At 65.8% G+C, this 40745-nt stretch carries 39 protein-coding genes and 1 riboswitch; of the genes, 14 read left to right on the top strand and 25 right to left on the bottom strand.

Annotated elements, in window-relative coordinates; genetic code table 11:
- Positions 1 to 148: 148 nt before the first annotated feature.
- The 6 genes from EXQ71_11265 to npdG are packed head-to-tail and all read right to left on the bottom strand — an operon-like array spanning position 149 to position 5952.
- Positions 149 to 673, bottom strand: coding sequence for a hypothetical protein (locus EXQ71_11265; protein ID MSO88079.1), 525 nt, complete (start codon positions 671 to 673; stop codon positions 149 to 151).
- A gap of 27 nt (positions 674 to 700) precedes the next feature.
- Complete coding sequence (locus EXQ71_11260; GenBank protein MSO88078.1) at positions 701 to 1228, bottom strand: HIT domain-containing protein; 528 nt, start codon at positions 1226 to 1228, stop codon at positions 701 to 703.
- Between the two features lie 18 nt (positions 1229 to 1246).
- Positions 1247 to 3262, bottom strand: coding sequence for a threonine--tRNA ligase (thrS, locus tag EXQ71_11255; protein MSO88077.1), 2016 nt, complete (start codon positions 3260 to 3262; stop codon positions 1247 to 1249).
- A gap of 50 nt (positions 3263 to 3312) precedes the next feature.
- Positions 3313 to 4110, bottom strand: a complete 798-nt coding sequence (locus tag EXQ71_11250; GenBank protein ID MSO88076.1) for a 1-acyl-sn-glycerol-3-phosphate acyltransferase — start codon at positions 4108 to 4110, stop codon at positions 3313 to 3315.
- Positions 4111 to 4151: 41 nt separating this feature from the next.
- Positions 4152 to 5264, bottom strand: coding sequence for a cysteine--tRNA ligase (locus EXQ71_11245; protein ID MSO88075.1), 1113 nt, complete (start codon positions 5262 to 5264; stop codon positions 4152 to 4154).
- 31 nt (positions 5265 to 5295) lie between these two features.
- Positions 5296 to 5952 carry an NADPH-dependent F420 reductase gene (npdG, locus tag EXQ71_11240; GenBank protein ID MSO88074.1) on the bottom strand — a complete coding sequence of 219 codons (657 nt, stop codon included), beginning with the start codon at positions 5950 to 5952 and terminating at the stop codon, positions 5296 to 5298.
- Positions 5953 to 6049: 97 nt separating this feature from the next.
- Here npdG and fabI point away from each other — a divergent pair, with 97 nt between their 5' ends.
- Complete coding sequence (gene fabI, locus EXQ71_11235) at positions 6050 to 6823, top strand: enoyl-[acyl-carrier-protein] reductase FabI (protein ID MSO88073.1); 774 nt, start codon at positions 6050 to 6052, stop codon at positions 6821 to 6823.
- A 3-nt stretch (positions 6824 to 6826) separates the two neighbouring features.
- On the opposite strand, the gene EXQ71_11230 is transcribed toward fabI, so the two are convergent.
- The 4 genes from EXQ71_11230 to EXQ71_11215 are packed head-to-tail and all read right to left on the bottom strand — an operon-like array spanning position 6827 to position 11624.
- Positions 6827 to 8176, bottom strand: coding sequence for a phosphotransferase family protein (locus EXQ71_11230; protein MSO88072.1), 1350 nt, complete (start codon positions 8174 to 8176; stop codon positions 6827 to 6829).
- Positions 8177 to 8182: 6 nt separating this feature from the next.
- Positions 8183 to 9178, bottom strand: a complete 996-nt coding sequence (locus tag EXQ71_11225; protein ID MSO88071.1) for a hypothetical protein — start codon at positions 9176 to 9178, stop codon at positions 8183 to 8185.
- Between the two features lie 47 nt (positions 9179 to 9225).
- Positions 9226 to 10284, bottom strand: a complete 1059-nt coding sequence (locus EXQ71_11220) for an HlyC/CorC family transporter (GenBank protein ID MSO88070.1) — start codon at positions 10282 to 10284, stop codon at positions 9226 to 9228.
- Complete coding sequence (locus tag EXQ71_11215; protein MSO88069.1) at positions 10275 to 11624, bottom strand: HlyC/CorC family transporter; 1350 nt, start codon at positions 11622 to 11624, stop codon at positions 10275 to 10277. The genes EXQ71_11220 and EXQ71_11215 overlap by 10 nt, the downstream gene beginning before the upstream one ends.
- Before the next feature lie 149 nt (positions 11625 to 11773).
- Here EXQ71_11215 and EXQ71_11210 point away from each other — a divergent pair, with 149 nt between their 5' ends.
- Positions 11774 to 12562 carry an ATP-binding cassette domain-containing protein gene (locus EXQ71_11210; protein MSO88068.1) on the top strand — a complete coding sequence of 263 codons (789 nt, stop codon included), beginning with the start codon at positions 11774 to 11776 and terminating at the stop codon, positions 12560 to 12562.
- Here EXQ71_11210 and EXQ71_11205 read toward each other — a convergent pair whose 3' ends face one another.
- The 5 genes from EXQ71_11205 to EXQ71_11185 form a co-directional block, all read right to left on the bottom strand.
- Positions 12563 to 12994 carry an SRPBCC family protein gene (locus EXQ71_11205; GenBank protein MSO88067.1) on the bottom strand — a complete coding sequence of 144 codons (432 nt, stop codon included), beginning with the start codon at positions 12992 to 12994 and terminating at the stop codon, positions 12563 to 12565.
- 126 nt (positions 12995 to 13120) lie between these two features.
- Complete coding sequence (locus EXQ71_11200) at positions 13121 to 14098, bottom strand: ABC transporter ATP-binding protein (GenBank protein MSO88066.1); 978 nt, start codon at positions 14096 to 14098, stop codon at positions 13121 to 13123.
- Positions 14089 to 15636, bottom strand: a complete 1548-nt coding sequence (locus EXQ71_11195) for an iron ABC transporter permease (protein MSO88065.1) — start codon at positions 15634 to 15636, stop codon at positions 14089 to 14091. Before EXQ71_11195 ends, EXQ71_11200 begins: the two co-directional genes overlap by 10 nt.
- 80 nt (positions 15637 to 15716) lie before the next feature.
- Positions 15717 to 16796, bottom strand: a complete 1080-nt coding sequence (locus tag EXQ71_11190) for a thiamine ABC transporter substrate-binding protein (protein ID MSO88064.1) — start codon at positions 16794 to 16796, stop codon at positions 15717 to 15719.
- Positions 16793 to 17476: a thiamine diphosphokinase gene (locus EXQ71_11185; protein MSO88063.1), complete on the bottom strand. Its 684-nt coding sequence runs from the start codon at positions 17474 to 17476 to the stop codon at positions 16793 to 16795. The genes EXQ71_11190 and EXQ71_11185 overlap by 4 nt, the downstream gene beginning before the upstream one ends.
- Positions 17467 to 17591: riboswitch (TPP riboswitch) on the bottom strand. Its footprint overlaps the gene before it by 10 nt.
- 57 nt (positions 17592 to 17648) lie before the next feature.
- Between EXQ71_11185 and EXQ71_11180 the strand changes: the two genes are divergently transcribed.
- Together EXQ71_11180 and EXQ71_11175 are read left to right on the top strand one after the other, a co-directional pair.
- Positions 17649 to 18797: an acyl-CoA dehydrogenase gene (locus EXQ71_11180; GenBank protein ID MSO88062.1), complete on the top strand. Its 1149-nt coding sequence runs from the start codon at positions 17649 to 17651 to the stop codon at positions 18795 to 18797.
- A 36-nt stretch (positions 18798 to 18833) separates the two neighbouring features.
- Positions 18834 to 20198, top strand: coding sequence for a hypothetical protein (locus EXQ71_11175; protein ID MSO88061.1), 1365 nt, complete (start codon positions 18834 to 18836; stop codon positions 20196 to 20198).
- A 6-nt stretch (positions 20199 to 20204) separates the two neighbouring features.
- Here the strand turns inward: EXQ71_11175 and EXQ71_11170 are convergent, their stop codons facing one another.
- The gene (locus EXQ71_11170; GenBank protein MSO88060.1) at positions 20205 to 21443 is read right to left on the bottom strand and encodes an acyl-CoA dehydrogenase; all 1239 of its coding nucleotides are present in this window, start codon (positions 21441 to 21443) and stop codon (positions 20205 to 20207) included.
- Between the two features lie 216 nt (positions 21444 to 21659).
- On the opposite strand from EXQ71_11170, the gene EXQ71_11165 reads away from it, so the two are divergent.
- The 4 genes from EXQ71_11165 to EXQ71_11150 all read left to right on the top strand — a co-directional run bounded on the left by EXQ71_11165 (position 21660) and on the right by EXQ71_11150 (position 24247).
- Positions 21660 to 22142 (top strand): CarD family transcriptional regulator, encoded by a 483-nt coding sequence (locus EXQ71_11165; protein ID MSO88059.1) that lies wholly within the window; start codon positions 21660 to 21662, stop codon positions 22140 to 22142.
- Between the two features lie 108 nt (positions 22143 to 22250).
- Positions 22251 to 22724: a hypothetical protein gene (locus EXQ71_11160; GenBank protein ID MSO88058.1), complete on the top strand. Its 474-nt coding sequence runs from the start codon at positions 22251 to 22253 to the stop codon at positions 22722 to 22724.
- Positions 22725 to 22929: 205 nt separating this feature from the next.
- The gene (locus tag EXQ71_11155) at positions 22930 to 23367 is read left to right on the top strand and encodes a hypothetical protein (protein MSO88057.1); all 438 of its coding nucleotides are present in this window, start codon (positions 22930 to 22932) and stop codon (positions 23365 to 23367) included.
- Positions 23368 to 23791: 424 nt separating this feature from the next.
- Entirely contained in the window at positions 23792 to 24247 is a 456-nt protein-coding gene (locus EXQ71_11150) for an FKBP-type peptidyl-prolyl cis-trans isomerase (protein MSO88056.1), read from the top strand.
- Positions 24248 to 24281: 34 nt separating this feature from the next.
- On the opposite strand, the gene EXQ71_11145 is transcribed toward EXQ71_11150, so the two are convergent.
- The 8 genes from EXQ71_11145 to EXQ71_11110 form a co-directional block, all read right to left on the bottom strand.
- On the bottom strand, positions 24282 to 24725 hold the full coding sequence (locus EXQ71_11145; GenBank protein MSO88055.1) for a cupin domain-containing protein: 444 nt from the start codon (positions 24723 to 24725) through the stop codon (positions 24282 to 24284).
- A gap of 29 nt (positions 24726 to 24754) precedes the next feature.
- Entirely contained in the window at positions 24755 to 25231 is a 477-nt protein-coding gene (locus EXQ71_11140) for a DNA starvation/stationary phase protection protein (protein ID MSO88054.1), read from the bottom strand.
- A gap of 212 nt (positions 25232 to 25443) precedes the next feature.
- Positions 25444 to 25662 (bottom strand): hypothetical protein, encoded by a 219-nt coding sequence (locus EXQ71_11135; protein MSO88053.1) that lies wholly within the window; start codon positions 25660 to 25662, stop codon positions 25444 to 25446.
- A gap of 70 nt (positions 25663 to 25732) precedes the next feature.
- Positions 25733 to 26980 (bottom strand): FAD-binding protein, encoded by a 1248-nt coding sequence (locus EXQ71_11130; GenBank protein MSO88052.1) that lies wholly within the window; start codon positions 26978 to 26980, stop codon positions 25733 to 25735.
- Positions 26977 to 27684: an SDR family oxidoreductase gene (locus EXQ71_11125; GenBank protein MSO88051.1), complete on the bottom strand. Its 708-nt coding sequence runs from the start codon at positions 27682 to 27684 to the stop codon at positions 26977 to 26979. Before EXQ71_11125 ends, EXQ71_11130 begins: the two co-directional genes overlap by 4 nt.
- A gap of 155 nt (positions 27685 to 27839) precedes the next feature.
- Positions 27840 to 29372, bottom strand: a complete 1533-nt coding sequence (locus EXQ71_11120; protein MSO88050.1) for a long-chain-fatty-acid--CoA ligase — start codon at positions 29370 to 29372, stop codon at positions 27840 to 27842.
- A gap of 44 nt (positions 29373 to 29416) precedes the next feature.
- The gene (locus EXQ71_11115) at positions 29417 to 30301 is read right to left on the bottom strand and encodes an LLM class F420-dependent oxidoreductase (GenBank protein MSO88049.1); all 885 of its coding nucleotides are present in this window, start codon (positions 30299 to 30301) and stop codon (positions 29417 to 29419) included.
- Between the two features lie 189 nt (positions 30302 to 30490).
- Entirely contained in the window at positions 30491 to 31717 is a 1227-nt protein-coding gene (locus tag EXQ71_11110) for a hypothetical protein (protein MSO88048.1), read from the bottom strand.
- 331 nt (positions 31718 to 32048) lie between these two features.
- Here EXQ71_11110 and EXQ71_11105 point away from each other — a divergent pair, with 331 nt between their 5' ends.
- The 4 genes from EXQ71_11105 (at position 32049) to EXQ71_11090 (ending at position 37067) form a co-directional block, all read left to right on the top strand.
- Positions 32049 to 33347, top strand: coding sequence for an acyl-CoA dehydrogenase (locus tag EXQ71_11105; protein ID MSO88047.1), 1299 nt, complete (start codon positions 32049 to 32051; stop codon positions 33345 to 33347).
- The gene (locus EXQ71_11100) at positions 33344 to 34387 is read left to right on the top strand and encodes a phosphotransferase family protein (protein MSO88046.1); all 1044 of its coding nucleotides are present in this window, start codon (positions 33344 to 33346) and stop codon (positions 34385 to 34387) included. The genes EXQ71_11105 and EXQ71_11100 overlap by 4 nt, the downstream gene beginning before the upstream one ends.
- Before the next feature lie 216 nt (positions 34388 to 34603).
- Positions 34604 to 35077, top strand: coding sequence for a pentapeptide repeat-containing protein (locus tag EXQ71_11095; protein ID MSO88045.1), 474 nt, complete (start codon positions 34604 to 34606; stop codon positions 35075 to 35077).
- Between the two features lie 298 nt (positions 35078 to 35375).
- Entirely contained in the window at positions 35376 to 37067 is a 1692-nt protein-coding gene (locus tag EXQ71_11090; GenBank protein ID MSO88044.1) for a cyclic nucleotide-binding domain-containing protein, read from the top strand.
- Positions 37068 to 37424: 357 nt separating this feature from the next.
- Here the strand turns inward: EXQ71_11090 and EXQ71_11085 are convergent, their stop codons facing one another.
- Positions 37425 to 38498: a maleylpyruvate isomerase family mycothiol-dependent enzyme gene (locus EXQ71_11085; protein ID MSO88043.1), complete on the bottom strand. Its 1074-nt coding sequence runs from the start codon at positions 38496 to 38498 to the stop codon at positions 37425 to 37427.
- On the opposite strand from EXQ71_11085, the gene EXQ71_11080 reads away from it, so the two are divergent.
- Both EXQ71_11080 and EXQ71_11075 read left to right on the top strand, forming a co-directional pair.
- Positions 38202 to 39410, top strand: a complete 1209-nt coding sequence (locus EXQ71_11080; GenBank protein MSO88042.1) for a cytochrome P450 — start codon at positions 38202 to 38204, stop codon at positions 39408 to 39410. The two genes, EXQ71_11085 and EXQ71_11080, sit on opposite strands and share 297 nt — an antisense overlap.
- On the top strand, positions 39410 to 40543 hold the full coding sequence (locus EXQ71_11075) for a 1,4-beta-xylanase (GenBank protein ID MSO88041.1): 1134 nt from the start codon (positions 39410 to 39412) through the stop codon (positions 40541 to 40543). Before EXQ71_11080 ends, EXQ71_11075 begins: the two co-directional genes overlap by 1 nt.
- Positions 40544 to 40745: the final 202 nt, after the last annotated feature.

The raw sequence follows: 40745 nt of genomic DNA, 5'->3' as shown, positions 1-40745 counted from the left end.
GGCGGCGGATCGGACGCGTGGCCGGGCACCCCAGCGTCACCCCCACCGCGCTGGCTTTGTTGTGGCAGGCCGTGGACGCGGGGGTCGATCACCTCCGCGCCGCCGAACGAGGCCTAGCCGAGGCGCTACCCCCCCGGTAGGGACGCTCCTACCGGCGCAGTTCCCGCGGTTCGAGCACCGACCAATCCTCGGGGTTGTCCTCCACGAAGTGCGCCACGATCTCACCGTCAACGCCGTCGACCAGCACCAATCCTCGCTGGAGCGGGGGGTCCTCGGCCGAATAAAGAAGGATGCGCCACGTCGGACGGCTTCGCAACCCTCGCCAGCCGAGTTGAGCCGATGCGTGCCCCACCGCAAACCCCACCTGCCGCGTGGCCGCCACGAGGGCGTCGCGCTCATCCACGTCGAGATTCCAGCCCGCCAGCAGGTGATAAACACCAAAGACCACCAAGAGAACCCCGGCGCCGATAAATCCGCCATTCACCAACACTGCGTCCGGTCCGGCCCACACCCCCACCACGATGCACGCCACGCCCATCATCAGGTAGAGGTATCCCGGCACCCGCCGGCGGTTGTTGTTGGGGAACACGTACGGCCCGACGTACCCCGCGGCGTTGAGATCATCCGGCAGCGCATCGGTTACTTCAGCGTCGGTGGGCGCATCCTCATCCATGGCACTGGGGACCGTACCGGCCCGGGATCAACCGGGCCAGACTGCCCGCAGTCGCTCCGCTGCCTCCACCAGGCTCACCGGCAGCACGCGAGTCTCGGCGGTCACCGCAAGGAAGTTGGCATCGCCGCCCCAGCGGGGCACGCAATGCACATGGAGATGGTCCGACTGGGACCCGCCGGCCGCCTCTCCGAGATTCAGACCCACATTCACCCCGTCGCACTGGAAGGCCAGCCGCAAGGCCTGCACGGCCACTCGCACGGTGTCCCACAGTTCGCGATGCTCCTCGGTGGTCAGCCCCCCGAGGTCGGCCACCGCCCGCTGCGGGAGCACCATGAGGTGACCCACCGTGTACGGATAGAGATTCAGGAGCACAAAGCAGGTGGGGCCCTGGGCAACCACCCCGGCGGCGTCGCCCCCCTCCTCCTGGGCCGCCGCCAAAATCCGCTCGAACAACGAGCGACCAGCGGCCGCCTCCACGCTGGGGAGGGTGCGGCTATCGGCCACCTTGCCCACGTACGCCGAACGCCACGTCGCCCACAAATGGTCAAGCGGCACGAAACACCCTCGCCAGGGTCATGCTTTGGCGGTCACTTCGTCGGCCAGTCTCTGCGTAAAGGTGGTGAGCGGCACATCGCGGTCGGGCTGGTCGGATCCGCGTGCGTTCACCCCCACCGTCCCGGCCGCCACGTCGCTGTCCCCCACCACGAGTATGTACGGCACCTTCTCCAGTTTCGCCCGACGAATCCGGGCGCCCAATGGTTCGTCCGCTTCCACCCCATCGGTGCGGAAGCCGCCCGCCTGGAGACCCTCCACCACCGACGTGGCGTAGGTGTGGTGGTCGCTGCGCACCGGCAACACCCGCACCTGCACCGGCGCTAGCCATACGGGGAAGGCGCCGGCATAGTGCTCCACCAACACCCCGAAGAAACGCTCGATCGACCCGAAGAGAGCCCGGTGAATCATCACCGGACGGTGGCGCTCGTTATCCGGGCCCACGTAGTCGATCTCAAAGCGCTGAGGTAACTGGAAATCCAACTGGATCGTGGACATCTGCCAGGTCCGCCCGATGGCATCGCGTACCTGCACCGAAATCTTCGGACCGTAGAACGCTCCACCGCCCTCATCGAGCACCAGATCAAGATCCTTGGTGACCGCCGCCGCCCGCAGCGCCTCGGTGGCTTCGTCCCAGTCGGCGTCGCTTCCTACGGCCTTACCCGACGGCTTCGTGGACAGTTCCAAAAAAAAGTCGGTGAGGCCATAATCCGCCAAGAGACCCAGGACGAAGTCCAGCAAGGATGCCAACTCCTCGCCCATCTGCTCCTTCGTAGTGAAGATGTGCGAATCGTCCATCGTGAGACCGCGCACCCGGGTGAGGCCGTGGAGCACACCGCTCTTTTCGTAGCGATACACGGTGCCGAACTCGAAGAATCGCAGAGGCAATTCCCGATAACTACGCAGGCGGGACCGGTAAATCAGCACATGAAACGGGCAGTTCATGGGCTTCAGGTAGTAATCCTGACCGCCCTCTCCCCCTTCGTCGTCAAAGTGCATCGGCGGAAACATGCCATCGGCAAAGAACTCGAGATGACCGGAAGTCTCGAAGAGGCTGGCCTTGGTGATGTGGGGCGAGTTCACGAACTCATAGCCCGCTTCCGCATGCCGCTGACGGGAGTAATCCTCCATCAATCGCCGCACCAGCCCACCTTTGGGATGGAACACCGCCAGCCCTGAACCGATCTCCTCGGGGAAACTGAACAGGTCGAGTTCGACACCCAACTTGCGATGGTCGCGCTTGGCCGCCTCCTCGAGCCGGTGCAAATGCTCTGCCAGTGCCTTCTTCGAATCCCAGGCCGTGCCGTAAATGCGCTGCAGTTGGGGGTTGCCCTCCTGCCCCCGCCAGTAGGCCCCCGCCACCCGCATGAGCTTGAAGTGGCCGAGGTGGGCACCGGTGTGGGGCACGTGGGGCCCCCGACATAGGTCGATGAAACCCCGATAGCCATGGAACGGCGCCGGGTCCTTGGCCACGACGGGGGGATTCTCGTAGGTGCGGACCGACCCCACTGCGGCCGTCGCCGACATGGGATCCGTGCTGGCGTCATCGATGATCTCGAGTTTGAAACGGTGCGCCGCGAACACCCCGCGGGCCTCCTCGGCCCCCATCTCCGCCCGCCGGAAGGGTTGCTCCTCCGCCATGATCTCTCGCATCCGCGCCTCGATACGCGCCAAGTCCTCCTCCACGAAGGTGGCCCGGTGGGGGAGTTCGAAGTCGTAATAGAAGCCGTCCTCCACCGGGGGGCCGATGCCAAAGGTGGCCCCCGGGAACAGATCGAGCACCGCCTGGGCCATCACATGGGTGGTGGAGTGACGAATGGTGAAGAGCCCATCGGGCGACTCACCGGTGACGATGGCCACCTCGTCACCATCGGCCAGCGCTCTACCCAAGTCGCTGGCCTCGCCGTTGACCACCGCGATTACCGCCGCCTTGGCCAACCGTGAGCCGATGTCTTGGGCCAAGCCCAACGCCGTGGCTCCAGCCCCCATGACGCGGGTGGAGCCGTCCGGTAACCGGATCGTGATCTCATCAGACATGGATGCGCAGGGTACCGGACCCCTGGCTCCCGGCAGAACCAATAACGGGATCAGCCCGATGGCTGGCCCAACACCTCGGCACTCGAACGCCTCGGGCCGGCACCGTTGGTAGCCGCCAGCGGCGTCTCCCCCAGGCGGGCTTCGGCCTGCACCGGGAACGACTCCGCCCGCTTGGTGGCGTACTCGTCAACGTATTCCTGCCCAGAGAGTTCCCGAATCTCGTACATCACCTCGTCGATGATCTGGCGGAGCACCAGACGATCATCGAGTCGATCGGCATAGCGACGAACGTTGATCGGCCGACCAAAGCGAACCTCGGCCCGCTTGAAGGGAGTGGGGAATCGGGCATCGGGGGGCTGAATCTCCCGGGTGCCCACAATACCGACCGGCACAATCGGCACACCGGTACGCAGGGCCAGCCGGGCCGGGCCAGTGTGACCACGATGCAGGCGGCCGTCACGCGCCCGCGTGCCCTCGGGATAAATACCGAAGAACTCGCCGCTGGCGATCACCCGCGCCGCCGTGTTGAGCGCCCGTTCCGATGCATTTCCGCCGCTGCGGTCAATCGGGATCATCCCGATGGCCGGAAAGATGTGCTTCGTCTTCCACGAATCCATGTACTCCGCTTTTCCCACAAAGGTGATCCGGCGGGGCAATACCAGCGGCAACATGAACGAGTCGATCACCGACGTGTGATTGGGGCAGAAGATGGCCCCACCAGCCACCGGCACGTGGTCCCCCCCGGTCACCTCCACCCGCCAGAGTGCCCGAAAGATGGGGGACAGCACCGCTCGGGCAAGCGGATAAAGCTTCCCAAACTCACGCTCGCTCGACGGTTGGTCCTCCATCCTGCGCAGTATGCCACGGAGACCGAGAACGGACCCGAGCGTTACAGGCCGATCCCGAGGAGCGTGGCCGCCTTGCTCACACCCCGACCGGCGGCCGCCGCCGCATCAATGGCCACCACGGCGCTGGGGACGTCAAGATCGTGATCCAGGGCCGCCCGCGTCGCTTCGAGAGCGCCGTCACCCCGTCCGGCCAAACGCCACGCCTCGAGCCGGGCCGACGCCCGCGGCATCCGGGTTTCGTCCCATTCCCACGCCGTTCGGTAGTGGTTCTCGATGATCATGAGACGAATCGCCATGGGGTCCCATTGGCGGCGAAGTTCCGATACGAACACGAGGTTGCCCAAACTCTTCGACATTTTTTCGCCATCCATGCCCACCATGGCCTGGTGCATCCAGTGGCGCACAAACGGCTCGCCGGTGGCTGCCTCGCTCTGGGCTCGCTCACACTCGTGGTGCGGGAAGATGAGATCGGCCCCGCCGCCGTGAAGATCGATGGTGGTCCCGAGCTCGCGTAGCGCCAGGGCCGAGCACTCGATGTGCCAGCCCGGGCGTCCCGGGCCCCACAGGGTTTCCCACGACGGTTCGTCGGCCAAGGATGGCTGCCACAACACGAAGTCGAGCGGATCACGCTTGTGCGGGTCGTCCACGTTCCCGCCCCGCTCAGCCGCCAGTTCGAGCATCTGCTGTCGGCTGTAACCCGAAACCGAGCCGAAGTCGGCCACGCTGGAAATGTCGAAGTACACCGCCCCGCCCGCCTGATACGCGTGCCCCCGTTCGAGGACCATGCCAATGAAGCCGCGGATGTCGGCGATGGCCGAGGTGGCCCGAGGCTCACTCCACGATGGGATCAGGCCCAGGGCCCGCATGTCGTCGTCGAAACGGGCCGTCTCGGCGGCGGCCAGATCGAGGTAGTGCACCCCCAACTCGCGGGCCTTGGTCAGAATCGAGTCGTCGACGTCGGTGATGTTGCGTACGCAACGGGTGTCGTGTCCTCGATCACGGAGCCGCCGCTGTAACACGTCGTACGCCACATACACCGCAGCGTGGCCGAGATGGGTGGCGTCGTAGGGCGTAATGCCGCACGTGTACAGCGTGACCAGCGGACCGGGGGTGAAGGGCACCACCGCTTGTCGGGCCGTGCACCACAGCAGCAATGGCGTTTCGTTGCCAGATGTCACCCTCGGGTCACTCCGGGATGCTCGTGAACTTCACCGCAACACGCGTCTTGTAGCGCACGTTCAACTGCAACAACACGGCAGTGAAAGACTCGATGGGGGTGGCGAGGGACAGCTCACCGCAATCGAGCGGGCGCATGTGCGGGATCTTCGCCACCAACTCGGCCGTCATCTTGGTGGCCTCGGGGTGGTCCGAGCAGATCAGCACATCACTCTCAATGGGATGGTCAAGGTCACCGAGTTCCTTGGCGGGCACGTGATGAAAACCCGCCGCCACAAAGCTCCCCGGCAACACCGCCTGCACACTCGCCGCCACCGATCCGCGCGGCGGAACAAGGGGTTGGAACTCCTTACCGATCTTGGTGAGAGCGTTGGCCATGGAGATCACTACTTTGCCGCGTAAGTGGGTTTCCACCATCTGGGCGGTCTGGGTGGCACCGTCCCAGGGGGTGGCAATCACGATGAGGTCGGCATCCGCCGCCCCTTCGTTGTCGGCCGCTTCGATCGTCAGGTCGCGGCCTGTCCACCGCTCCTTGAGGCCATCCACCACCTCCAGGGCGCGGTACCTCGATCGCGAGCCAACCACGGTTTCGAAACCAACCGATGCCAATCGTGCGGCTAGAGCGCTACCCGCCGGACCAGTACCACCAAGGATTCCTATGCGCATCGGGCACACCGTAGTGGCGCTCCCCCGCCAATCGGCATTTCCACTCCGATGACCACCAGGCCAGTAACGCACCGGCGCGCATGGCAGTCTCACAGCCATGTCTCTTCTCGACGGTAAGCGAATCCTGGTCACCGGCGTTCTCACGGATGCGTCCCTCGCCTTCGGGGTGGCCCGCCACGCCCAGCAACAGGGCGCCGAGATCATCCTCACCGGGGCCGGGCGTGGCCTGTCCCTCACCCGGCGAACCGCCCGAAAACTGCCCCACCCCGCCGAGGTACTCGAACTCGATGTGACCGACCCCACCCAGGTGGCGGCCGTGCGAGACGCGCTGGGAGAGCGTTGGGGCCGCGTGGATGGGGCCTTGCATGCCATCGGGTTTGCTCCTCCCTCCTGCCTCGGGGGTGGCTTCACCGAAGCCCCCTGGGAAGACGTTTCGGTGGCGCTGCAGATTTCGGCCTACTCCCTCAAGACCCTCGCCGAGGTAGTGGTGCCCCACATGCCCCCCGGCGGCTCCATCCTCGGCCTCGACTTCGACAACAGTCGCCAGGCCTGGCCGGCCTACGACTGGATGGGAGTAGCGAAAGCCGCCCTGGAATCCACCAGCCGTTACCTGGCCCGCGATCTCGGCCCGCAGGGGATCCGCGTGAACCTCGTGGCCGCCGGCCCCATCAAGACCCTCGCCGCCAAATCAATTCCCGGGTTCTCCCGCTTCGAGGACGTGTGGGACGAACGCAGCCCCCTGGGCTGGGACGTGAAGGCCGACGCCGACGCCGTGGCCCGATCCTGCGTGGCCCTGTTGTCCGATTGGTTTCCGAAGACCACCGGGGAGATCATCCACGTCGACGGCGGCTTCCACGCGGTGGCCACCTAGTCGCTAGGCCTCCATTGTGAGCCAGGTCGGATTGGCGACGCGAAGTTTGTCGACCACGCTCGCCGATACAGCGGCGCGAACCTCCTCGAGCCGGTCATCCAAACTCCCGCTGCGAATCCGGGCGGCGAGGTCGGCGTCGTCCTCGCAGCCCAGGACCGCCAGCGCAGCCCGATGGGCCAACGCTGGTCCCGGGCCCTGGGCCAGTTCGCGCTCCGCCATGCGCAACGCGTTGACCGCCACCCGAGCATGAAAAGCCAGGCGGCCCTCAGTGCCCTCGAGCACATCGCCCTCTACCCACTCGCGCACCGCTTCCACCAACTCCGTGAGGTGCGGGCGGTCGTGCAGAGGAGCGACGGGCGTGGCGGCCACCGGTGGATTCACCACCAGTGGGGGGCCCGGCAACAGTCCAAGCACATCCCACTCGTTTTCACACACGCGCCTTCCGATGGTGGCGAGTTCCACCGACCGCGATCCACCGCTGAGGTGCCCCCAGGCCTGCATGATGCAGATCACGCCCCACTTGAGAGTGCCCAACAATTCCCACCACCGCAGCGCCTCTACAGCAACAGTTCTTCCGCTGGCCGCTTCATAGGCCGCCACCAGCGACTCTCGGCTCGCCACCCCACCGGCGGGAAGGGGCGACCCAAAGCGCCAGGCCCGCACGCAGAACCATCCGAGGTCCTCCACTGGATCGCCGAGATGCGCCAACTCCCAATCCAGCACCGCCCGGAGGCCATCGTGATCCACCAACAGGTTCCCCAGGCGGAAGTCGCCGTGGACCACCGTGGGCGGGGTGGGCGCTGGCCGGTGGGCCTCCAGCCAGCGGAACCCAAGCTCGAAGGCCGGATGGGGCTCGCCGAGGCCGTCGAGGATGGCCCGGAACTGGGCCAGTTGATCAGTGGTGGACAACCCCGATATCTCCGCGGTGGGAATGGCGTGGACCGCCGCTAGTGCCGCGCCCACCTGGTTCCCCAGACGGCCAACTGCCCCCGCCCATTCCTGGTCGCGTAGGAGTTTCCGGGGAATCGTCTCCCCTTCGAGACGCGCCACCACCATCCCGGCGCGGCCCAGTACCGAACCATCATCGCTCGTCACCACCTCGGCCACCGGCACGCCGTGGCGACCCGCCACCCGAACTAAGGCGGCCTCGACCCCCATCGGAATCCCCGTGGACCCTGCTACCCCACCGCCGCGGAGACGCTGGAGGATCAGCGGACGCACCCCTCCCTCGACGACCAGATCAAATGACCAGGTTTCCCGAGAGGCCCCGCCGGACAGTCGTTGCAGGGACGTGATCTCCGCTCCGTCCGGGCCAAGAAGTTGCCGCAGCGCCTCAGCTAGATCGTGCGACATCCGCGCTCAGCAGGCGGCCGCAGCGTACGGGGTGGGGTTGACCGCGGCGCCGCCGCCCGGATGTATCTCGAAATGCAAATGCGGCGTACCGCGAGCGTTTCCGGTATCACCGACGTAGCCGATCACGGTGCCCGCGCTCACCCGGCCGGCGCCCTGGCTGGCGTAGGAAGCCAGGTGGGTGCCGTAGTAATAGTTGCCGTCATCGCCGTAGACATGCCACGAAAGACCACCGGTGCTGTTACCGCGGTGTTCTATCCGACCGCTTACCGGAGCCACGGTGGGCGTACCGCGCGGCGAGAGCATGTCCACGCCCTGATGGGCGCGTCCGCCTGAGCGCGGCGCGCCCCAGGTGTCGCTAAAGGCCACCGGACCCTGAACCGGGCACACGATGCCCCCTACTGGAGCCGAAGAGACCACCCGACCCGGGGCCGAGGTACGAGACCCCGTCGGGGCCCGGCGAGAGGTGGCCCGTTCGAGCTCAGCCCGGCGTTTGCGCTCCGCCTCCTGCCGTTCCTTTTCCAGCGCCTCGAGCCGTTTGAACTCGCGATTCAGCGTCTCGCGACGCTTCTCAAGGGCGGCCACCGCGTCTTTCTGATCCCTCCGCTTCTCCTTCAGTTCGTCCTGAGCCACGGCCAGATCTTCCGAGGCTGCCGTGTACTGGTCCACCGCGTCCTGGTTTCCCTGGGTGCTGAAACGGGCCAGCGCCGACGAGCGCGCCTGCACGTTGATGTCGGGATCAAAGCTAGTGAGGCGATTCGCATCGGCGTTGATGAACTGGCGGATCGCTACCTCACGAACCGTGGCCCGCAGGCCGTCGAGGGTCTGCTGCGACGCATCAGCGCGCGCCTGGAGGCTGTTGATTTCGCCATCGAGCTTTCCCAGTTTCGTCTCCGCCCTAGCCAGCTCGGTCGCCGCTTGATTGGCCCGAGCCCGAGCAGTGGCCAAATCGCCGCCATCGGCACCGGCGCGAGGCATGACCAAACTCCCAAGGAGCACGGTCATACCGAGAAGGACAGGGAGGCAGCGGCGGAACACAGTGAGATCACACGCTAGCCAACCGCGCCCCCCCTGACCATTGCAGGGTCACCCCCAGCCCCTCCCAGGAGCCGCTCAATCACGTCCTCCAGGGTGGCAATGCCCAGCGTACGGCCCTCGGCGTCGTATACCAGGGTGAGATGGCGTTGCTTCTTCTGCATGGTCAGCAGGGCCACGTCGAGGGACGTTTCCGCCCCCATCGCCTCAATCTCCCGCTCCGAGCCCGACGGCAGGGGTCGATTCCGGGCGTCTTCAGGGACCAACAAGAGGTCTTTGGCGTGCAAGAGCCCGCGCACGTCATCCAGGTCATCGCCAACGAGCACCAAACGGGTTCGGCCCGAAGCGACCACCAGGGCCTCGGCCTCGGCGGGGGTGGCCGTGCAGGGAAGCCACACGATCTCCTCCCGGGGGACCATCACCGATGAGATGCACACGCTTGTCAGGCTGGCCGCCCCGGTCAGCAGTCGTCGGGCCATTTCCTCGATGCCGTCCTCCCCGCGAGCACTGCCAAGCATCGATACCAGTTCCACCGCCGAAGCCGCCGCAGCGAGTTCGTCACGTGGTTCCACCCCAACGCGCCGCACCACGGCGTTGCCCATCGCATTGAGTAGGCGAAGGGCTGGCTCAAAGAGCGTGACGTACAACCGGTAGGGAACCGCCACCGCCATCAAGGTGCGCTCCGGCGCGGCAATGGCGATGTTCTTGGGCACCATCTCCCCCACCACCATGTGAAGAAAGGCCACCACCCCAATGGCCACCACAAAGCCCAAGGTCTCCATGGCCCGTTCGGGGAGATCCACCACACTGCCGAGGGAGCGCTCGAGCAGCCGCGCCGCGGTGGGCTCGGCCACGTAACCCAGCGCTAGCGACGCCATCGTGATGCCGAGTTGCGCCCCGGCAAGGTACAGGTTGAGTTTCTTCATGGCGTCCAGGGCCACCTGGGCTAAGGCGCCACCGTGCGCCTCGAGTTTCGTGCGACGGCTGGCGATCACGGCAAACTCGACGGCCACGAAGAATCCGTTGAGCACGAGCAACACTGCGATGACGGGGAGGTTCCAGGCGCTCACGGCCATCCATCCGCCCCGGCGATGTCGCGCCGCACGGCCACGGCCACCACCCGCTGCCGATCGATCTCCGCCACCTCGAAACGCCAGCCGTCCACATCAAACGCCTCGCCCACCGTCGGGATCCGCCCGAGACGCTGCAATACAAATCCCGCCAGTGTCTGGTAGTCGCCCGGCGGAACCTGAAACCCAGAGGCCTCGAATACCGCATCTACATCCAGTGAACCGGCCAGCATCCACTCGGCAATTGCCTCAGGCGAGGCGGCGTTGATGGCACCGATCGGCCTGGGGAGGGATACCACGACTGCGTCTGCCTCGTCGTACTCGTCGCGAATCTCACCCACGATCTCCTCCAGCACGTCCTCGAGCGTGATGATGCCGGCGGTACCACCGTGCTCGTCCACCACGATGGCCAAGTGGGCTTCGCTCCCCCGCAAGTCCGACAGCAAGTCCGTGAGGCCGCGGGTTTCGATCACCACGAACGCCGGCTCCATGATCTCAGCCATCGTGGTGAACCGGCGCTGGTCGTAGGCCACGGTGTACACCTGCTTCACCTGCACCACCCCGAGTACGTCATCCAGATCGGTTCCCACCACCGGAAATCGCGAGTAGTTCGTGGCCTGCGCCAGCGCCACCAGATCGGCGATGCTGTCGTCGATCGACAGCGACCGCACGGCGTGGCGGGGCACCAAGGCCGACGCCACCGACGTTCCTCCGAAACGAATCGACCGGGTGAGCAGCATGATGAGGCTGGCCTCGAGGCCGTCACTCCCATCCGAGGCCCGGATCAACAACTCCAACTCCTGCAACGACCGTACCGAGTTGAGCTCTTCCTGCGGTTCGATCCCCAGGCGGCGCACGGTGGCGTTGGCGGCCCCGTTGAGGAGACGAATCAGCGGCCTGGCCACTTTGACAACCACGAGCATCGGCGGAGCGAGTGCATAGGCCACGGCCTGGGGCTTGGCGATCGCCAACGATTTGGGGGCGAGTTCACCGATCACCATGGAAACGGCGGTGATGCCCACCAAGGCTAGGCCGGTGGAGATCCCCGAGGCTGCCCCTTCGCCCACCACCCTCGCCACTGCGGGCTCAATGGCCCCCGCCACCGTCGACTTTGCCAGGAAGCCAACGATCAGCGAGGTGACGGTGATGCCGAGTTGGGCACCGGAGAGATGAAACGACATCGAGGCCACCGCCTCGGAGGCGGCGCGAGCCCCGCGCTGGTTGGCTTCGGCATCGCTGTCCATGCGCACCCGGTTGAGCGCCAGCAACGAGAACTCGAACGCGACGAACACCCCAGTGGCCAGTATCAGACACAGCACGACCACGAGGCCGAGCGCAACAACCATGGGGACCGTCCGGATCAACGAAGCCTGCGCCGCTCAATCTAGAGCGCAAGGGTAAGGTTCCGGGCGATAGGTCCTGCGCCAACGGTGCCCTCCGATCGGGGGAAACCTGGATACTCACGACGCCCACTCACACCCCCTCCGCCCCCACCATGACTCCCGCCCTCCATTTCGCCGGGGTCGATCTGGTGCGCGATGGAACCACCATCCTCCGTGGCATCACCTGGGACGTGGAGCGCCACCAACGGTGGGTGGTCCTCGGCCCCAACGGGTCGGGCAAGACGAGCCTGCTACGCATCGCCTCGCTCTACCTGCACCCCAGCGCCGGCGACGTGGCGATCGACGGCGGCTTCCTCGGTCGCGTGGACGTGCGCGCCTTGCGCACCCGTATCGGCTTGTCCAGCCCGGCCTTCGGCGATCTATTGCGCCCCCAACTCACTGGTACCGAAGTGGTGATGACGGCACGCTACGCGGCGCTCGAACCGTGGTGGCATACCTACGCGGCCGACGACCGCCAGCAGGCCCGTGACCGACTCGATCGCTTCGGGGTAGGTCACCTCGCCGATCGGCCGGTAGCCACGATGTCCTCGGGGGAGCGTCAGCGCGTGCTCCTTGCCCGAGCCTTCTTCGGCCACCCCGCCATCGTTCTTCTCGACGAGCCCACGGCGGGCCTCGACCTGGGTGGGCGAGAAGACCTCCTCGCCCGCCTGAGCGGCGCGGCGGCCGACCCCGACAGTCCCCCGACGGTGCTGGTCACCCATCACGTGGAGGAAATCCCGCTCGGCACCACCCATGTCTTACTCCTGCGGGGGGGCCGGGTACTCCATCAGGGCCCCCTCGATGAGGTACTCACGGCGTCCCATCTCTCGGCCACCTTCGGCCTCCCCCTCGAAGTTGAGCACCGAACGCAGCGGTGGTCGGCCCGGGCCGTTCAGGGCTGATCAGGGAGCGATACGTTCCAACAGACGGGGCCGGGATCGCTCGATCTCCTCCGCGAGCAGGCGGTCGAGCGCGGGAATCCACAGTCGGCCGCCGTAGTGAAGCGTCATGGTGAGTCGACTGCCTTCGCCTACGTCGCTGATCTGGGCATCAAGGACCCACGCGGCGTGCTGCCGCCCGTCGTGTTCGGCCCGCTCGAAGCGGGCATGGTGGGCATCGTGGGCGGTACGGACCATGCGTAGCCGCTTGGCCCGGGCGAAGGGTCCGAGCCGCCCGCGTAGATCCACCGACCAGGCCGGACCGGCATCGTCGCCATGGGCGGGAGCCACCACGGCGTGCGGCACGATGTCGAGCCAGTCGGGGTAGCGAAGGAGGTCCTCGATCCAGGGCCGGAGCGCCTCCGGTGGACAGGGCGCGTCCAGGATTGCGCTCACTTCCATCCTCAACCCCCTCCGGTTCCAGAGACGCTGGGCGGTGCGGGTCGGCAGGGGCGGCGAGGGGTGGTCATGGGGGTGTTCGCCGAGGGCACGAGCCCTGGCGAGGTCCAGCGTAGTGAGCGCTCACGGGGCAAGGGACACCACGGCGTTGGGGTTGATACGCAGCCGTACCGGCGCCCCCACCGCGGGAACCTCCCGGGCGGACACCTCAACCTCGAGGGATCCGCCGTCGCCAAGTTGCACCACCACCCGGCTGCGGGAGCCCATGAAGGTAGCCGCCTCCACCACCCCAGCGATCGGCCCATCCGCGCAGAAGACCACCCCATCGGGGCGCACCAGCACCGGCGGACCATCGGGAGCGCCCGGCATGGCCCCCACGTTCACAAACCCGAGTAATTGCGCGGCCCGCACCGACGCTGGTTGGGTCCACACCGCGGCGGGCGTGCCGGTCTGGATGATTTGGCCGTTGTCGAGCAAGGCCAGGCGGGTGGCTAGCGCGAAGGCCTCGGCCTGATCATGGGTTACCGCCAACACGGTGAGTTCCAGCGACCGAAACACCTCGCGTAGCTCCCCCACCAGCCGTTCCCGCAGTGGACGGTCGAGGGCCCCGAGGGGCTCGTCCAGTAACAGCAGCCGAGGCTCCGGGGCGAGCGCCCGGGCCAGCGCCACCCGTTGCTGCTCACCTCCCGACAGGGTCTGAATACGACGGTCGGCCAGACCGGCTAGGCCTACCAACGCGAGGAGTTCGCCCACCCGGCGCCGTTGCTCGGCCGCCGGACAGCCCTGCATGCGCAGGCCAAAGGCCACGTTGGTCCCCACATCCCGATGCGGGAACAGGGCGTGGTCCTGAAACATCAGGCCCACGCCCCGCCGGTGCGGTGGCGTCGCTCCGAGGTCGATGCCATCCACCAACACGGCGCCGCTATCGAGCGGCTGCAGCCCCGCCACCACGCGCAGCAAGGTGGACTTCCCGCTGCCGCTCGGCCCCAACAGGGCCACCACTTCCCCGGCGTCCACCGCAAGATCTACCCCGGCGAGGGCAACGGATCCGTCGAAGGCCACCGTCGCCCCCCGGACCTCGAGACGCGGGTTCACACCCACGTCCCCGCCCCCGCCCGGGGACGAACCCGCCAGTGGTCCACTAGCAGCACCGCCCCGGCGCAGAGCACCATCAGAATGGTGCTGAGGGCAAACGCTTCGGTGCTGTTGAGCGCACCGGGACGGCCGAGCAGGCGCACGATCACCACCGGCACCGTGGGCGTAGTGGCGCGGGCGATCAGGCTGGTGGCCCCGAACTCTCCGAGGGAAATGGCAAACGCGAAACCGGTAGCCACCAACAGGCCTCGACGCACCAGCGGCAGATCTACCTCGCGCCAGGCCCGGCCCGGTGACGCGCCGAGCACCATGGCGGCCTCTCGGAGGCGTGGATCAATGGAACGCAGCGCCGGTGACATCGTCCGCATCACAAAAGGCAGGGCCACGACCGCCTGGGCAATGGGTACGAGCCACGGACTAGCCCGCAAGTCCAAGGGTTGGTCCAACGCCACCAGGAACCCAAAGCCCACCGTCACCGCCGAGGTGCCCAATGGCAACAGCGCACCGGCGTCCATGGAACGGGCCACGCGCCCGTCCGAGCGGGCGAGGGCGATGGCGGCCAGGGCCCCGAGGGTGACAGCCAACACCGTGGCCACCGCCGCAAACCGCAACGAGTTCATCACGGCGACAGCCGGGGTAACCGCCATTCCCGTGCCGCGGCGCACCTCCCCCAAGGCCCGCCAACCGGCCAAGCCATAGCCCGAGGAGGTGCGGAAGGAACGACTCACCAGGCAGGCCAGCGGCACTCCGAGGAACACGGCGAGTACCAGGAGGTTTCCGCCCACCCACCACCGTTCGCCGGCGGTGCGCGCCCGCCGCCGTTCTGCCGGCGCCAGGGCCACCCCGGCTCGTTGTTGCCGCCGTTCAAGCCGGTCTTGTACCACGAGCAAACTTCCCACCGCCAGCAGTTGCACCAGAGCCAAAACTGCGGCCACCGGCAGGGCGAGTAGGTCGGCGGTCTGCCGGTAGATCTCCACCTCCAGCGTGGCATGACCTTGACCGCCGAGGATGCGAATCACCCCAAAGGAGGTGAAGGTAAACAGGAAGGTGATGACCGCCGCCGAGGCGATCGCCGGCCGGAGGGCCGGCAGGGTGACCGAGCGGAAGGCATCCCACCGCGAGGCCCCGAGCACGCGAGCGGCTTCCTCAGTGCGGGGGTCAAGGCCTTCCCAGAACCCCCCCACGGTGCGCACCACCACGGCATGATTGAAGAACATGTTGGCCAGCACGATGGCGGTGAGGGTGCCGCGTAGGTTCAACCCCACCGGGGAACGCTCGCCGAGCAGGGCCACGAAGGCCGCCCCCACTACCACGGTGGGCAACACGAAGGGCACGGTGGCCAGGGCCTGAACCACTCGCCTCCCTCGAAACTCGTAGCGCGCTAGTACCGCCGCGGCGGGCAGGGCCAGCACCAGCGTGGCCAAGGTAGACAGGGCGGCTTGCCAGGTGGTGAACCACACCACGCGCGCCATGGCCGGATCGCTTATCACCGTGGCGACCCCCGACAGGTCCCAGCGGCCCTCTCCCCGAAATCCCTCGCCCATGATGTTCACCACCGGCCAGGCGAAGAAGACGGCCAAGAAGGCCACCGCCGGCGCCAGCAGGAGGGTGCGCCCGCGGGGGCTCAGCGCAGCATGATGTTGGTCCACGCCTCGATCCACTCCTCCCGTTTCGCATCAATGTCGGCCGCCGGGAGTTTGCGCCCCTTCGCCGGTTCGATGCGGTTGGCCACAAACACGGCGGGCAGGACCGCCGCTGGGTTCACCGGCACCACGAACATCGACAGTGGCACGTCCTCTTGGAACGGGCGCGACAGAAGAAAATCGAGGAAGGCACCCGCCTCGTCGTAATGCTTGGTACCGGCGAGAATCCCGGCGCCTTCTACCTGTCGGTAGCACGTGCTGGCCAGCACACCGGTAGGAGCCACGTCCACGGGGGGATCAGCGAAGACGACCTCGGCGGTCGGACTCGAGCCGTAACTCACCACCAGTGGGCGGGTTCCCTCGCTGGTGCCACCCCCGGAGAACGAGCCGTAGTAGGCCTGCTCCCACCCGGAGGTCACCTCCACGCCGTTGTCGGCCAGCGCCTCCCAGTAGGCCTGCCAGCCCTCTTCGCCAAACTCGTCGATGGTGGCGAACAGGAACGCCAGACCCGGCGAGGAGGTGGCGGGATTCTCCACCACGAGAAGGTCTTGGTAGCGGGGGTCAACCAAATCCCCGAACGTCGAGGGCACCGGTAACCCGGCTTCGACGAAGTAGGCCCTGTCGTAGTTGACGCACACATCGCCGTAGTCGATTGAGGTCACCCGGTGTTTGGGGTCTAGTACCAGATCGGCGGGAATGTTCTCGCTCCCGGCCGCTTCGTAGGCCAGAAACAGATCCTCCCGCAAGGCCCGGGACACGAACGTGGAATCCACGCCGAAGAGCACGTCGGCTTGGGGTGCCCCCCGGGTGAGGATCGCCTGGTTCACCACGGTGCCGGCGTCGCCTCCCTGCAACAACTTCACCTCGATGCCGGTGGCTTCGGTAAACGCGTCGAGGACATCGTCGGACACGGCAAAAGAATCGTGGGTGAGCAGCGTGATCGTCACGGGCTTTTCCCCTCCGCCTTCGGCCTGATCACCCGAAGAGCTCCCGCAGGCGACGGCGGTCATCGCCAGGGGGAGCAGGGCCAGCCAGGCGCGGCCTCGGTGCGGCCAGGTCATGAGGGAGCCATCTGGTGGTGGGTGCCGATCTGTCCGGGTTGTATGGCCACCACCACCCCCGTGGCGATGCGCACCGAAGCAGTGCCGCTGATGAGTTCATTGCTCACGCCCCGGGTGGAGCCGGGCAGCAGGGCCTCATCGCGGAGGGGATAGAGCAGACCCTCGGTACGGATCCCACTGGCTCCGCCGTGGAGCGCCAGCAGGGTCACGAGATCACCCACGGGGCCGGTCAATCTCGCGTGGTCACGAATGACCGTGACCCGCGCCGCGCCCATCTGGGCCACCATGGACAGCGTGGCGTAGGCCGGAGCCGCAAGCAGCATGGCGTTGGCGAGCAGGTGGTCAAGGCGTCCGCCGTGCCCCCCGATGACCAGCACCTGGGACGGCTCGTAGCGAAGCGCCGCGTCGATGGCGAGTTCGAGATCGGTGGCGTCTTTCGCCGCCGGGTGCTGCTCCACGGTGGCGCCATCGCTGGTGACCCTCCGCAGCGATCCCGGCCGCACGGAGTCAAAATCTCCAATAGCCACGTCCACCGACAGCCCGAGTTCGAGGGCCCGGTCGATCCCCGAATCGGCGGCGATCACGAGTGCTCCCGCCGGCCATTGGGGCAGGTGCGCCGGATCCACCGGGTCTCCTCCGGTCACCACGATCACAAGGTTGCCGCTCTCGAGTGCTGCCATTGTCCGAATCCCTCCGCCGGCATTACCCGGTTCAGGTGCCACGGGTCGGTGGCAGACCGTTGCCGGCAAGACCACCCTCTCAGCCCGGCTACTCCGAGCTCCCCTTCGTAACGATCACCCTAGCGCCAGGAACCGGCGGTGCGGCGGTGGGTGGCCGATTACCGTCGGGGCGATGCAGCGCACGCTCTACGACAACGACCATGATCTCTTCCGCGACTCGCTTCGCCGTTTCATCGCCCGCGAGGTTGTCCCTCACCATCAAGCCTGGGATCGGGCGGGCATCGTGGATCGGTCGTTGTTCACCAAGGCTGGCGCCCACGGCTTCCTGGCCATGGATGCTCCCGTTGAGCACGGGGGCGGTGGGGTAGTGGACTTCCGCTATAACGCCATCATCGCCGAAGAGATTCAGCGGGCCGGGGTGAACTCAGCGGGCCTGGGGTGGACCCTCCACAACGACATCTGCTTACCGTATTTCCTGTCGCTCACGACGCCCGAGCAGAAGGCTCGCTGGCTACCGGGCATCTGCTCGGGCGAGCTCATCACGGCGATCGCCATGACCGAACCCGCCATCGGCTCCGACCTCGCCTCCATGACCACCACCGCCATTCGCGACGGCGATCACTACGTCGTGAACGGGTCGAAGACCTTCATCACCAACGGCATCAACGCCGACCTGGTGATCACCGCCGTGAAGACCGACCCCACCCAGCGCCATACCGGGATGAGCCTGGTGGTTCTGGAGCGAGGCATGGTGGGTTTCGAGAGGGGCCGAAACCTCGACAAGATCGGTCTGCACGCACAGGACACCGCCGAACTGTTCTTCACCGACATGGTGGTGCCAGTGGCGAACCGTCTCGGGGAAGAGGGGAGCGGCTTTCTGTCCCTGGTGGACAAACTCCCCCAGGAGCGCCTCTCTATTGCCATCACGGCGGTGGCCGCCGCGCAGCAGGCCTTCGACATCACCCTCGCCTATGTGAAGGAACGCACCGCCTTTGGGCAGCCGATCGGCTCATTCCAAAACAGCCGCTTCCGGCTGGCCGAGATGGCTACCGAGATCGCCTTCGCCCAAAGCTTCGTCGACGGCGCCGTGTTGGGCCTCAACGAAGGCAGCCTCACCGCCGAGGAAGCCGCCATGGCGAAGTGGTCGTGTACCGAACTGCAGAAACGGGTGATCGACACCTGTGTGCAACTGCACGGCGGCTATGGGTACATGGCCGAGTACGAAATCGCCCGGGCCTACGCCGACGCCCGCATCACCACGATCTACGGGGGGACCACCGAGATCATGAAAGAGATAATCGGGCGCAGCCTCGGGGTGTAGCCGGCCAGGGGGTGGTGACCCCGGCGGCTCAAGGGCATGCGCCCAGCGTGTCGAAGAAAAGAGGCAGCGGTGAACCTGCCTCCCTCGACCAAGGAACCATCCCTCATGCTCCAGCCCCACCGGCTCCGTCGAGCGATGCTCGCCCCGCTCTTGGCGGTGGGCGGCGCGCTCGTGGTGCTCGGGCCAGTGAGCCCCGCCTCCGCCGCGGTCATCAAGCCCATCGTCTTCCCGGTGGATGGCCCGGTCACCTACACAAGCGACTTTGGCGCCCCTCGGGTGGGCCACACCCACGAGGGCAACGACCTCATGGGCAAAAAGATGCAGCCTGAGTTGGCGACGGTGGATGGGGTGATCTACCGCCTCACTTTCAGCAACCTCTCGAGCGGAGGTAACTCCGTCACCATCCGGGGGGCCGACGGGTGGACCTACCACTACCTCCATGTGAATAACGACACCCCCGGAACCGACGACGCGGCCGCCACGCGCGAGCAAGCCTTCCCCAGCGACATCGTGGTGGGCGCCCCGGTCACCCAGGGTCAGGTCATCGCCTACCTGGGCGACTCCGGCAATGCGGAAGCCACCGCCCCGCACCTTCATTTCGAGATCCGCCAGCCCGCCGCAGTCGGTTCCTATTCCGGCACGCCGATCGATCCCTACGCCTCCCTGGGGGCCGCCACCCACTGGGCTATGTCCCAACGATGGGAACTCCGCCGCACCCCCACCGCGGGACCAACACAAGACATCGTCTCCTACGGTCTACAGCCCGGCGATCGGGTGCTGCTGTGTGATTGGGATGGCGATGGCACCGATGAGGCCACCGTGTTCCGGGGCGGCGTCTGGCACCTGCGCGACGGGGTGATCAGTGGGGCCACCAAGCGCCAGATCTCCTTCGGCATCGCCGCCGACGTTGCGCTGTGCGGCAACATTGATGCCGACGCCGCCGACGAACCGATGCTGTTCAACGCCGGCACCTGGACGATGCGGGCGGGCTTCGAGACAACCGACCCTGCGGCATGGACGGTGCGCTACGGCATCCGCCCGGGTGATGTCCCGGTGCTGGGCGATTGGGACGGCAACGGCCAGGACGACCTCGCTATCTTCCGGATAGGCGGCACGTGGCACATCCGAAGTTCAGCCGGCCCCGTCGGTTCCACACTGCGGACCTTCACCTATGGCCTGGCGGCCGGCGACCGACCCGTGGCGGGCGACTGGAACGGAGACGGTCGCGACGACGCCGCTATCTACCGGAAGGGCCAGTGGCATCTGCGCAGTAACGCTGACACGGCCGGGTTCACCGCCTCCACCTTCCCCTACGGGACCGCCCTGGACCAGCCCGTGTCGGGCCGCTGGAACGCCGCCGCCGCCTCGGGTTTAGGGGTATTCCGGCCGAAACCAGGCTGATTTCCCCTAGCGCCGGAGCAGATCCTTGGCGATGTGGGTGATTTGGATCTCGTCAGTACCGGCGTAGATCTGAAGGACCTTGGCGTCGCGGGCCAACTGTTCCACTTGGTACTCGGCCATGTAGCCGTTGCCACCGTGGAGCTGAACGGCTTCCATCGCCACCTCGGTGGCCGCCCGAGCGGCGTAGAGCTTCATGGCGGAGGCCTCCGCCAGAGAAAGCGGTGCACCCGCCGCACTCATCTCGATAAACCGGAAGACCAAGTTCTGCACGTTGAGCCGGGCCACCTCCATGCGAGCGAGTTTGTCCTGGATCAGTTGGAACTCTCCGATGGGCTTGCCGAACTGCACCCGATCCTTGGCATATTGCACCGACAGTTCGAGGCAACGCTCGATAATGCCCAGAGACATGGCCGCCACTCCCGAGCGCTCCATGGAGAAGGTGTCTTTGGCCCCGGCTCGGCCGCCACTGGCCACGTCTTCGGTCTCACCGATCAGGCGATCTCGACCCACCCGAACATCGGTCAAGAACAACTCGCCGGTGGGCGAGGAGTGCATCCCCATCTTGCGCAATGGCTTCGACTGTTCGAGTCCGGGCATGCCGCGATCCAACACGAACGACAAGATCTTGCGATCCTCCATCGGATTGCCCTCATCCAACTTGCAGATGAACACGATGGTGTCGGCATGGGGGCCGTTGGTGATGAAGGTCTTCGAACCGTTGAGGAGGTACTCCTCACCATCACGACGGGCACTCGACCGCATGGAACCAAAGGCATCCGATCCAGAGCCCGGCTCGGTGATCGCCCATGCGCCCACCTTGTCCAGGGTGAGTAGATCCAGGGCCCAGCGCTCCTTTTGGGCGATAGTTCCCTTGCTCATGATGGCGGCCGAGGTGAGGCCCATCGATACCCCCATGGCGGTGACCATGCCCGGCGAGTGGCGACAGATCTCGATGATCGGAAGCATCGTCATAGCGATGGAGTTGGGGTCTCCTCCCCCACGACGCCCCTGGGCCTCGGGGGCGGCTTCCTCGCCGGCGGCCACGCGCTTTTCACGTTCGATCTGGTGCTTAAACCGATCCCGAGCCATCACGTCCATGCCGAAGGTGGTGAACAACTTCCGCAGGATCTCATAAGGCGGCAGGTCGCCGTGCTCCAACTCCTCGCGCTTCGGTGCAATCTCGGCTTGCACGAACTGACGCACCGCGTCACGGATCATTAGTTGCTCTTCGGACCACTCGAACATGTCGTACCCCAGGGGAGAAGTCGTTGCACCGGACGGGCCGAGGTTAGGGGCCAACCCGATTGCTGTCACCTCCACCGCCTCCACCGGGTCACCCCGACAGCCCGTGAGAGGGGCGGCGGCGGGCCTGTCTGGCGACCATGGGACACCCGGAATGTCCCTGGAGGCCTCTGGGGTGGCATCCTTGAGGGTCCTCAGACCGCTAGCAGGAGTAACCACGTGCCCTTCAAGGTCGGAGACAAGGTCGTCTATCCCCATCACGGGGCCGCAATCATCGAGGGAACCGACACCATCAACCTCCTCGAGGGCGGCAAGACGAAGTACTTCGTGCTGCGCATGACCCACGGGGATCTTCTGCTGAAGGTGCCAGCGGACCGCGCCGAGGAGATTGGGATGCGGTATCCGATTTCCAAGGAAGACGTGGAAGACGTGTTCCAGGTCCTGGCCAAGAAAGACGTGCGCGAGCCCACCAACTGGTCACGCCGATTCAAGAACCACCAGGAGAAACTGAAATCGGGCGACGTGTACCAGGTGGCCGAGGTCGTGCGTAACCTCGCCCTCCGGGACGCCGACAAAGGCCTCTCGGCCGGCGAGAAATCCATGTTTGTGAAGGCCCGCCAGGTCCTGGTCAGCGAATTGGCCTTCGCCCTCAACATCTCCGAGGACACCGCCCTCACCCGCCTCAACAAGACGCTTTCGTAGCAATCGGCGGCGCCGAGACAATCCGGACGCCGTCTGTCAGGCCGTTATCTCCTCTTCGACAACAAGGATTTTATCGTGCGCCGAGTTCTCGTCTCACTCATCGCTGTTATGGCGCTCGTCGCAGGTCTCAGCGCCTGCGGCAAGGACCAGCTGGCGTCGCCCCTGGATTCCGTAAAGATCATCCAGACCGATGGCCCCCAGCCCGAACTCGAGTTCGACCTACCCCTCTCGGTGGAAAAAACCACGGTTCGGGTGATCAAAGAAGGGGAAGGCCGAGCCATTACCCCGGAGGACACCATCACGTTCAACTTCGTCGTGGTGAATGGGACCGACGGGAAGGTGCTGGGCACCTCCTACGAGGGCGCTCCCGCCTCCCTCAAACTTTCCGAAGACATCATGCCCGGCATCGCCACTGGCCTGAAGGGTCAGAAGGTGGGAACTGAGGTGCTCGTAGCCATCGCCCCCGCCGACAGTTTCGGGGCGAAAGGCTTCGAGAGCGGCGTAACCGATGACGACACCCTGCTGTTCCTGGCCGAGATTCTTTCCGCCGACCTTCGCCGCCCCTCGCCCGGGTCGCCTTGACGGGTGCACGAAACTGTGAGGTAAAGCAATGCATTCACCCAAGCGTTTCCGTCGACTCATTGCAGTCGCCGGCGTCCTCGCCCTGGTCATCGTGACCTCGGGTTGCTACAACTACTAGAAGGTCAACCACGACCCCGGCAAGACGTTCGCCAACGACTGGTACGCCGGTATCCCGCTGGAGAGTGTCAACATCACCTCCTGCACGGTGACCCTGTACTCTGGCTTCTCTGACGGCTCGGGCTACGTCTGCCGCAGCATCGATGGTGTCGAAGGAGCAAACGATCCGGGCAACTGGTTCGTGGATCCGGGAGGCAAGGGCGACCTCAGCGACAACGGCATCGTCTCGATCGTCGGTACGTCGAGTTCCAGCAGGGGCGCAACGCTCGTGATGGAGGACGACAAGACGTTCGAGGGATGTGCCTGGCAGTCGCCGAACAATACCTGGTTCTGCGACTACATGGTCACCATCTACACCATCCCGTTCGACACCACCAGCGGGTACAACTACGTCGCAGAAGGGAAGAAGTTCCTGGACCGCACGGTCAACGAGCTCGAGTGCGCGGCAGCTCTCTCCGGAGGGGTGTACCTCGGGAAGGGGTGGACCGTCGGCGGGCTGTACGCCTGTGGCGTGGTGATGACGTGACAGCAGAAGATGTGCTGAGTATCCTGATTGCGGTTGTCGTACTGGTGTTGGTGATCTTCGGACCACCATGGTTTCGCCGGTTCGTCGCAATCAGCCTCGGAGTCATCCTCGCTGCCTTGGTGATCATCACCATGCTGGCGTGGGCCATCGGTCCGTGACCTGCAGCTAACCCACTCAGTCTGGTTTTCACTGAGTCTGTCAAAACAAGGTAGTTTGGTATCTTTCAAGTCAGTCTTATGACTGATCCAAACAAAGACGGTGGGGTCGAGCTAGAACCATTTGGTTTGCAACCCGTACTCACTTGTGAGTACGAGCTCCCCACAACACTGGGAACAACCGAAAAGGTCGCCTGTGCACCGCACAGACACCCCAGTAAGTTTTCCAGTAGTTTCTACAAATAGTGTATTTGTACTGATGAGTCCTTTTGACCAAACCTGCAGGACGAAAAACTACGAGACAACCAGCAACTACATTTTCTCGCCGTAAAGCAAGTCGCCGGCGTCGCCCAGACCCGGCACCCACCGTCACCTTGAGCGATACCGGCGCCCCCACCATTGCCCTCGGCGATGGCGCCGCGGTGCCGGCGCTAGTGGTGCAACCTCTCATCACGGGTACCGGAGCGAAGGTGGAGGAAGGCCAATCGGTAACCGTCCATTACACCGGTGCCTTGTACACCGACGGCTCGGTGTTCCACTCCTCCTGGGACCGATCGGAGCCCTTTACTTTCGTCGTCGGGTCCGGCGAGGTGATCCCCGGTTGGGACAAGGCGTTGGTGGGTCAGACCGTGGGGTCTCAGTTGCTTCTCGTGATTCCGGCGGTGGACGCCTACGGGGATGCCGGCCAGGGGAAAATACCGGCGGGGCCACCCTCATCTTCGTAGTGGACATCCTCGAAGCCTTCTGATCTGACGACCGTCAGGTGTCGGGCCCCTCGGTGCGTTCGGCGTACTCGTACACCACGTCGTCGAAACTGTCGACGGGAAAGACGTACAGCACCCGCAGCGGGTCAGTGCCTACGTTCGTCACGTAGTGCCACGCGTTGCTCGGTATGAACAGGGCGGTTCCCGCCTCCACGGCATGGGCTTGATCATCGATGTGCACAAGACCGGTGCCGGAGGTGATGTAGTACACCTCGGCCACGGGGTGGCGATGGCGGGCACCGGCGGTGGGAGCAGCCGGCGGGATCTCGGCGGTGCCCATCGTGATGCCCTCGGTGGGGGTGCGGTCGGCACTGAGCAGCGTCCGCCACGAGAACAACTCACCCCGCCGCTCCACGGGCACCTGACCTTCACTGGTGAAATAGGGGCTGGACACAAGCAACCTCAGGGGCGTCGATGGATGAACCAGCGGTCCCACCATAGGCCTCTCATAAAGCGTTCGTCGGCGGGTTAGGCCAGAAGGCTACGGAGCATCCAGGCGGTCTTCTCGTGCACCTGCAACCGCTGTGTCAACAGATCGGCGGTCACTTCGTCCTGCGCTTCTTCCACTCGCGGAAACACCGATCGGGCCGTGCGGGTAATGGCTTCATGATCGGCTACCAGACGGGTGATCATCTCGGTGGCAATTGGGTGATCCTCGTCCTCGGAAATTGACGACAGGCGGATAAATGCTTGGTAACTGGCGGGGGCGGGCACCCCCAAAGAACGGATGCGCTCCGCGATCAGATCTACCGCCAGAGAAAGTTCGACGTACTGCCCCTCGAACATGAGGTGCAGCGTTTGGAACATCGGGCCGGTCACGTTCCAGTGGTAGTTATGGGTCTTGAGATACAGCGTGTAGGTATCGGCGAGCAGCCGCGACAGCCCTTCCGTGATCGCTAGGCGGTCGTCTTCGGCAATGCCGATGTCGATAGGAAACTCAGGCATGGGTTCTCTACTTCGGGACCGTTCAGGTACCCCTTTACCGCACGGTCAGTACTTCAGGTTGCGGCCGGAATCGCCGGGCTTCGGGTCAGAGGGCCGCATCGACGAGTCCTGGTCGAGCACGCTCTTGGTGAGGGCGATGCCACCGGCGATCACGACGCCATAGATCGTGAACGCGAACACCACGATGCCCACCAGAAACACAACCTTTTCGCTCATGTCTTGGGCCCTCCGGACTCTTGAAGATCCACGCCCACTACCGGCATCAACAACAACGTGCCGAGCGAGTGGATCGACGGGACCCACAGCCCCACAAAAATTCCCGCATAGATTTCGTCTTGCACGAAGTAGAGGTAGACGGAGAAAAGAAACGAAAAGAAGCCAGCTAGCACGAACGGCAACTTCGCTTGGAAACCTCTCGGCAGTGATTTCATGGCAACTCCTAGCGGCGGGGGGACGGTCCCATCCTAACCACCCCGGGGGTCGTTTATTCCCTGTGGGGGCTCACGGGGAGGAGAGATACCCCTGCACCGCGACGGCGGTACGTCCCCCGCTGAACATCGCCCCCTGGAGCGAAGCGGTATCGCGATGATCGCCACATACAAACAGGCCATCGCCCAGTGCCACGGCCTGCTTGGGGCGAAGGGGGGCGCGCTGGGCCGGCTGCCCGTGAGGGATCACATCGGTGCGCAGGTGCTCCCACTCGCCGGTGGTCGACCCGAACCAGCGGGCCAGTTGCTCACGGGCTCGGCCGGTGATGTCGGGGTCGAGGGAATCGGCCCCGGGAACCGCCGCCGCCACCAAGGCCCGCCCCGGCGGGGCGTAGGACGGGGCCACCTCACTCATTACCGCCACGTTCTTCACCGGGCCGCTGGCCTCACCATCGAGGATCAGCACCGGGCCGCGGCGCGGCGGATCCGGGCTGGCGAACCAACAGCAACCGGCAGCCCGCGAACCCGGATCGGGCACGGCGGCCCCCACCAGGCGGTGGGCTACCGGTCCTTCCGTGGCCACGACCACCACCCGAGCATCTACCCGCTCACCCCCCTCCAGTACCGCCCCAGCCGGAGTGACCTCTCGCACCATCGCCCCAAGCCGAACGACCCCCTCTGGCAGCGTGGCCGCCAGTTGCGCGGGGATCTCCCCCATCCCTCGAGCCGGCACACCGATGGCCCCCACCGCCAGCATCCGCAAGATCGTCTCGAAGCGTCGGCTGGATACCTCCAGGTCGGGATCCAGTTGGATCCCGGCGAACAGTGGCTGCCAGAACGACCCGATCATCTGGGGCGAAAATCCGGCGGCCTGTAGTCGCTCCGCGGTGCTGGTGTCGGGGCGACGGAGCAGATCTTGGACGCTTGATCGCCGCACGTCCAGCACCAGACGAGCGAGGCGGATCTTGTCGGCCAGCGAGCCGATGGGCGCTGCCACCGTCTCGGGGATCCGTAGGGGGAACCGGCGAGGATCGCTCACCCGATGAAAGCCGCCCCGTACCCGTATCACCGCTCCGGGGTCGAAGAGAGACAGGCCCAGGGCATCTACGTCGAGCCGTTGTTGTACCTCGGGGTAGGCCGTCAGCAGGATCTGGAAGCCACGATCGAGAAGAAACCCATCCACCGAGTCGGTGCGCACCCGGCCCCCCACGGCGTCGGATGCCTCGAGCACGGTGCAGGACACTTCGGCCCGTATCAGGTCCTGGGCGCAGGCCAGCCCGGCCACCCCAGCCCCCACGATCACTACGTCGACCACGGTCAGAAACTCGCGCTCGGAAGGTCCGTCACACCCTGTTCCAATGCCTCACAGATCGTAACCGCCACCTGGTGCGGAGCGAGACCAACGGGCAACTTGGGGGCCGTACCCGCCAGCGGTCGCTCCGCTAATCCGGTTTCCGTATGGGGCGGGCGGGCATCAAGCACCCGAATCTTGCTGCGACGAGCCTCCCGGGCTAGGGCTTGGTCGAAGGATCGCACCGCCGCCTTCGAGGCTCCGTAGATGGCCATACCCGGCCGGTTCTCCTCGGCGATCACCCCCGAGATGTTCACAATGGCACCCCCGGCACTCATCCGATTCAGCGCCGCTTGAGCCAACATGATCGGTACGAAGGTGTTGGTGAGAAACAGTTCCTCCATGGTGTCGGCCGACACATCCGCCATCGGGCCGAAGGCCACCACCCCCACCGCGTTGATCACCACGTCGAGCCGACCGGCGTGATCGATAGCGGCTTCTACCGCCGCAACACAGGCCTCGGGAGTGCGGAGATCCAGGGGAACGCGCCGTCCCGGCACGGTCATTTCCTGCAGACGACCGGCATCCCGCCCCACCAGCAGGAGGCGGGCCCCCCGTCGATGCAGCTCCTCAGCGAGGGCCGCCCCGATACCCCCAGTGGCCCCGGCGAGGAGCACCGATGCTCCCCTCAGTGGATGGGGAACATCGCTGTTGTCTTCAGGGCTGGAGCCCACGGGCGACCTCCGGGTTCGTCAGGAGGTCGCAGGACCCTGTTGGCAACCTATCGACCCCTCATGGCCGAACCACCAGGAGAAAGCGATTCATCTCCACCCGACCCTCGCCTTCGGGACCGACGCCAGCGCCCCGACCCACGTGGTGTGGGTGAAGGTCACTCATCCTGGTAGCGCTGGCGCAACTCGAATTTCAGAACCTTGCCGGCCGGGTTTCTCGGCAGCTCATCGATGATCTCGAGCCGAGTGGGAAGTTTGTATTTCGCCAAGCTCTGGCTCGCGAAGTCTCGGAGTTCAGCGAGGGTCAGTTCCTGACCCGGTTTCAGGACCACCGCCGCGACCACGGCCTCACCCCATCGCTCATCGGCCAGACCGATAACGGCCACTTCCCCCACGCGGGGATGGCTGTAGAGCACCGACTCCACCTCGGCTGGGTACACGTTCTCTCCCCCGGTGATCACCATGTCCTTGAGGCGGTCCACCACGAACAGGAAGCCGTCCTCGTCGAAATAGCCAATGTCCCCAGAGTGAAACCATCCGTGCTCGTCGATCACCTCGGCGGTGGCCTCGGGGCGATTCCAGTAGCCCGCCATCACATTGGGACCGCGGGTACAGATCTCCCCGCGGGTGCCCACCGGCGACGGGTTGCCGTCCTCGTCGAGCACCCCGAGGTCGGAATACAGCGGGGCCTGGCCTGCCGATCCCACCTTCGTCGCGGCAAACTCGGCCAGCAAGAGTGACGATAGGGGCGCCGTTTCCGTGAGGCCGTAGCCCTGCACGATGGGAATCGCTCGATCGTTGTAGAGCACCAGCAGTGGCTCGGGCACCGGCGCACCACCGACGAGGAAGAGCCGCACGCTGGTGAAGTCGGTGGTGTCGAAGGCGGGTTGTTGGCTCATGAACAAAAAGATGGCCGGAACACCAAACATGTTGGTCACCCCGTGGGTCTCGATGGCGGTGAGCGCGGCACCCGGGTCGAAGGTGCGATGCAGCACGATCTCGCCTCCCCGCTGCATCGTGAGGATCGTGAGAACGTTGAGTCCACCGATGTGAAACAACGGTGCCACGACCAGGCTTACCTCGTCGTTGCCGAAGGACGCCGCGTTCATGGCGTTGATGTTGTTCCAGGCGATATTGCCGTGGGTCAACATCGCCCCCTTGGGTCGCCCGGTGGTTCCGGAGGTGTACATGATCAGTGCCACATCGTCGGCCTTCACCGCCGCCGCTTCCTCCAGCGGCGAGGTGGACGCCAGGACCTCGTCGAGGGCTTCCCATCCGGCGCGGCCGCTTTCGGCGCCGATGTAGCGGGCGCATGACAGTTGGGGGCGGATGTCGTCGATCACCTGGGTGTGGGCGTCATCCACGATAACGGTGTGCACGCCGGCATCATTGATGATGAAGTCGAGTTCGGAGCCTGTCAGGCGGAAGTTGAGCGGGACGAAGATGGCCCCAAGGCGTGCGGCACCGAACATGGCGACAAAAAACGCGGGGTGGTTCAGGCCCAGATAGGCCACCCGGTCCCCCGGCCTCACCCCGCCGATGCGCAGCGAGGCCGCGCATCGATCAGCCCGATCCAATAGGTCGGCGTACGTCCAGGTTTCCCCTTCGAAGGTGACGGCCCGATTGTGTGGTGCCAAGAGCACCCTCTGGGCCAAAAGGCGACCGAGGCCTACGTCAGGGGTGTTGTGCATCATCGCCGCAACTTACACCGGCGCCCGACTCCGTCCGTCGCAGATCAGAGCAGCGAGGCCACCACATCAAGGGTGTCGTGACGGTTGGCGAAGGGAACGGCCACGAAGTCGGTGGCCCCGGCGTCCATGACCCGTTCGATACCCGCCACCACCGTGGCTGCATCGCCCACGATGGCCACATTGGCCGGCCCGGCCGCCCCTTCCAGATCCAGCATCGCTCGATACGACGGCAGGTATCCGTACATGGCGAAGACCTTGGCGGCGCGTTCCCGTTCCGCATCGGGGTCGTCGGTAACGCACACCGGGAGAGCGGCCACGATGCGCGGCTCGGGCCGCCCGGCCGCCGCCGCCGCCTCGCGAATCGCCGGCCCTACGTGGGATTCGATGGTGGCGGGTCCGGTCATCCAGGTGATGGTTCCCTCGGTGCGAGTGCCGGCCAGTTTCAGCATCTGGCTGCCCAACGCCGCCACGAGAACCGGAACCGGGGGAGCGTCGGGGATACCCAGGCTGAGTTTGGCTGTGAGGGTTTCGCCGGTGAAGTCGCTGGCCTCACCCTGCAGAAGGGGGATGAGAATCGACAGATACTCACGCAGGTGGCGCACCGGTTTATCGAAGGACATACCAAGCATCGAGTCGATCACAATCTGATGCGATAGCCCGATACCCAGGGTGAACCGGCCGCCGCTGATCTGCTGCAGCGTCAGCGACTGGGCGGCCATCATCATTGGATGCCGAGGGTAGGTAGGCACGACTGCGGTGCCGATCTCGATGGTGGGCACCTCATGCGCCACTACCGCCAGCGCCGTAATGGCATCAAGGCCGAAGATCTGGGGCACCCAGAACGACCCAAATCCCCGAGCCGCGACGTCGCGGGCGCTCTCCACCAGGCCGTTCACCGACTCGTGCTGATCAAAAACGCCGATGCTCATGCCAATCCTTTCGAAGGGGGTCCGCGGTTGGGTCTGGGGACCCCCGTGACGTTATCTACTCCCCCGTCCGGCCCCACCAGTGGCGACAAAAACTTTGGCCCGCGGCCGACATCGCTTGGCCGGCTCGCACCATCCCGCTCTGGGCACGGGTCAACGCGCCCAGAGCGGGACCACACAACCTTCGACTGATTATCCCAGTTTGAAACCGGTGGCAATCGCCCAGGACTTGTCCACGTGGAGCATGCCATCCATCCCCGGGGCTACGACCACCACCGGGGCGGGAATCCGGTTTCCGGTCTGAGCTTCGAACGACACCGGACCGGTCCATCCCATCCATCCATCGGCGGCCTCCAGGGCGGCCCGCAGCGGCTCGGCCTCGAAACCGCCGGCATCCTCGGCGGCCTCGGCCAAGACGTTCACCGAATCGTAGGCGTAGGGGCTCCAGGTGCCCGGTTCCTCGCCAAACTCGACCTCGAACTGCGCCACCAGCTCGGCTGAGTTTGGGAAGTCGCTGGGGGCGGGAACCCCCACGAGGGGGCAGTTCTTGGCCGCCTCGGGGCCCGCGGCCTCCACGAAAGCATCATCGGTGGCGGAGTAGTCACCCAGGCACTTGGCCGAAGTGCCGGAGGCGAGCATGTCCTTGGCCAAGACGGCGGCTTCGGGGTAGTAGGTGACGAGGTAGATAAGTTCGGCGCCCTTCGCGGTCGCCGCTGCCAGCGCCACGGTGTACTCGCTCTGGCCTGGTTCCACAGGAATGTTCGCCACTACCTCCGCGCCAGCCGCCCCGAGGGATGCGACCATCGCCTTGTCGGCTTCGACGGTGTACTCGGTGGAGGAGTCGAAAATCAGTGCAACGTTCTTAGCGCCCGCCCACTCGGTGATGGCCGTGGTGGCCACCGGAGCGATTTGGCTTGTCATGGGCTGGGGGGTGAAGCCAAGACCCGCGGTGGTATCAGCCGAGGTGAAGCGAAGAGGAACGATTCCCGCCTCGATATAGAGGGGCAGGGTCTTGGACCCAACCCCGGAGTTGTACGGGCCTACCACCGCTGACAGGCCTTCGGCGATGGCGGCCTTGGCCGCCACCACTCCCACCTTGGGGTCGGCTCGGTCGTCGATGGGCACGATCTTCACTTGCTTGCCGCCAATACCGCCATCGTCATTGAGTGCCTTAGCCGCCATTTCGGCGCCTCGAAGCATGTCGGTTCCGACGCCCGCTTGGTCGCCCGTGAGGGGAGCCTCAAGACCGATCCAAACCTCGTCGTCGGGCACCGTTCCGATCTTGAGAGTCGAACCGGTGGTCTCCGAACTGGCGTCATCGGAATCCGACGATGAACACCCCCCCACCAGGATGAAGCCCGCCAGCATCAACGCGACGATATGAATCCCCCGTTGCTTTCCCTTGCCCATGTCCCTCATTCCCCCTGGTCTGGTAGAGGCTTACAGTGCCTCGCAGGGTGCAGGGTAGCCTCATCCCGTGATTCTCACGAAGAAATCGGGACGCCAGCCGGCGCCGCGGCGGCCAGCAGATCTCCCCGTTCGCCCCACGTAACATGGGTTGTCGCACCCTCCTCGGCTGGGCGCGGGAATGGCCGCGGCCCTCCCGCTCGGCCACTCCGTCCCCCTCCCCGACACCCCCGGAAGCGCCATCCACCAAGAGTTGAACCGCCAGAGCATCCGCTGCCTCTAGACCCCTGTTCCAGCGCCACCAGCAACGGCGATGCCACCATTACGTGAGGAGATCAGCACCATGTGGGATTTCGAGACCGAACCGGAGTTTCAGGAGCACCTGCACTGGGTGGAGAACTTCGTCAAGGAGGAGATCGAACCTCTTGACCTCGTGTGGGGGGGGCTCGAGTTCACTCCGTTGGACGACAACCGCCGTCGGGCCATCGACCCCCTGAAACAGCAGGTACGGGAACGGGGCCTCTGGGCCGCTCACCTCGGCCCCGAACTCGGCGGGCAGGGCTACGGCCAACTGAAACTGTCCCTGATGAACGAGATCCTGGGCCGATCAGGGTGGGCACCGATCGTGTTCGGAACCCAGGCACCCGACACCGGCAACGCCGAGATCATCGCCCACTACGGCACCGACGAGCAGAAGGCTACCTACCTCCAGCCGTTGCTAGCCGGCGAGGTGTTCTCGTGTTATTCGATGACCGAACCCCATGCCGGGGCCGACCCCACCATGTTCACCACCCGGGCCATTCGCGACGGCGACGAGTGGGTGATCGAGGGCTGGAAGTGGTTCTCGTCCAATGCCCGTACGGCCGCGTTCCTCATCGTCATGGTCGTGACCGACCCCGACGTGAGCGCCTACCGGGGCATGTCGATGTTCCTCGTCCCCACCGACACCCCCGGTGTCACCATCGTGCGGAACGCGGGCCTCGGTAGCGAGGCCGCCGACGAGGGGAGCCATGCCCTCATCCACTACGACCAGGTTCGGGTACCGGCGCAGGCCCTCCTGGGCGGCGAGGGCGAGGCCTTCGCTATCGCCCAGACCCGCCTGGGCGGGGGGCGCATCCACCACGCGATGCGCACCATCGGGATGTGCAACCGGGCCTTCGACATGATGTGCGAGCGGGCCCTGAGCCGCGAGACCCAGGGGTCCCTGCTGGCCGATAAGCAGTTCGTGCAGGGCTACATCGCCGACTCCTACGCCGAGATCAAACAGTTCCGGCTCCTCGTGTTACACACGGCATGGTCGATCGACCGCTACCAGGACTACCGGCGAGTGCGAAAAGACATTGCCGCCGTGAAGGTGCTCATGCCGGGACTGATCACCAACGTGGTGCAGCGTTCGATGCAGGTACACGGCGCCCTGGGTGTGTCCAACGAGATGCCCCTGGCCCGCATGTGGCTGGCCGGTCCGATTTTGGGGTTAGCCGACGGACCCACCGAGGTGCACAAGGTCACCGTCGCCCGTCAGGTGCTGCGCGACTACCGCGCCAGTGACGACCTGTGGCCCACCGAACATCGGCCCAAGAAACTGGCGGCCGCCCAGCAAAAACTGGCCGCCTATCTTGAACTGGAAGTGGGGAACCTGTGAGCGTCACCGACGACGCCACCGGCGATCCGGTTCTCGAAGTCGACCGTCTGGGCCCCTGGCTCGACACCCTCGACCTGCCCGGACGCGGGGCACCCATCGAATCGCGTTACCTCTCCGGCGGCAGTCAGAACCAGATCTTCGAGATCCGTCGTGGCGATCTGCACGCCGCGCTGCGGATTCCTCCGCCCACCGCCCCGGCGAGCCGTGACGCCGGCATCGTGCGCGAGTGGCGCATCATCGAAGCGCTGGCGGGCACCGATGTGCCCCACACCGATGCCATCACCGTGTGCGAGGACCCCTCGATACTGGGCCGCACGTTCTACCTGATGGGTTTTGTCCACGGCTGGTCACCGATCGAAGTAACCGAGTGGCCCGAGCCTTTCCAATCCGATGTCGCGGCCCGTCAGGGCTTGGCCTACGAGTTGATCGACGGTATCGCCCGACTGGCGCGGGTTGATTGGCGGGCCAAGGGTCTCCACGATCTTGGCCACCCCGACGGCTTCCACGACCGGCAGGTGGACCGGTGGCTGGCCTTCCTCGACCGCATCAAGGGTCGAGATCTTCCCGGCCTCGACGAGGCCTCACAGTGGCTACGGACCCACCGACCGATCGACTTCGTTCCCGGCCTCATGCACGGCGATTACCAGTTCGCCAACGTCATGTATGCCCATGGCGGCCCAGCCCGTCTTGCCGCCATTGTCGACTGGGAGATGGGCACCGTCGGTGATCCGAAACTCGACCTGGCCTGGGTCATCCAGTCCTGGCCCGAGCACCCCGACGATGTGCCCGATATTGGCTACGTGGACCTCACCGGTATGCCCACTCGCGACCAACTCCTCGCCCGCTACGCCGCCGGGTCGGGTCGTCAGGTCGACGACATGGACTATTACCTGGTGCTCGCCCGCTGGAAGCTCGCCATCGTGCTCGAACAAGGCTTCCAACGGGCCGGGGGCGATCCCAAACTCATGGCGTTCGGCGACATCGTTGTCAACCTCATGGCCAGTGCCGCCGAGACCGCCGCCCGCAGCGACTACCGATAAGCCGGGTGCCGGGCCGAGGCGTTTGAGGGCCGCGATGGCGCCGGTTCTCGATAGGCGATGGAGCTCCACCGTCGCCATTTCTGGCCGCTGGCCGCCCTCCGCGCCCCGTGTCGCAGCGTCTTCGGCGCGTCCATCTGATCCGCCACGCGCCGGGTCACAACGAGACGCTCGACGTTGACATAACCTTGCGGTACACGCACGACGGCGGGGGGTGACATGAGCGATCAGGGGCGTCGAGGTAGTATCTGGTCGAGGCGCCCTCGCGCCGGACTGTCGGGAGCGGATCTACACAACGCCCGACTCACCGGTGCTGCTCTCACCGGCGCTTCCCTCAGCGGTAGCGACCTCAGCGGCGCCAATCTGCGCTACGCCGACCTCAGCGGAGCCGACCTCACGCTGGCGCACCTAACCGGCGCCGACTTGCTCGACGCCGACCTCAGCGGTGCCAACCTGACCGACGCCAACCTGACCGACGCCAACCTGCGTTACGCCAACCTGACCGACGCCAACCTCAGCGGCGCCAACCTGCGCCGGGCCAACCTGAAATACGCCGAAATGGCCGGAGCCGACCTCAGCGGTGCCAACCTCACCGATGCCTACCTGCGTCGGGCCGACCTCAGCGATTTGCGGTGGTCGAATACGACGTGCCCCGACGGCGTCGTGCGAAACACACCCCCGCCAGCGCAGTAAGGCGTCTCGCGGCCCCCCGGGCCGGTGCGGTCAGGCTGCGGGGGATGCGTGCACGATCAGAATCGAGTGGGTGGTGGTGGCGGCCTGGCGGAATCTCGCCCGTTCGACGTACTCCGTCTGTTTGACACCAACGGTGACACGCCCCGCCTCATCTTCGAGCGTAAGAGCGGATTCTCTAACATCATCGATCCCGAGGCTTACGAGTCGTTCTTAGGCAAAGGTCGGATAGCCGAAAGGTAGGGGCACCCACCGATCTGGCGCCTGCCATCTGAGGCGCGTCGCCCTAGGGATCCCAGCAATGGCCGTGGAGTACCGTTGGGTTGTGAGCCCGGTGCGGGAACCCCATAAGCGATCGCTCGACAACTACATCCTCCTCAACCCCGATGACATTGCGGCCCTTATGCCCTTGGGAACGGTGCACCCCACTCTCGTCGGGGAAATGATTTTTGCCGCGGGGGACGCCACCCAGTCGTTCGTTGTGGTGCTCGCTGGAAAGGTCGACATCGTCGGCGCTGGCCTCGACGGACCGTCCATCATCACCACTCACATTGCCGGGCAGTTTCTCGGCGAGCTCAACCTGCTGGTGGGCCAGCGCCCCTTCGTCAGCGCCGTGGTCACCGAAGCGGGCTCGGTACTCGTCATCCCCTTGCCTGTATTAACCGATTTCTTGCGCGCCACACCGGAACTGGCCGACCTGGTGTTCGATGAGTTCATGCTGCGCAGATCGAGGCTGCATCGCGGCTCCGGCACCGCCAATGTGGTGATCGTCGGAAGCGGCTTCTCACCGGAGGCGATGGCGCTGCGGGTGTTTGCCTCGCGATCGTATGTGCCCTTCCAGTGGATCGATCTCGATAGTCACGCCGACCCCATCGGCTTCCTCGCTCGGTTGGGAATAGACCCGGCTGCTGTTCCCGTGGTCATCACGCCCGCGTCTCGGCTCGACCAGCCCACCACCGTCGAGTTCGCTCATTCTCTCGGCCTCGACCATGGCCCCGCTCTCAACGATGTCCACGACGTTGTCATCGTGGGCCTCGGCCCAGCCGGCCTGGCGGCGGCCATCGTGGCGGTGTCGGAGGGCCTCGACGTGGTCTGTCTCGAAGCCGTCGCCGTTGGTGGACAGGCGGCCGCAAGTTCGCGCATCGAGAACTATCTCGGGTTCCCCAACGGCATTTCCGGCAAGGAGCTCACCACCTCCGCCGCCCTGCAAGCCCAGCGCCTCGGCGCCCGCCTCACGAGCCCCAGCAAGGTCGTCGGTCTACGGGTGGCGGATGAACACCGGGTGATCCAACTCGAAGACGGCACCGAAATCGCCAGCCGCACCGTGGTGATTGCATCGGGCGCACGCTATCGGCGGCTCGACGTGGAGGACTTGGCCCGATTCGAAGGTGCCGGGGTCTACTACTCCACCAGCAAAATCGAAACCCGTCTCTGTGCGGCCCAATCCGTGATCGTGGTGGGCGGCGGCGACTCAGCGGGCCAGGCCGCCCTGGCGCTGGCCCAGAACTGCGCGGCCGTGACCGTTCTGGCGCGACGCCCGAACCTGCCTGAAACCATGTCGCAGTATCTCGTGACCCGGATCGAAAGCCACCCGCGCATCCGCGTCATGAGCGGCACGGAGGTCCGCGTCATCACTGGCGTCGACGCAGTCGAGTCGGTCGTCGTCGAGAACACCATCACCGGTGAACGCGAAACGCTGCCGTGCCGCGCCGTGTTCTGTTTCATCGGTGCCGTCCCGGCCACCGAATGGCTGTGCGGCGCCGTGGCGCTGGATGCCAAGGGCTTCGCCCTCACCGCCGGTGACCTGCCGGCGAATCCAATCGATGGTGGCCTCTTCGGCGATTTCGATCCGTTGCCGTACGAAACCTCGCTACCAAGCGTATTCGCCGTGGGAGATGTGCGCTCACATTCAGTCAAGCGGGTCGCCAATGCCGTGGGTGAAGGATCAACGGTGGTCCATTCGATCCTTCGTACCCTCGACCCATGCCTCTGATCGATTCACCCACGGGAGGCGACGAAGCCGCCGGCCGAGGTGCTCGAAGTGGCCCGGGGTAGCGGCATCGAAGGCCGCAAGGTCATCCGGAAGATGACGAACCGTTCGGTTCGCGATGGGGCGAAGCACTACAAGGCGGGCGAGTCGCTAAAGGCGGTCGCGGTCCGGTTCGATGTCGACGCTGGGACCCTTACCGGTGCGTTCCGGCGGGCAGGCGGGCCGATACGTGTCCGCCGCAACGGTGGCCATCGTCCACCTGAGCCGTTCCGGCCACGGTGGCGCCGGGCTCCCCAACACGGGCCTGATCAACCCGGGGCAAGTCTGCGATGCCCCCGATCGGCACTTGTGGGGCAGTGCCTACTGATGACTCCAGGCTTCGAGTGCTACAACACCGTCACCATCGAGCTCGGCGATGCGCGCCCGACGTCCAGCAGCCGTCAGCGCCAGGTTCTCCATCGTTCCCCGGACCTCCAGCCCCTCATCACCGTGCGACCAACCGTGGTCCGTTGCAGCCCATCGGATCGCCGGTCGGCCCGGACTGGTGAAAGAACGGCCAACTCGCCTGAATAACAACCGGAGCACTGGCTCGTAGTCATCGGGCGGCACTGTCACCTTGACGTCGAGCGGGATACGCACGTCGAGACTGTGCAAGAGCACGTCGCTGAAAGGTGCCGCCTCGGGCCATCCCGGCCGTGCGAACCAGTGGTCCGCTACCTTTCGGTACTGGGACAGCAGTTCGGCCGTTGGACGACAACCATCGTCGACCGCCAGCAGATGATTCGCCTGGTCAAACCTGCCTCGCGCCTTCAGCACCGCCCGCACGTATCTCCTCACCGGCGGACGGGCGGCGAGGATCAGATGCGCGAGGACGTGTCGGACCGTCCACCCGCCACAGAGTGACTCGACCTCCCACCGATCGCCCTCTATCTCCTCAAACGTGGCGATCAACGATTGGCGAGCCTTGAAGGTCCTCTCCCTCATGTCCATGACCGAGGACCCTACGACGGCCAAGAGCGTCCAGGTCTTCGACTCGACCCCTGCCCCGAAACGCCGGTCAGCGGAGCGTGCCACGCAGCCAACGGGAGACGGCGGCGCTGGCGGCCGCCGTCGACACGAGGCGGGTACGGTGAGCCGATGCCCGCCGCGCTCTCGACCACGCCAGTGAGCGACGTCGATTTCGGTCTCGATCTCGGCCCCGGCGATGTCCGGCTGCCCGGCGCCGCCCTGCACCGGGAGCTGGCCCGACTCCGAAGTGCCCACCGTCTCGCCCTCGTCGACTTCGGCGGGATCCCCATGCAGCTCGTGACGCGCTTCGCCGATCTCGAAGCGTGCTTCCGCGACGACGAGAGACTGCCGGCCGGCCCGACCTACGCCATGACCGTCGAGCCCTGCCAGGGGGTCACCTTCGAGAGCCTCGACGGCCCGGAGCATCACGCCCTGCGCGACCTCACCACACGCGGACTGCGGCGCCGACCGGTGGAGCGATACGAACAGGATGGGCTCGCTCCGCTCTGCGACGCGGTGATCGACCGGTTCGTCGACCGTGGTCGGGCCGACCTCGTCGAGGCGTTCACCTCGGTGTTCCCATTCCTCGTGTTCGCCGACCGCATGGGCCTGCCCTTCGACGCCGCCGACCGCTTCATGGGGTGGGCGTTCGACATCCTCAGCTATCCGATCGCACCTGAACCGGGCCTCGTGGCGGCGGCCGAGCTGACCGAGTACCTGGAGCCGGTCCTGCGGGCGCGGCGGGAGGTGGCAACCGACGATCTGCTCTCGTCGATGTGCACTGCCGCGCGTTCCGGCCGCACACTCACCGACCCCGAGATCCGCAGCCACGTCCTCGCTCTGTTCTCGGCCGGGGCGACGACGACCTACCACGGCCTCGGCAACACGCTCTACGCGCTGCTCACCCATCCCGCTGCGGTGGACGCGTTGCGCAACGACCACAGCCTCGTCGGTGCGGCGATCGACGAGATGCTGCGCTGGGAACCACCGCTGGCGCTGCTCCCCCGCCTCGTCCCTCACGATGTCGAGGTCGCCGGTTTCGACGTGCCCGCAGGAACGATGCTGCTGTTCGGCATCGCCTCGGCCAACCGCGATCCCGACGTGCACGAACGGCCCGACGAGTTCGACATCGGCCGCAATCCAACCCGAGCCCTGACCTTCGGCCTCGGCAGCCACCACTGCCCCGGGTCGCACCTCGCCAAGGCGCAGATCGCAATGGCCGTGCAACGCCTGCTCGACCGGCTCCCCGAGCTGACCCTCACCGAGCCCGAAGCCGCCGCACCCACCGGGACCGTGCTGCGCGGCCCGCGCACGCTCGATGTCACCTGGAGGACCTGATGCCCACCCGTCTTGGCTCGCTCGTGCGTTACGCCGCATCACTCAGCCGCGGCGCCGTCCCGCGCCGCTGGTCACCGCCGGTGCGCTCGACCGCCCGCTGGTCCACCGACACCGCCACGGCCTGGAGCGACAGCACGGGCTGGCTGGTGGGGTGCAACTTCGTACCCTCGTCCGCCGGGAACCAGCTCGAGATGTGGCAGCCGGAGACGTTCGACCCCAAGACGATCGACCGTGAGCTGGCCTGGGCCGCGGCCCTCGGCATGAACAGCGTGCGCGTCTTCTTGCACGACCTGCTGTGGCAGCACGAAGGCGACCGGTTCCTCGACCGGGTCGACGAGTACTTGGCCATCGCCGACAGCCACGGCATCGCGACGATGCCCGTTCTCTTCGACGGGGTGTGGGACCCGCGACCCCGCCTCGGCCCGCAACGCGAACCGGCACCTGGTCGCCACAACGCCATCTGGGTGCAGGGACCGGGCGCAGCCGTCCTCGCCGACGACCAACGGTGGCCGGCCCTGCATCCCTACGTCGACGCGGTGCTCACCCGATTCGGCCAGGACGACCGGGTGGTCGTCTGGGACCTCTTCAACGAGCCCGACCAGTCGAACGCCATCTCCTACCCGCACGAGGAGGTGTCGAAGAAGTCGAAGCGGGTGCACCGCCTCCTCGATCAGGTCTTCGACTGGGCCCAGGCGGCCGACCCGGCCCAGCCCCTCACCGCCGGCGTCTACCTCGGGGCGAGCGGATCGACCGAACGGGTCAGTGCGCTCAACCGGATGATGCTCAGCCGCTCCGACGTGATCTCGTTCCATAGCTACAGCCCGAAACGTCGGCTCGAGCAGGCGATCGATCACCTCAGCGCCTACGGGCGTCCACTGCTGTGCACCGAGTGGCTCGGGCGCTCTCTGGGCTCCACTGCCGACCTGCTGAAGGTGTTCGCCGAGCACCAGGTCGGAGCCTTCAGTTGGGGCCTCGTCGACGGGCGCACACAGACCCGCTTCCCCTGGACCTCGTGGATCCGCCCTAAACCCGATGTCGACGTCTGGTTCCACGACCTCCTCCACGCCGATGGGCGCCCCTACGACCCCGCCGAAGTCGCCCTGTTCCAACAGGTCACCCACGCTCCGCGGTAGCCCTCCGCCATGGAACCCGACGGTGCACTCGCACGACACCCGGAAGCGGCTGCCGCCGCCGCTCGCCGCCATCGCGGCGCTCTCGCTGCTGAGCTTCGGCGGCCTGGACCTGTCGCCGTCATGGCTCAACCACTATTTGGTCCTGGTCGGAGGCATCATCTGTGCGGCGGCCCTGAACCGCGGCCGACGCGCCGACTGGGTG

The sequence above is a fragment of the Acidimicrobiia bacterium genome, from assembly GCA_009694375.1.
Classification (GTDB): domain Bacteria; phylum Actinomycetota; class Acidimicrobiia; order Acidimicrobiales; family VFJN01; genus VFJN01.
This window is presented reverse-complemented; position numbering and strand designations above follow the sequence as displayed.

What these genes read in the sequence shown, in the direction of transcription:
- EXQ71_11075 (MSO88041.1), top strand. Translation starts at nt 39,410, where the DNA reads ATGCCCACCCGTCTTGGCTCGCTCGTGCGTTACGCCGCATCACTCAGC.
- EXQ71_11225 (MSO88071.1), bottom strand. Translation starts at nt 9,178, where the DNA reads ATGACCGTGCTCCTTGGGAGTTTGGTCATGCCTCGCGCCGGTGCCGAT.
- EXQ71_11170 (MSO88060.1), bottom strand. Translation starts at nt 21,443, where the DNA reads ATGTTCGAGTGGTCCGAAGAGCAACTAATGATCCGTGACGCGGTGCGT.
- EXQ71_11120 (MSO88050.1), bottom strand. Translation starts at nt 29,372, where the DNA reads ATGCACAACACCCCTGACGTAGGCCTCGGTCGCCTTTTGGCCCAGAGG.
- EXQ71_11190 (MSO88064.1), bottom strand. Translation starts at nt 16,796, where the DNA reads ATGACCTGGCCGCACCGAGGCCGCGCCTGGCTGGCCCTGCTCCCCCTG.
- EXQ71_11095 (MSO88045.1), top strand. Translation starts at nt 34,604, where the DNA reads ATGAGCGATCAGGGGCGTCGAGGTAGTATCTGGTCGAGGCGCCCTCGC.
- EXQ71_11230 (MSO88072.1), bottom strand. Translation starts at nt 8,176, where the DNA reads ATGTCGCACGATCTAGCTGAGGCGCTGCGGCAACTTCTTGGCCCGGAC.
- EXQ71_11090 (MSO88044.1), top strand. Translation starts at nt 35,376, where the DNA reads ATGGCCGTGGAGTACCGTTGGGTTGTGAGCCCGGTGCGGGAACCCCAT.
- EXQ71_11105 (MSO88047.1), top strand. Translation starts at nt 32,049, where the DNA reads ATGTGGGATTTCGAGACCGAACCGGAGTTTCAGGAGCACCTGCACTGG.
- EXQ71_11110 (MSO88048.1), bottom strand. Translation starts at nt 31,717, where the DNA reads ATGAGGGACATGGGCAAGGGAAAGCAACGGGGGATTCATATCGTCGCG.
- EXQ71_11085 (MSO88043.1), bottom strand. Translation starts at nt 38,498, where the DNA reads ATGCTCCGGGCCGTCGAGGCTCTCGAAGGTGACCCCCTGGCAGGGCTC.
- EXQ71_11080 (MSO88042.1), top strand. Translation starts at nt 38,202, where the DNA reads ATGCCCGCCGCGCTCTCGACCACGCCAGTGAGCGACGTCGATTTCGGT.
- EXQ71_11265 (MSO88079.1), bottom strand. Translation starts at nt 673, where the DNA reads ATGGATGAGGATGCGCCCACCGACGCTGAAGTAACCGATGCGCTGCCG.
- EXQ71_11145 (MSO88055.1), bottom strand. Translation starts at nt 24,725, where the DNA reads ATGGTGGGACCGCTGGTTCATCCATCGACGCCCCTGAGGTTGCTTGTG.
- EXQ71_11185 (MSO88063.1), bottom strand. Translation starts at nt 17,476, where the DNA reads ATGGCAGCACTCGAGAGCGGCAACCTTGTGATCGTGGTGACCGGAGGA.
- EXQ71_11180 (MSO88062.1), top strand. Translation starts at nt 17,649, where the DNA reads ATGCAGCGCACGCTCTACGACAACGACCATGATCTCTTCCGCGACTCG.
- EXQ71_11160 (MSO88058.1), top strand. Translation starts at nt 22,251, where the DNA reads ATGGCGCTCGTCGCAGGTCTCAGCGCCTGCGGCAAGGACCAGCTGGCG.
- thrS (MSO88077.1), bottom strand. Translation starts at nt 3,262, where the DNA reads ATGTCTGATGAGATCACGATCCGGTTACCGGACGGCTCCACCCGCGTC.
- EXQ71_11220 (MSO88070.1), bottom strand. Translation starts at nt 10,284, where the DNA reads ATGGCCGTGAGCGCCTGGAACCTCCCCGTCATCGCAGTGTTGCTCGTG.
- EXQ71_11210 (MSO88068.1), top strand. Translation starts at nt 11,774, where the DNA reads ATGACTCCCGCCCTCCATTTCGCCGGGGTCGATCTGGTGCGCGATGGA.
- EXQ71_11175 (MSO88061.1), top strand. Translation starts at nt 18,834, where the DNA reads ATGCGCCCAGCGTGTCGAAGAAAAGAGGCAGCGGTGAACCTGCCTCCC.
- EXQ71_11135 (MSO88053.1), bottom strand. Translation starts at nt 25,662, where the DNA reads ATGAAATCACTGCCGAGAGGTTTCCAAGCGAAGTTGCCGTTCGTGCTA.
- EXQ71_11195 (MSO88065.1), bottom strand. Translation starts at nt 15,636, where the DNA reads ATGGGCGAGGGATTTCGGGGAGAGGGCCGCTGGGACCTGTCGGGGGTC.
- fabI (MSO88073.1), top strand. Translation starts at nt 6,050, where the DNA reads ATGTCTCTTCTCGACGGTAAGCGAATCCTGGTCACCGGCGTTCTCACG.
- EXQ71_11115 (MSO88049.1), bottom strand. Translation starts at nt 30,301, where the DNA reads ATGAGCATCGGCGTTTTTGATCAGCACGAGTCGGTGAACGGCCTGGTG.
- EXQ71_11250 (MSO88076.1), bottom strand. Translation starts at nt 4,110, where the DNA reads ATGGAGGACCAACCGTCGAGCGAGCGTGAGTTTGGGAAGCTTTATCCG.
- npdG (MSO88074.1), bottom strand. Translation starts at nt 5,952, where the DNA reads ATGCGCATAGGAATCCTTGGTGGTACTGGTCCGGCGGGTAGCGCTCTA.
- EXQ71_11215 (MSO88069.1), bottom strand. Translation starts at nt 11,624, where the DNA reads ATGGTTGTTGCGCTCGGCCTCGTGGTCGTGCTGTGTCTGATACTGGCC.
- EXQ71_11140 (MSO88054.1), bottom strand. Translation starts at nt 25,231, where the DNA reads ATGCCTGAGTTTCCTATCGACATCGGCATTGCCGAAGACGACCGCCTA.